The following is a 57,671-nucleotide window of genomic DNA, read 5'->3' on the forward strand; positions in this document are numbered from 1 at the left end:
ACTGGGCAATCTGCACTTCGCTCATCTGCCGCAGGTCGAGGGTTTCACCAAACCAGGCCTGACCTTCAGTGGGGCGGGTCTTGCCGGTGATAACGTCCATCATCGTGGTCTTGCCTGCGCCGTTAGGCCCGATGATGCAGCGCAACTCGCCGACCCCGATGTACAGGTTGAGGTTGTTCAGTGCCTTGAAGCCATCAAAGCTGACGCTGATGCCCTCAAGGGTCAGGATCGTGCCGTGGCGGGTGTCGAGCCCCTTGCCAGCGGTCTGTCCCAGACCAATGGCATCGCGGCTGCTGCCTTGATCCTTGTTGGGGTCGAGCATGGGTTCGAGCAAGACATTCCTCATTGATCACCCCTTTTCTTCAATAGCCCGATGACACCCTTGGGCAGGTACAGCGTGACGACGATAAACAGCGCACCGAGGAAGAACAGCCAGTATTCGGGGAAGGCCACGGTGAACCAGCTCTTCATGCCGTTGACCACGCCTGCGCCCAGTAACGGGCCAATCAGCGTGCCGCGCCCGCCCAATGCCACCCACACAGCGGCTTCGATGGAGTTGGTGGGCGACATCTCGCCGGGGTTGATGATCCCCACTTGCGGCACATACAGCGCACCCGCCAGACCACACAGCACCGCGCTCAAGACCCACACGAACAGCTTGAAACCACGCGGGTCGTAGCCGCAGAACATCAGGCGATTTTCGGCGTCTCGCACGGCGGTCAGCACGCGTCCGAATTTGCTGCGCGCCAGGCGCCAGCCCAGCAACAGGCTGCTGACCAACAGCAGCACTGTGGCGAAAAACAGCGTCGCGCGGGTGCCGGGTTCGGTGATGCCGAAGCCCAAAATGGAGCGGAAGTGGGTGAAGCCGTTGTTGCCGCCAAAACCGGTTTCGTTGCGGAAAAACAGCAGCATCGCGGCGAACGTCAGGGCTTGGGTCATGATCGAAAAGTACACGCCCTTGATGCGCGAGCGGAACGCGAAGAACCCGAACACCAGCGCTACTAAACCCGGCGCCAGTACCACCAGGCACATTGCCCAGGCGAAGTGCTCGGTGCCCACCCAATACCACGGCAATTCGGTCCACGACAGGAAAGTCATGAAGGCAGGCAGTTCATCGCCCGCCGCCTGACGCATCAAGTACATGCCCATTGCGTAGCCGCCGAGGGCGAAAAACAGTCCGTGGCCCAATGACAGCAGGCCGGCGTACCCCCACACCAGATCCAGTGCCAGGGCGACGATGGCGTAACAGAGGATTTTCCCCACCAGCGTCAAGGTATACGCCGATACCTGAAACGGGCTGTCGGCAGGCAGCAGCGACAGCACCGGCATGGCCAGCAGGATGACTAGAACAACAGCGCCGATCACTGCCGTTGCGGTCGGGCCGGCTTTTTGTGTCGCGGTCATTAGCAATGGCTGATTCATCAGTCGATCACCCGTCCTTTCAGCGCGAAAAGGCCTTGCGGGCGTTTCTGAATGAACAGAATGATCAGCCCCAGGATAAGGATTTTGCCGAGTACGGCGCCGATCTGCGGCTCGAGAATCTTGTTCGCGATGCCCAGTCCCAGCGCCGCGTACACCGTGCCCGCCAATTGGCCGACACCGCCCAGCACCACCACCAGAAAGGAATCAATGATGTAGCCCTGGCCCAGGTCGGGGCCTACGTTGCCGACTTGGCTCAAGGCCACGCCGCCCAGTCCGGCAATCCCCGAACCAAGGCCGAAGGCGAGCATGTCCACGCGCCCGGTGGGCACGCCGCAGCAAGCGGCCATGTTGCGGTTTTGGGTGACGGCACGCACGTTGAGCCCCAGACGGGTTTTGTTCAGCAACAACCAGGTGAGGAACACTACGGCCAGTGCGAAGCAGATGATCACCAGCCGGTTGAACGGCAACACCAGATTGGGCAGCACTTGAACCCCGCCCGAAAGCCATGCGGGGTTGGCCACTTCGACGTTCTGCGCACCGAATAGCAGGCGCACCAGTTGAATCAGGATCAGGCTGATGCCCCAAGTCGCGAGCAGGGTTTCCAGCGGGCGCCCGTAGAGGTGACGAATGATCGTGCGTTCCAGCACCATGCCCACCCCGGCGGTGACGAAGAACGCCACCGGCAGTGCCAGCAGCGGGTAGAACTCAATGGCGCCGGGTGCGAAACGCTGGAACAGCAACTGCACGCCATACGTGGAATAAGCGCCGAGCATCAGCATTTCGCCGTGGGCCATGTTGATGACCCCCAGCAGGCCAAATGTGATCGCCAGCCCGAGGGCCGCCAGTAGCAGAATCGAGCCCAGTGACAAGCCGCTGAACGCCTGGCCCAGCAGGTCGCCAATCAGCAGCTTGCGTGTGACTTGCGCCAGGCTGGTTTCGGCCGCAGTGCGCACGCCGTGATCGGTTTCAACGTCCGGTTGCAGCAGGGTTTCAAGTCGCGTGCGGGCCAGCGGCTCGCCGGTTTCACCCAGCAGACGCACCGCTGCCAGACGCACGGCGGGGTCGGCGTCCACCAGTTGCAGATTGGCCAATGCGAGGCTCAAGGCCGCGCGCACATCGTCATCGGTTTCGAGGGTCAGGCGACGATTGAGCAGTGCAAGCTGGGCGGGTTTCGCGGTTTTCTGCACCTGTCGCGCGGCATTCAGGCGCTGTTGGGGATCAGCCGCCAGCAGTTGATGGCTGGCCACTGCGTTGTCGATCAAGGCGCGCAGACGGTTGTTCAAACGCACGGTCTTGGGCTGGCCATCGACGGTGACCTGCCCACTTTGCAGTTCGCTGAGCAGTGCGATGCGGGCCGGGTCGGGTTGGGCCGCCCAACCTTCAAGCAACTTGACCTGCATGGGCAGATTGGCGCCAGCAAACTCACTGGCGTCATCGGCATACGCGCCTGCGGGCAATAGCAGCAGGCAGGCGACGATAAAACGGTAAAAGACGGTGGGCATAGTGAGTGTCCCTGTAAGCGCGGCTCCCTCTCCCAGCGGGAGTGGATCGGGGAGAGGGGCTTTATTGTGGTTAGTTACCTTTCACCGCGTGATCCGGCTTTTTATCGTTGCCCGGGATGTAAGGGCTCCAGGGTTGGGCACGGATCGGGCCGTCGGTCTGCCAGACCACGCTGAACTGACCGTCGGGCTGGATTTCGCCAATCATCACGGGCTTGTGCAGGTGGTGGTTGGTCTTGTCCATGGTCAGTGTGTAACCCGACGGTGCCGCAAAGGTTTGTCCGGCCAGCGCCTCGCGCACCTTGTCCACGTCGGTCGATTTGGCCTGTTCCGCGGCTTGCGCCCACATGTGGATGCCGACGTAGGTGGCTTCCATCGGGTCGTTGGTCACGGCTTTGTCGGCGCCCGGCAGGTTGTGTTGCTTGGCATAGGCCTTCCAGTCAGCGACGAATTTCTGGTTGACCGGGTTCTCCACCGACTGGAAGTAGTTCCACGCGGCCAGGTTGCCCACCAGCGGCTTAGTGTCGATGCCACGCAGCTCTTCTTCGCCCACCGAGAAGGCAATCACCGGCACGTCGGTGGCCTTGATGCCCTGGTTGGCCAGCTCTTTATAGAACGGCACATTGGAGTCGCCGTTGACGGTGGAGATCACTGCGGTCTTGCCGCCGGCCGAGAATTTTTTGATGTTGGAGACGATGGTCTGGTAATCGCTGTGGCCGAACGGGGTGTAAACCTCTTCGATGTCTTTGTCGGCCACGCCTTTTGAGTGCAGGAACGCGCGCAGGATTTTGTTGGTGGTGCGCGGGTACACATAGTCAGTGCCCAGCAACACGAACCGTTGGGCGCTGCCGCCGTCTTCGCTCATCAGGTATTCAACGGCCGGGATGGCCTGCTGGTTGGGCGCGGCGCCGGTGTAGAACACGTTGGGTGACATTTCTTCACCTTCGTATTGCACCGGGTAGAACAGCAAACCGTTGAGTTCTTCAAACACCGGCAACACCGACTTGCGCGACACTGACGTCCAGCAGCCGAACACCACGGCGACCTTGTCCTGGGTCAGCAGTTGGCGACCTTTTTCAGCAAACAGGGGCCAGTTGGAGGCGGGGTCGACCACTACCGCTTCGAGCATTTTGCCGTTCACCCCGCCTTTGGCGTTGATCTCGTCGATGGTCATCAGCGCCATGTCTTTGAGCGAGGTCTCGGAGATCGCCATGGTGCCGGACAGCGAATGAAGAATGCCGACCTTGATGGTCTCGGCTGCGTGGACCGTCCAGCTCATGCCCATGGCTGCGATTGAGGCGGTAAGGGTGAAAGCTTTGATCAAGCTGCGACGCTTCATGGTGCGATCTCCAGAGTTCTGATGGTTGGCGAGCCAATACCTGCACTGCCAAGGGCTGTAGCAAGGGCTGTGCCGGATTGCTAAAGCCCTCTGAATAAGGGGGTTGCACACAAAGTGAGCCTTTTTTCGCACCACGACAGCGCCTGCAACCAACCCGCGTGCACGCCGATGCGCCGCCATGGTGCTTTGCCCGATGAAGGCGCGCAGGCAGTGAACCGCTGCCTGAAACAGAGCGTTTTGCAGGGACGCGCCATTTAAGTAATTAAATATGACCTGCGCTCAGGGCCGCTCTTGATGATGGGAAGGCGCAACGGCGTTGCGCTCAACCATCTGATTCAAGGAGTGTGAAAGTGAGCCAGTTTTTTCACGAGCGCGTGGAGCGCGGTACAGCGGCCAAGACTGTGCCGCTGCCTGCGTTAAGCCCGCCGTTTGCTTACCCTGATGACGCGGCCCGATATGCCCACGAAATGATTGGTGACCGGCGTGAGGTGGAGTACGGCGGAGTCATCTTGCAGCGTCAGGACGGGTTGTTTCTGGCGACCTTGCCGGTTCAGGGCGAAAGCCGGATGTTCCAGCATGACCGGGTGCTCTCGACGGATGCGGACAATAATTTTCTGCACCCGCCGGGCTACACCTGCTACGCGTTTTATCATTCCCATCCCAATAACTACGAAGAGGTTAAAAGGTACTTTCCGAGTTGGTCGAAAGAGTCTGTTGAGACCTCGATGAATTTCTTTTCGCCGCCCGATGTGATCTTCACCGTCGGCATGCGAGGGTTTGCGCGGGCGGGCTATTTATCCGGGCTTAATGGTTCGCTGATCAAATACGTGCCCAGTGGGTCTGACGCGGAGCACGCCCTGGTGCAGGCCTATCAAAAAGGAATCATCAGGGCCAAGCGCCTGATCGAATATGTGCACGAACTGTCAGCGGCGGGCGAACTGAGCGTTATCCAAACCAACGACATCTGGGGATGGAAAGTCGGAAAGGTGGGGGCCGATTTCAGCATTTACGTCCCGGCTGCCGGCATTGATGCGCCGAGCAAACGCGTGCAGCAACCTGCTTACAGCCCGGTTTTCACGACGCTACTGGAGGCCGTGAAATTCACCCGGTTGCGTCAGTATCAACAGCCTGAGCAACAATATGGCTACATCCTTAAATACCAGGATAAGGAGCAGTACCTGGCCACCGAGCCGGTAGTCGGTGCGCCAACTCCGTTCTCCCCTGAGGGTGTGTTTACCTTTAACGCAGCGGGTGCCGTGGTCATACCCAGAAATCTGGATGTGATTGCCCAGTATTACTGCGACAGCCTGTACCACGACCCGGCTCAGGTTCCGGCTCAACAGGCTCAGGTGTACAAGCGCTTTATCGAGCCCGGCGCGCTGGCGCACAGCCTGCGCCTGGCGCTAGCCCTGCGTTTTGATCGGCCAATACCGCCGTTGCCCTTGTACATCACAGTACGTGATGGTGCATTGCTGACGTATCAACCCTCTTCGACGTTTGCCGAAGAACCCTACGTGCGCCTGCTCAGCGTGGCCGAAGGCGGCGGTCTGGCAATTAAGCGCGACCTGTTGAGCGGTCATGTCACGCCCACTGCCTATATCCGCGGGCTGGCGCAAATGGGCACCTTGCAGGTGGTGTACCACAGCGATGTCTGGGGGCAGCCGGGTCAGGTCAAGCCGGATTGGACGCCGTATGCGCGCCTGCGTCGCAGAGCCTTGAGCCCTTCATTTGCAACGGCTGAAGACGCCGCCCGTTATGTCCATCAGAAAATAAGGCGCTCAGCCCGGACAGACCGCATCTTTGGTGGCCTGATCTTCCAACGGCTCGACAGGCGATTTGTGGCGACCGAGCCTCTGGCAGGGCGCAATGAAACCTTCGATCCCTCGGGCATCATCCCCGGCGAACGCCTTGACCTGACACCGGCAGGCGCAAGCGTTGTGGCGTTCTATCATGCTCATCACGCGCAGCACTCGATGTTGTCGACGCCGGACGTTGAGCAACAGCTGTACGCCAATATGTTTGAACCGCATGAGCTGTGCGCCGCTATCCAGGACCGTGACTGGGCGGCGGCTCGCTTTTTGTCCACCCCGGACGGCGCGCTACTCAAGTACGTGCCCAGTGGCTCTGATCGCGAAAAGAAGTTCCTTGCCCGGCTAGCACCGCCGGCGGCCAACCCGCAAAACGTGCGCCACAACACGCTGCAGCTCAAATTGCGCACCCATACGCTTAAGCCGACCGAGTACGTGGGGCAAGTGGTGCGAACCGGTGATCTGTACGTGATCGAGGGGAGTCCTTTATGGGGGCAACCTGCCAGGATCACCCCGCAATGGAAGCCCTCGCCTGCACCCGTTGACGTTCAGCAGGCCACTGTCCAGCCAGCGTTAAGCCCTGTATTTACACAGTCCCGTGACGCGGCCCGGTATGCACATACCCACATGGGGGCACGCCACAAGCGCCAATTTGGATTTATTTTGAAAAGCGTCCACAGCGACGAGTTTGTCGCGACGTTGCCGATGGAGGGCGGTGGGTTATTACTGGACCGCGTTTTCCCGCGTGAACACGCTGAGCGAAATAACACCCTGCCTTCGGGGTTCAAGCTTCATGCGGTCTATCTGGGTGCCCCGGCAACCTATTTCGCGACCCCCTGGGAAGTGAGAGAGGTGCGCAACCTCAATACGCTGTTGGGGTTTGTGACGCCTGACGACTTCGCAGACGGGTTGGGGCTGGTGAGTATGGTCAAGCAGCAGCGTGGCGCGTTTACGGGCGAGGTGCCGCTGTACCTGTCCACCAATGAAGGCGCGCTACTCAGGTATGTCCCGGTTAACCTGTGGCTGCAATTGACCTCCGGTCTGTTTCGCGACTGGGGCCGCCCGTTGCTGACCGACATACTGACCGGCGCATTGCATGTCACCAATTATGTCTATCAAGTGGCAGCCAGCGGTCAGCTTGATGTGTTGATTAAAAGCCCGCTCTGGAGCACCCCGGGGACCGTCACGGCCAGTTGGCTGCCTTACCGTAAACCGGTGACCATGCCGGTCGCGCAGACCCGGCGCTTTGCGTTGAGCCCTGTTTTCGCCCATGCCGACGATGCCGCCCGCTATGTGAACTCGAGCATTGCGCACCCCAACGCGTTAAATCTGGTCGCAGCCATATTGGGCACGTCTGACTACAACACCTTTGTCGCCATAGAACCCCTCACGGGCGGGGAGGTGGCCAATGCTCCGGAAACCCTGTTGTTCACCCACAAACACGTGGACGGCCAGTTGCACCCCCTACCGGTTTTTGCAGCGGGCTATACGCGCAAACACCTGGTGTTTTCTCGTGCGCCATCACTCCAGGCGTCCTACAGCAGGCTTGAGAACAACTTGCTCAACAACATGTTTTGGCCAGTGGATATTTGCTACGCCACCGACCTTTTAAAAACCTATGACAGCGACAACAGCTTTGCGACGATCTACCACTCGACCGATGATGGCGCGCTGTTGAAATACACGCGTGGCACGTCGGCGGCGACACAGCAGCTCTGCCAGCCGATCAGTGGATCGAACCTTACCTATGAGGGGTATTTCGCGGAGAACTATCAACCGGACCGCACCACTCGACGTTACGAGGAATACGTTCCACCGACGCTCAAACCCAGCGAGTTACTGACGCGCGTCCTTAATAGCGGAACGTTGAGTGTGGTGGTGATCAGCCCGACCTGGCCGCATAAGGGCGATGTCGCCCAGAGCCTCACCATCACCGGCCAAACCCAGCAAACACCGTTTGACTGGGACGATGCCAGCAAGCTGCAACAGGGCGCAGCGAGCACCCTGGAAATCCCGTCAGCGCCGTGGCACGACGAGCTTTAGCGTTTGCGCATCAACGCGATAAAGAACAGCCCGCCTATGGCTGCGGTGGCCACTCCGATGGGCAAGTCTTCCGGGGCGATCAAGGTGCGAGCGGCCACATCGACCCACACCAGAAACACGCTGCCCAGCAAGGCTGACACCGGCAGCAGGCGTCGGTGTTCTGCGCCGATCAAACGGCGTGCGATGTGCGGGATCATCAAGCCAACAAAGCCGATCGAACCGCTGATGGCCACCAGTACACCGGTCATCAGCGAAGCAATCAGAAAGACCCGCAGTCGCACATTGCGGGCATTGAGGCCGAGGGTGACGGCGGTTTGTTCACCGGCCATCAAAGCATTCAGCGGACGGGCCATTCCCAGCAGCAAAACCAGCCCCAGCAAGACGCTGGCGCTGGGAATGGCCAGCAGTTCCCAGCGCGCCAGCCCCAAGCCGCCGAGCATCCAGAACAGTACGGCGGAACTGGCGCGATGATCGCCCAAAAACAGCAGTGTATTGGCCACGGCCATCATCACAAACGATACCGCCACGCCGCATAACAGCAGGCGATCGCTGTCCAGTCGCCCGTGGCGGCTAGCGATGGCCAGTACCAGCAGCATGCTGAGCAAGGCGCCAATAAAGGCTGCGATGGGCAGGGTCAGCAAACCGACGATCTCGCCCACGTGCAACACCACGATCACGGCGCCTAGCGTAGCGCCGCTGGTGACGCCCAGCAGGTGCGGGTCAGCCAGCGGATTACGCGTCACGGCTTGCAACACAGTGCCGATCAAGGCCAGCCCGGCACCGACCAGCGCTCCCAGCAACATGCGCGGGACGCGAATCAACCACACGATGTGCGCTTGCCCCGCCGTCCAGCTCACGTCACCGATACCGAACAGTTTGTTCAGCAGGATGTGCCACACCACCTCCACCGGAACCCGCGCCGGGCCAAAGCCCAGCGACACGACACACGACACCAGCAACAGGGCACCGAGGCTGGTCAGCAGCAGTGCGTAACGACCCGTCATCATTGCGGATGAAAGCCTTTGGCAAGCGTCTCGATCGCCAGCACGTTGTCGATACCCGGCGTGGCTTGCACGTACGGAATGACGATGAAGCGTTTGTGACGAATCGCGTCCACTGATTGCAGCGCAGGGTGGGTTTGCAGGAAGTGCTGTTTCTGCTCCGCAGTGACTTCGCTGTAATCCACAATCACGATCACTTCTGGATTGCGTTCGACCACGGTTTCCCAATTGATGCGGGTCCAGCTGGCGTCGATGTCGCTGAGGATGTCGTTACCGCCCGCCGCTTCAATCAACGCATGGGGGATGCCCAGACGGCCGCTGGTCATGGCGCGGTCTTCGCCGCTGTCGTACAGAAATACCCGCGGCTTTGAGGCCGGCAAGGCCTTCTGAACGTCAGCAATTGTTTGCTGCATGTGTGCAATCAACTCGTTGGCGCGGTCTTGCACGTCGAAAATTTTGCCGAGGTTGCGCAGGTCGTTGTAAGTGTCCTCCATGCTGGCTGCCGGGCGTTTCATTACAAACGCGCAGGACTCAGTCAGTTCGTAGACATTGATGCCCAGCGGCGTGAGGGTGTGCGGTGTCAGGTCTCCGCCGACGCGCATGCCGTAGTCCCAGCCGGCGAAAAAGAAATCCACATTGGCATTGAGCAGTGTTTCCACGGAGGGGTACTTGCTCGCCAGTTCCGGCAGGCCCTCAAGGATCACCTTCATCTGGGGAGTGACAGCCTTCCAGCCACTGATGCCGCTGTAGCCGGCCATGTGCGGTTTGAGGCCCAGCGCGAGCATCATTTGGGTCATGTTGATGTCATGGCTGACCGCGTGTTTGGGGGCTTCATTGAAGGTCACGTCGCGGTTGCAGCTTTTGACCGTTAACGGGTAATGCGTGGCTTCGGCCTGGGCCAGCTGGGCGGCACACATAACGCTCAAGCAGAGCATGAGGCGGATCAGGTTCATGGTTGGGTTATCCAGGTAATGCGCGGGTAGCCGGACAGGGGATGGTCATCGATCAGGGCTTCGACGCCAAACACAGCGCGTAACATATCAACCGTCAGCACTTCGCGAGGTGTGCCGCTGGCCACGATCCGGCCATGGTTAATCACATACAGGCGGTCACAAAACGCGGCAGCCAGGTTCAGGTCGTGAATGCTGGCGAGGGTGCCGATGTTCAGGCGTTTGACCAATTGCAGCAGCTCGAGCTGGTAACGCGGGTCGAGGTGATTGGTCGGTTCGTCGAGGATCAACAGGTCCGGTTGCTGGGTCAAGGCGCGGGCCAGAATCACGCGCTGTTTTTCACCGCCCGACAGGGTGGCAAACGCGTGGTCTTCAAAACCGTGCAAGCCCACGGACGCGAGGGCATTTTGCGCCAACTGGCGATCGGCTTCCGTGTCGCCGTCAAACAGTCCTTTATGCGGGGTGCGGCCCATGGCGACCACTTCATCGACCGTCAGGCCGAAGGCATCCGGGAACTCTTGCAACACCACGGCGATGCGTTGCGCGCACCAACGGGGGGATTGTTGCCAAAGGTTGTGCTGCTCCAGATGAACCGTGCCCGCCTCGGGTTTGCTGAACCGGTAGGCGCAGCGCAGCAGGCTGGTCTTGCCGCTGCCGTTGGGCCCGATCAGGCCCACGAACTCGCCTGCAGCCACGTGCAGGTTGGCGTCACGCAGATGAAACTGGTGATGGCAGTGGCCGTGACCCAGAGGTGACCAGGCAAGTTGCGTGAGGGTGAGGCGAGGCATAAGGGTCCAGGTTAAACGTTAAAAGGCGTAATCGGCCGTTACAAAGAACGAGCGCGGCTCGCCCATGAGCCATTGCTGGCCGCCATTGTATTGGGTTACGGCGTACTGGCGATTAAACAAATTGTTCAGGCGCAACCCCAGGATGGTATTGGGCAGGGCATTCCAGCTCACAGTGGCGTCTACCACGGTGTAGCTCGGCAGTTCGACAGTGTTGGCCGTGTCGGCATAACGCGCATCTACATAACGCACACCGGCGCCTGCGTTCACATCGTCGGTGATGAACGTGCTCAACCACAGGTTGGCGGTGCGACGCGGTACGTCGGTGGGGCGATTGCCTTTGCGCGAGACGCCGTCGTCGTTGAAGTTGTCGTATTCAGCCCGCACGATCGAGGCGTTGGCTTGCAGGGCCCAGCGGTTCGGCAGCTGCAGATCGAGGCTAGCCTCCAGGCCGTTTGACGATTGTTCACCCACTTGCAGGGTGCGAGTGAAATCACTGGGGTCGGTGGTCAGTAAATCCTTTTTGACGATGTGATAAGCCGCCAGCGTCCACTCGCCGCGCTGCTCCCAGAACATCTGTTTGAAGCCGACTTCAGTCTGGCGCGCATGGGCCAGGCCGAAATTTTGCTGACGTTGGCTCAAGCTGATCAACCCCCCCACGCCATCGACACTGGTGGCCTGTTGAGCATAGATCGACATGTCCGGCGTCAATTCGTACACCAGCCCGACTTTCCAGCTGTTGGCCGACAGGCCACGGTCGCTGCGGGTGGTGACGCCGCTTTCGGCGAAGTCATCGCGATCCAGGCGCACGATGTCGCGGCGTACGCCAGTGACCAGCGACAGTTGATCGGTCAACGTAGTGCGATTTTCTGCGAACAGCGCAACCTGCCGGGTCGTGGTGGTGAATTGATCGCGGTACGGGGATGCGCTCTCGAACTGGTCACGGTCCGGGTGGTACACGTCGACAGGTTGACCGCCCGGTGCGACATCGTTGTAGGGCGCATTGCTGTGCAGGTTGAAGTGGATGCGGTTGTACTCCATGCCCACCAGGGTTTTGCTTTTCAGGCCGAACAGGTCGTGGTTCAGGGTGAAGGTCTGACGGTCGCCAAACTGCTCCTGATGGTGCTTGATGCTGAAAAAGCCACTGCGCAACAGGCTTTGGCTGCCCTCATCCCAGGCATGGTTTTCGGCGTTCTGCCAGCGCCGCTGGGCTTTCAGGTAATACAGTTCGTTGCTGGCGCTCAGGGTGTCGCTGATCTGCCATTCGGTGTTCAGGCGCGTCCACTGGTCGTTGTAGTGCAGTTTGGCGTCGCGCACGTTGTAATTTTTGTCGCGCAGACTCTTGTGGTATCGGCCGTTGATCAACGGCACGCCAAAGTCGTTCTGCGGTTGCTGGTCGCCGTAGTCGTGGCTCAGGGTGAAGGTCAGGTCGTCAGTGGCCTGCCAGCGTAGGGCGGCGCTGATGAAGGTGTTTTCTGAATCGCCATGGTCGATCCAGCCGTTGCTTTGGGTGTGGTTGAGGTTCAGCCGGTAGCTCAGGGTGTCGGTCAGTGAGCCGCCGCTGTCCAGCGCTTGTTGTCGGGTGTCATACGAGCCGTAGCCGAGGCGCACGTGGTTTTCGATGTCACCCATGAACGGCTTTTTCGGGATCACGTTGATCACCGCGCCTGTCGCGCCCTCGCCGTACAGTACTGAGGCCGGGCCGCGCAGCACGTCGATACGCTCCACCGACCAATCGTCCACCGGAAAGGTCACAGTGCCTGCGCCGCTGTAGAGGCGCACGCCGTCATACAGCTGCATGACCGAGCCTTCACCCACGAAGCCACGGGCCGAGTACGCAGAGCCGCCGTTACCCGGTGTGCCGGTGTTGCTGATGCCGGTGGTGCGGGTCACGGCGTTCTGAACGCTGCGATCGCCACGCGCGCGGATCTGCGCGCCGGTCAGGTTTTCGACACTGGCCGGGGTTTCGAGGCTGCTGAGGTTCAGGCGCGAGCCTGCGCGGGTGGCAGTCTTAAGGTCGATGTGAGTGTTATCGACTTCAGGGGCCGTGATGGTCGCGGCGGGCAGCATCAAGGACGGTGCGGTGTCGTCCGCCTGCGCAGGGTTGACGGTCAGCAGGCAAAGGCTGGAGAACAGGTACTTATTCATCGGGGCAATGAGTCGCTTTTTTAAAGGGATGCCCGCTGCCTCCTGGCGGCGGGTGATGAAGCGTCAATGAAGCAGTTACACATAACAGGCTTATCGGACTTTTTTGTCAGCGCGCCATTATCCCTGAGTCTCTAGCCGGCACCTCTCGAACCATTCACGTTGGTCATGAGTGCTGTTCACGTTGTTGTTTGGCGCGGATCCGCAACAGCACCCGATCGAGTACCCAGACGGCAAGCAATGAAACGCCGACCAGCGGAAACAGCACCGCCAGCCCAAGCATGATCAGCACACCGGTTTTCCATGTTGGCAGTGCATGGCGCAGCGGCGGTACGCCCAGGCTGCCTTGCGGGCGGCGTTTCCACCAGATCACCAGGCCACTGATCGAACTGAGCAAAATCATCAGGCACACCAGCAGGATTGCGATCTGATTCAGCGAGCCAAAGAGTTTGCCTTCGTGCAGCATCACGCCCATTTCGGTGGCACGGGCGACGTTGCTGTAATGCTGCCAGCGCACGTCGGCCAGCACTTCGCCGGTGTATTGATCGACATGCAAGGTGGCATCGTCACGCGGGTCGTCGGCGAAGACTGCGACGGTGAAGACACCTTCTGCGGTGGTCGGCAACGTGATGCTGTAACCGGGTTCGACGTTGCGGCGGGTCGCGGTGTCGACCACGTGCTGCAAGGTGATGGTCGGCGCCGCAGGGCCGCTGGAATGAGCACCGTGGCCCATGTGCTCGGCGTGGGCGCCCGAGACGGGCATTGGGGTGTTTTCCATCGCCCAGGGCACGGTTTGGCGGGTTGCCGTGTTGAGGCTGCGCGCTTCTGTGTCGGACGTGGGCACGTTGTTCCACATGGCGGCCGGGAATTGATTCCACAGGTCGGCGTACTGCTTGCCCCAGAAACCGGTCCAGGTCATGCCGCTGATCAACATAAACAACAACAATGCTGCGCCCCAGAATCCGGTGACGGCGTGCAGGTCGCGCCACAGCACGCGCCCGCGACGGGTCAAACGTGGCCATAGCACGCCTGCGGCCGATTGCCCGCGCGGCCACCACAGGTACAGCCCGGAAATCACCAGCACCACGCCCCAGCCTGCGGCCAGCTCTATCAAGCGGTCGCCCAGGGTGCCGATCATCAGTTCGCCATGCAGCGCCCGCGCCACGGCTTGCAGGTTGAGCTTGGCATCCTGCTCGCCCAGCACCTCGCCGTTGTAGGGGTTGATAAACACATTCAGCTCGCGCCCGCCGCTATGGATGACGAACTGGCCGCTGCGCTGCGGGTTGATCGGGGGCAGGTACTGGCTGATATGCCCCTGTGGATAAGTGGCCTGAACGCGGGTGAGTTGTTCGTCGGCGCTGAGGCTGTGATGGCCCGGGGTGAGGTTGATCAAGTGGTCGTAGAGCAAAGGGTCGAGCTGGGGCTTGAACAGGTAAATGATCCCGGTCAGGGCTAACAGAATCATGAACGGGGCGACAAACAGCCCGGCGTAGAAATGCCACCGCCAGGCCAGGTTGTAAAAAGAAGGAGTGGGTTGGCTCATGTGAGCGGCTCCGCAAGGTAAATAGTATTAATGACGCCTGCCCCCCATCCTTCTTCCGGTTGGAGAGGGACGGGGGGCAGGCAACGCGGCTGTTTAGAAACTCACATCAATCTTTGTCCACAACGTGCGGCCAGGTTCGTTGATCGGCGTCGGGTCGGTCGCCGGGTAGCCGTATCCTGCGTTACCGGCCATGTTCAGGTGCTCGCTGTAGTTTTTGTCCAGCAGGTTGTCGACCCCGGCGCTGACTTTCAGGTTTTTGTTGATGCGGTAGGCGCCGTTGAGCGAGAACACGCCAAAGCCTGCGCTTTTGTCGTAATCCTTGCCCACCACGTTACCGGCGTTGCGATCGATCCGGTCCTGCCGGGCCACCACGCGCCACAAGGCACCGGCGCTCCAGTCGTCTTCGCTGTAGGTCAGGCCGAGGCGGGTGTCGAGCGGTGGCATTTGTGGCAGTGCCTTGCCGTCCGTGGTGTTTTTGCCCCAGGCATACGCCAGGGTGGCGTCGGCTTTCCAGTTGGAGGTCAACTGATACGCAGCCCCCAGTTCACCGCCCATGACCCGTGCGTTGACATTCTGTGCCTGGGAAGAACCCTTGGCGTAATCGAACAGGATGTAATCGCGAATCTCCCCGGCGTAGACCGAGGCCCAGGCTTCGAGGCGCTCGGTTTTGTATTGCAGTCCCATGTCGAGCTGGGTGGTCTTTTCGGGTTTGATGGCGTCGAACGCATTCACCGAGCCCGCGGGGCCTGAGGTGGGTGAAAACAGTTCCCAGTAATCCGGGAAACGCTGTGCGTGGCCCAAACCGGCGTAGACGGTGGCCGGGCTGTCAGCGAGGTCATGTTCATAGCGCACAAAGCCGCTGGGCAGGGTATCGGCGCGGGTTTTATCGAGTGTCGGGTTGGGCTTGCTCATCATTCCCGAACCGATACGGGCGCGGAAATCCTTGGCGGACGCGCGGTCAAGGCGGGCGCCGGTAATGACGCGGTCGCGGTCAGCGGCGTACCAGGTCAATTCGCCAAAGGCCCCGTAGTTGTGGAAATCGGCATCCTTGCTCCAGTTCTGGTCCTTGTAGGTGTCGATGCCCATTCCCATGCGTTTACGGTGTTCGTTGGTCTGTGCATCGATGCCGCTGATCAACTGCAAATCTGCCCAGTGCCAGGTGGCCTTGATGCGTGCACCCAGGGTTCGGCGGTCGACGTTGGAGGCCATGGGCCCGGCCATCATGCCGGTGCCGGATGGGGTGCGCAGGGTGTAGTTGTCCATCACGTGGTCGGCGTAGTTGTAGTAAACCTGCGCTTCGACCTTGTCGAGCACTTCCCCGATGTTGGACTTCTCAAAGCGCAGGCCCAGGCTTTCGCGTTTGTACTGGCTACCGTCCATCCCGCGGCCGGCCGAACGGGCTTCGCCGTCGCCCTTGCCGGCGGTGAGCTCCAGCAGCGTGTCGGCGTCAGGGGTCCAGCCGAGGGCAACATCGCCGTTCCATTTGTCATAACGCGACGGCACCGTGTCGCCGTTGCCGTCCTTGTAATCGTCGGCGTGCGCGGTATTGCCGATCACGCGCACATAGCCCAACGGGCCACCGGCAGCGGCATCGATGGTTTTGTCGAAGCGGCCGTTTGAACCCGCTAGCAGACTGGCATTTACCCGCGTACCCAGTTCACCGAAATGTTCGGGTTGGCGATCAAACAGGATGGTGCCCGCCGAGGCGCCCGGCCCCCAGAGCACGGTTTGCGGGCCTTTGATGACCGTGAGTTGATCGTAGGTTTCCGGCGAAATGTAGGACGTCGGGGCGTCCATGCGGCCCGGACAGGCGCCGAGCATCACGCCGCCGTTGGTGAGGATGTTCAGGCGTGAGCCGAACATGCCCCGCAGCACCGGATCACCGTTGGTGCCGCCGTTGCGGATCAGGGCGAACCCGGGGATGGTTTTGAGGTAATCACCGCCATCGCTGGCGGGCACCGGCTGGCGCGGGTCTTTAGGGTTGGTGACGATGGTCAGCGGGGAGCTGGGTGCTACGGCCGTGACCACGGTCGGGCTGAGTTCACGCACGTGTCCGGCGTGCTCATCCACCGGGTCGGCCGCCTGCGCCAACGGCGCGAACAATGCGCAGCACAGCGCGCTCAGGGCAAAGGGGAAAACCGTCTGTGCCTGGGACAAACGGGAGACAGCAGTAAAACGGGACATAAACATTCCAATATTCAAGCGAGTACAACACGGCCACGCGCCTGCGGCTGTCTTGAGCAGCGCATACAGACGGGCCTGGGTGAGGTTGTTGTGTCGGTGACTAAAGGAAGGCGGGTGGGGCGCGTGAGCGGGCCCCGGGGAAGACCGGTTGCCGGGCATGGCCCAGCCGGGGGTTGGACGCCAGGTAGCGTTTGGGCGCAGGCGCATCGAACAGGTTCAGGCCGATACTGCCCGGCAGCGCAGGGCAACTGAACAGCAGCGTGCAATAGCCGCACTTTTCCCACATGGCGTGATGGTCAGCAGCCGGTTGTTGATGCTCCGCGTGCTCGCTGTGCGCCGCCATCCGCATGTCCATTGGCATCGGCATGGAGGCGTGATGGTCCATCGGCATCGCCTGGGAAATCAGCGGGCCGATGAAAATCATCAACATGGCAAACAGGCTCAGCCAACTGCCGCGTGTCTGCGACGTGGATGGCCTGGCGCGAAGGGCGCGCACGGGGCTCAAAGACCTTTGCGGTTAGTGTGCGTGCGGGGTGCCTTTGCTGGCGCCGGGAGCCTGCTTTTGCACGTTCACGTCGACCAGTACGTCGCCTGCCTTTTCAAAGTGCAGGGTCAGGGGGAAGCGCTTTCCGTCTCGCAGCAGGTTGCGGTCTTTGGGGTTGAACAGCATCACGTGGTACGCCATGGGGGCAAACGTGACAGTGCCCCCTGCCGGGATATCGACCGCGGGGACGTGCTGCATTTTCATCAGGTCGCCCTGCATGACGTGTTCGTGAATCTCTGCTTTTTCCGCAATCGGGGTGTTTGCGCTCAACAAGCGATCGGCGGTGTCGCCGGTGTTCTTGATGATGAAATACGCCGCCACGGTAGGCGCATTGGGAGGCAGCTCCTGAGACCACGGGTGAGCGATCTCCAGCGCGCCCACGGTGTATTGGTGGGCGTTGGCGAAACAGGCAGGCAACATCAGCGCCGCCGCAATCAGGGCGTGCTTGACCAGTGACAGGTTCAACATGGTTATTCTCCGAAGTGATTCAAAGCGCAAAAGGGTTGCGAGGATGAATCACGCCAGAGGCGAAGCGCGGGGGTTGAGGCTCGGCCATTGCTGGCGCGGGGTGGGGCGTTTCAGGTGATCCGGCACTTGGCTATGCCCGTGCTCGATGGCCGCGAAATAGAGCGTCGGGACATGGGACGGCAAGGCCACCAGCGGCGCCGAACCCGAGCAGCACCAGCAGTGCTGCATGGTCGAATGATCGTCGTTCTGGCTGTCGCCCGCATCAACCTTGCCCAGCGACACAGCCACCATTTTGGTGCCGGTTGAGGTGCAAAAGCTGCTCCACATGAACTGCTCGGAGGGCGCCTGACGGGCACCGCTCATCGCGCCTGCCGTCGACATGGCGAGCATGTTGAACAGCACTGCGAAGCAGGCGATCCAGGCAAATGCAAACCGTTGTCGGGACATGACGAATTCCGTGAGTGGAGCGATCAAGGGCGCTATTTAGCCTGAATGATCGGCGTAAGTAAAAAGGCCAGGTGCGGCGAAGTGTCGCCCGGCAGTGCTGGCGAACCTCAGGCCGCGCTTGCGTGGAGTTTAAGCCCAAGCGCTTTCATGACTTTCATGATTGTCGCGAACTCTGGGTTACCGCTGCTTCCAAGGGCTTTGTAGAGGCTCTCGCGGCCTAATCCAGTGTCCCGAGAGATCTGACTCATGCCTTGGGCGCGGGCAATATCGTTAAGGGCAGCACGAATCAGACTGCCGTCACCCGGATCTTCATCGAAACAGGCATCAAGGAATGCAGCCATTTCTGAAGGGTTTTTCACGCAGTCGGCAGTATCGAGACGGATAAATTGTTCGGTCATTGTTCAGTCCTCACAACTCAATGTTTTGGCTATATGTTGTGCGCGTTTTATGTCTCGCACCTGGGTTGTTTTGTCGCCGCCAATGAGCAACAGGTAAATGACTTCTCCCTTGCGGGTGCAGTAAACCCGATAGCCTGCCCGCAATGAATGCGCATTTCGTACACACGATCTCCTACAGGTTCACAGTCAACGAACTGCCCTAATCCTGCGGCTCTAATGCGTGCCAGAATGCGTGCTTGCCCACTCTTGTCTTTTAATGAGCTTAGCCATTTTGCGAATTCATGGGGGTTGCTCGAGATTGATCATGGAGCGAATCGTATCCCTCGGGATACAGCATCGCCACTGAATACACATTCACAAATATTCTTCTTGCTTCAAGACCTGAAGCACATCTCCCACCGCCCCAAACACCCGGTCAGCCTGCGCCAGCTCGGGCCGTTTGAGTATCAACACGGGCACGCCGCGTTCGCGGGCGACTTCCAGCTTGGGCTCGGTCGCGCTGCTGCCGCTGTTTTTGCTGATTAATACATCGATATGGTGTTGTTCAAACAGCTGCCGTTCGTCGTCGAGGCGGAACGGGCCACGGGCGCCGATGACGTTGCAGCGTGCGTTGCCGGGATACGGGTCCAGCGTCCGCAAGGTCCAGAATTGATCGGCGGGAATCTCATCCAAATGCCCGAGCGGTTCTTTACCCAGCGTGAACAACGGACGCTTGAAAGGTGTGAGCGCCCTGACCAGCTCGTCCCAGTCCGCCACCTCACGCCAATCGTCGCCCGGTTGCGGTTCCCAGGCCGGGCGTCGCAACGCCCAGCATTCAATGCCGCTGGCACGGGCGGCCAAGGCGGCATTGCGGCTGATTTGCGCGGCATACGGGTGGGTCGCATCCAGCAGCAAATCGATGTGCTGTTCGCGGATGTAGCGGGTCAAGCCCTCGGCGCCCCCGTAGCCGCCGACCCGGACTTCACAGGGAAGGTCGGTCGGCACACGGCCCACCCCGGCGAGGCTGTAGACGTGCTGGGGCCCAAGGGTGCGTGCAATGGCCAGCGCTTCGGTAACGCCGCCCAGCAACAATAGCCGTTTCATTCAAATGCTCCCGCATGGCCCACGATCCCGCCTTGGCGGTCGATGGCGAACACTTCAATCTGCACCTGCGCGGGCACCACGCTGCGGGCAAAATTCAGCGCGTGCTGACACACGGCATCGCCCAATGCGATACCGGCGGCACTGGCCATTGCCAACGCTTGTTGGCTGGTATTGGCTTGGCGAATGGCTGTTTGCAGTTCGGCGTCAGCTCCAATGGCGGCGGCCCAGTCAGCCAGTTGCGGCAGGTCGATGCTGGAGTGACGACTGTGCAAATCCATGTGCCCGGCGGCCAGTTTGCTGATCTTGCCGAAGCCGCCGCACAGGCTCAATTTATCCACAGGGACTTTGCGCAGATGCTTGAGCACTGCACCGACGAAGTCGCCCATTTCGATCAGCGCGATCTCCGGCAGGTTATACACGCGGCGCATGGTGTCTTCGCTGGCATTGCCGGTGCAGGCGGCAATGTGCAGGTAACCGTTGGTCTTGGCGACGTCGATGCCCTGATGGATCGAGGCAATGTACGCCGCGCAAGAGAACGGTCGCACGATGCCGCTGGTGCCCAGAATCGACAGTCCGCCAAGAATACCCAGCCGCGGATTCATGGTTTTCAGTGCCAGTTTTTCGCCATCGCGAACGTTGACAGTCACTTCAAACCCCCCGGCGTAATCGCATTCACGGGCCAGTTGCAGTAAATGATCAGTGATCATTTTGCGCGGCACCGGGTTGATCGCCGGTTCGCCCACCGCCAGCACCAGCCCGGGACGGGTAACGGTCCCCACGCCCTGGCCAGCCACGAAGACAATGCTCGCCTCGGGGATCAGGCGCACCTGCGAGTACAGCAGCGCGCCATGGGTCACGTCCGGGTCGTCGCCGGCGTCCTTCAGGGTGCCGGCTTCGGCGCCCGCGGCCAGCAGGCGACAAAACTCCAGGCGCATCGTCACCACCTTGCCCTTGGGCAACGTAATTTCAACGGCGTCATGGCTCACGCCGCTCAGCAACAGGCGGGCGGCAGCCAGGCTGGTGGCCGTCGCGCAACTGCCTGTGGTCAGGCCGCTGCGCAGCGGCGCGGGTTGTTCAGCGGTCTCGTCACGCATCAAGGGGTTTAGTCACGTCTAACAGGGTGATGGGCAGCGCTTGGCGCCAAGTATCGAACTCTCCCAGTGGCCGGGCGTGAGCAACGTGCAGGCGGGTCAGTTCCCCGCCATGCAGTGCGCGCCAGTTCATCAGGTGCAGTTCGCTTTGCAGGGTGACGGCATTGGCCACCAAACGGCCGCCGGGCTTGAGTTGCTGCCAGCACGTGTCGAGCACACCTTCACGGGTGACGCCACCGCCAATGAAAATCGCGTCCGGGCGTTCGAGCCCTGCCAACGCCTGCGGGGCCTTGCCCCGGATCACGTGCAGACCGGGCACGCCCAGTGCGTCACGGTTCTGTTCGATTAAGTGCTGACGGCCTTCATCCGCTTCGATCGCCAGCGCCCGGCAGCTCGGGTAGCTGCGCATCCATTCGATGCCAATCGAACCGCTGCCTGCGCCTACGTCCCACAACAGTTGGCCGGGCAGCGGAGCGAGACGCGCAAGGGTCATGGCGCGCACATCGCGTTTGGTCAACTGACCGTCATGCTTGAACGCGCTGTCGGGCAGCCCGCCGATGCGCGATAACGGGTGCGCGTCGTTAGAGGCAATGCAGTCGATAGCAATCAGATTCAACGCGGCACTGTCGCCAGCGCGCCAGTCATCGGCGTTCGCTTCGATGCACCGCTCAGTCGGGCCGCCGAGGTGTTCCAGGACATGCATTCGGCTCGGGCCAAAGCCGCGTTCGCGCAACAGCGCTGCGACCAGCGCAGGGCTGCTGCCGTCATTGCTCAGCACCATCAGGCGTACGCCACTGTGCACGTGGGCATTGAGCGCCGCGACGGGACGGGCCACAACCGACAGGGTTACGACGTCCTGCAGCGCCCAACCCAGTCGCGCCGCCGCCAGTGAGAAGGACGACGGTGACGGCAGCACGTGCATTTCGTCGCCCGGAATGACACGCGCCAGACTTGCGCCCACGCCAAACAGCATCGGGTCGCCGCTGGCCAGCACGCATACGGGTTCACCACGTAACGCCAGTACCGGCGCCAGCGAAAAGGGGCTGGGCCACGCCAGGCGTTCAGCGCCGATACACGCGGGCAGTAAATCCAGCTGGCGCTGCCCGCCGAACACCCGGGCAGCGCTCAACAGCGCGCGCCGGGCCGTTTTGCCCAGACCGCTGAAGCCGTCTTCACCTATTCCCACAACTGTTAGCCAGGGCGACATGCCAATCCTCTTGTTGAACACCGATGTAAGCGTCTGCCCACAGGCAGAGACGGTGCGCATGATAGCGCGCCTTGCGCGTGCCAGTGAGGGTGCCTGCGCACGGGCCTGGTGCCTTAACTATGTAGCGCCAGGGGGTGTAACGGGCACGGTAGCGTTCGAACCCTTTGCGGGACGCGATATGCGGCCCGGCAACCGTCAGGAGTTCCCGTGACCGTTAATGTGCCCCCGTTTCATTCAGCGCAGGCCTTGCAGGCCCTGTACAGAAGCCGTCTTGACGCGGCGCAGGCATCCGGTGCCATCAGCTCGTTTGAGCATGACTGGCTGAGTAAAGCGTTGAGTTACCTGCCAGTCGGCCCGGTTGGCCCATTGCCTGTACGCGCCAACAGTGTGTTTTTGAGTCGAAACCAATCCCGGCCGGTTCAGTGGGCTGGGGCATTGCTGCTCGCGCAAGCCCTTACAGACCCCACGCCACTGTTTTTGCTGACCCCCTTGGGCGCGCTTCAAACGTTCACGGACCTCGACGCGCTGCGAGACGCGCTTGAGCGTCAACTGGACGATCCCGCGCACCGAGAGGCCGTGCTGAGATTCTGCCCCGTGGATGTGCGGCCGCTCTTGAGCCTGGCGGGAGACCTGACCCTCAGAACCCGGGAGGTGCCCGCGCCGTTCGTGGCGCACATCAGCGAGGCGCTACGTATTTTTTTGAGCAGCAGTCAGGCAGATACCCTTGAGCGGTTATTGGCTACGCCCACCCTGCGGGCGTTGGTGGATGCCCAGTTACAGATTCATCTAGAGCGCGCATTTGCGGGGCAACCGGTGAATGCTCACAACGTCCACCGGTTCGTCACACCTAATGGCGAGCAACAGCCCGAACTCAGCACCACCTTGAGCAGTGCTGCGCTGGAGCTTTTTATCAGTGGCCCGCAGACCACGGGGCATGCCTACACCTACACCGGGCCTTTTACGCGCCTGCCGCATGAGAGTGACGCAGACCTTGATAAGCGATTCGCTCGCGTGCTCACCTCAGCCACGGAGCACTTAATCCCTCACATGAGCGAGGCGCTTTCAGTTTTTTGGGATCAACCGGCAGGGGCGCAGCCGAGCCCGCATACCTATTGTGCGGCGCGGTTGGGCGACCATTTCTTTCAGCAGTTATTACAGGCCCGCCATCGTCCTGAGATGTCATCGGACGCTTTTCACGCGTTGCAGCAACTGCTTGCAGCCCGGCATGACGTGACAACGATCAGTGCGGCGCGCTTGCTGGTGTATGAGGCCAAAGGCCCGGAGGTCGAGCTCGCAGGTTTGATGTGCTTCTATTTTCCGGGGCAGAGCAACGGGGTGTGGTTGTTTGGAGCCTCGACCGGGCTGGTAAAGATCTCGTCCCGGGCCCGGCTTTCCAGTTATGTGCTGAGCAAACTGAGAAGCCCCACAGCCTTCGACGCCATTGCGCGCTATGCCCCTCAGGATCAGCATCCGCTGCTAGCCGGGATGGTCGCCCCCATGCTACGGGTCGAGAACGTCGTGGGCAGCGTGTTTGATGATTGCATCCATGCGGTGCGCGCCAGGCAGATCCGCGATTTTGTCTATCTGACGGGGCAGTACCAGGCCCGCCGTCTGACACTGGCGGCAGTGGACCATGCACTCGACGTGCGTGAGCTGATTGACCCACAGTTACTGAAACTCAACAGCCATGGGCGTTGGGACAGCCGATTTTTGCCAGGCAGCAATGGGCTGCCGTTAGCCCTGAACGAAAATGGGTTGTCCGACGTGTTGAGCCTCAAACTGCCCAAAACCCAAGCCCAGAGAGACGCATTACTCAAGCACTGGCCGACTCCGCGCATGCTTGCCCGGCATTTATTGGCAGAGGTATTGAATGAAGGCGGTCAACGCTTCGTCAATGTGGCTGAGGTGTGGGTGCACGTCTTCGACGTGGATGCGGCTGTGTTGACGCGTGTGCCGATACGTATGCTGACCCTGGTCGACGCCCTGCTTGAACGGGTCACCGGTCGCAACCCGTTACCGCACAATCCGGCATTCATTGAAGGCGGTCTCAGGTCTTCACGTGATGAGGCGATCAAGCCGCTTCGGCGCCTGAGCGGGACCAAACTGCTGACCTTGCTCGACGCGCTTGCCAAAGGCTTCGAGCAGGCATACACGCAACATCTGTCGGCGTTCTTTTACACAGCTTCTACCTCGCAACCTTCAGATACGCTTGCCCAGCATCTGGCGACCTTGCGGCACGTCATGTTGCGCGCCGATATGCGATTGATGTTGAGGGGCAACCACCTTGAGGCCGATGACAAGCGCGTCATCACGACGGTATTAACCTACCCGGTCAGTACTCACCGGCCGGCCCTCAACCAGTTTGTACCGGACGTATTCGCCGTTTTTCTGGACATGGGCGGGGGGCTGGACGCTATCAGCGTCTGCAACTGTGTGTTGATAACCGAGCGTGGCGGGCAGGAATCAAGTACCGCCGGGCGAGCGATACTCTGGACACCGGTGTCGGGCTTTGAACGTTTTGCGACAGTGGATCAATGCAAGGCTCACCTTGAGGCGCTGCTACTCGACAAAAGCCTGCGCCAAGACGTGTTGGCCAATGTTCGGTGCGATGTCCAATCACTGATCTGCGCCCACCTGGACAGGCGCAGCGATTGGGCGGTGGAGGGGCAGAATCAATGGGTCTACTTTGAGCGTATCGAAGACGATTTTGTCTATGAGTGTCAGGTTGCGGCGATCAACAAAGTAGTGGTGGACGCTCATTACGTGTGCCGACAAGCCCGTGAAGTCCCGTTAACGGCGCAAAGTTTCGAAAACCTCAGTCGCAGCCTTTTGCTTGAAGAACATGCGGGTCTTCATTTTGAGCGCCACCGTGAAGTGGCCGCGACGCAGCAATTTGAAAGCGCGTTGCCATCCTGGTTAAAAAACGCTTCCCGAGCCGATCAACTGGCGTACGCCAACGTGCTGCAACGCTATCAATTCGCAGTACAAGACAAGGGGTCTTATCTCCACGGCATCCCTGACATCGAGGCCTATGCGCGCGAGGCGGTGAGGGCGCAATTGGCGTTGGATTTTCCCGATCAGGTCCTGGAGCCGGACGCCATTGAAGTGGTGCTCGACACGTATGTGCCCGCGCCGGTTGCTGTGGGCACCACCCCGTCCTTTCTGGCTGCAGCGACGACGCGCGAAATCCAGTCACTCACCCGCTTTGCACTGAACGGCTTCAACCGGCTTGAAGGCGGCGCCATGCTTTTGCGTGCGCTCGATGAAAGTACCTTACCCCTGGGGCTGGACCCGCGTTATGCCAAACGGCTGGTGCGCAAACTGGACATTGGCCGTCACTACCAGGCGCTGCTTAACAGCAGCCTGGCGCCAGAAAAACAGGGCTCGGCCCGACGACAACAGCAGTTTGCCGAACAATTGTTGCTGCAAGTGCTGGAGCAAGGGTTGAGAGAAAAACTGGACGGCGCGCTTTCGGCCAACGCATATGCCTGCCTCAAGCATGTGATTGAACGTCCTGACGGCCTGGCCCGTAATCCGCTTAACGGCGTTTCGCTGATCATCAGGCCCCTGGAGCTGGTGGCTGAAAGTGGTCGCGAACCGGATTTGGCGACAGGTATGTATGTGCTGGGGCCACAGTCAGGCGATACGGGCCCGCACCTGTTGTGGACGATGTACAGCGAGCATTTTTCCCTGAAGGAATACGCCAGTGAAGGTCAGCTGCTGGCAGATCTGTACACCCGCGAATCCCTGCAAACCCTGGTGTTGCAACGCTTGCCGGCCTTCGAACGCAAAACCTACGCACATGGCGGTTTTGTCGAGCCGCACTTGCCGCACTTTCAAGATTCAATATTGCTCAACGGCTGGCAAACCCCGGCCCCGGTAGCGCTGGCCAACCGGCCCATCCTGGGCAATCTGTTCGCGACCCTGTACCGCGATAACTACCGGCTGTTGCTGGACATGGCGGCCCAGCAATCCAAAACCACAGCCCAGGTCGATTGGGAGTCCTTCAAGTACGCGTTGACGCTGGTGGTTAACACGGCCGCGATGTTTGCCCCCGGAAAACTGAGCCTGCCCATTGTGGTCTGGCAGGGGCTGGGCCTGCTGCGCGAAGGCGTCAGTGCAGCCAGGCAGGGCAGGTGGGCGGAGTCTGTCAGCGAGTTCGCCATGTCGCTGGTTCTGCTGGCGACGACCCGCCGAGCCTGGCACTCAGTGATTCGCTCGGTTGACGCCGTTTCGGCGCACGACCTGGAACCTTTCCCTGCTGCAATACCGCGCTCCGATGTGCAGTTTCAAGGTTCGGCCTCTGGATTGGCCTCACTGCGTGCCAACCAGGTGGCGCTGGTGGACTTGACGTTTGACGCGCAGACCCGGATTTACAGCGATCCGCCATCCGGTCTCCATTACATACAGCTGAGTGGGCAGGTGTACCGCGTACTGGCATGGCGCAATCGCTGGCGACTCTATTTGGACGATGTGCGAGAGGGCCCGCTGATCAAGCTCAATACAGATCAACAGTGGGAGATCGATGTGAATGAGCCGCTGTTGGGGGGCGGCCCCGTCGCTTCGACGATGAGCGGGTACGGAACATTAGCGGCTAACGCCCTGACCTATGAGATTCAGGCAATCGGCATGGACAGCATCCAGCGGCGCTTCCCGGATAAGGCATTGAGCATCCGTAAAGCGCATGAGTTGGCTACCACGTATTTGCAGCGTACTACTCAAGCGCTGCATGACTTGCATGCCCCCGGCAGTGCGAACAGAAGGAATCGGGAGTTTTTGCAACATTTCTTCGACCTGGACGCATTGGGGCCTGCTCACCTTGAGCGCGTTCAGTCTGGTGTGGATGCGCTGCTGGCGCGCCTCCTTCACCCCGACCTGTCGCCCGCGACTTCGCCAAAATATGTGGTGTGCCGCTCGCGATTCAACTCAACGGCTTCGGCGTTTGTGAACCGTGCTGACAGTTCAAGGCGGATCTACCTGACCGATGAGTTCTTTTCCACCCTGTTCGAGCAGCCCTATGCGCTGACTCATCCGTATTTAAAAGCCGCGTCGCCACCCTTTCCGGTGAGTCAGCAAATGCGCGCCTCATTTTTGCTGCACGAGCTTACCCATGAGGTTCTGGAAACAGAGGACATTCATTATTTGAACCCCGGGTTTCCGTATCTGGACTTGATAGACACCGATCTGCCGTTTGGCCGCTACCTTCAGGATCTGATAGTCGAGATTCAGAAAATCCATTCTCCGCACGTCCCAACCGAGAACCTTTTTCAGGAACTCAACCCCGAAACCATGGGGTGGAAAGACATCCCCAATGGCACCGCCAAAAGTCGTCTCCTGGAGATTGCGGGTGTGAGCACGCTGGACCAGGCACGTTTGGTCTTTAGAAATGACTCGATCAAACGTGTAGAACTGATGCTGGCCAATGCCGATTCGCTGGTGCTGTTGATTGTTCATTTGGGGCGCCTTTACCCGGTCTTGTCATAGGCCGTGGGTGCCGGGCAAGTGAACGGCACGGGCATTCCGTCCGGCAAGCTTTTCATGCGCCGGTCCAAAGCAGGCATAATGCGCGACCCGCAATAGCGCATTGCCTGCTCTGGATTGATCCTTGACCTTGCCACCTGAGTTCCCTGTCACGACGCCTGTGCGCCCTTCGGGTTGCCCGGGGCTATTGCGCATTGTCCAGGCGATGGATGGCGGAATTTGTCGCGTCAAACTCGCAGGCGGATTAATCACCGCATCACAAGCGCTAGCCGTGGCTGACGTGGCGCAGCGGTATGCCAGCGGGGTTATCGAAGCGACCAATCGCAGCAACCTGCAAATTCGGGGTGTGGGGCCGGCGCATGCAGCGCTGATTAAACCACTGCTGGACGCGGGCTTAGGGCCGGCGAACGCCGCCAGTGACGACGTGCGCAACCTGATGCTCAGCCCCGCAGCGGGGATTGATCCGCAACAGGTGGTCGACACGTGGCCCTTGGCGCGTCAGGTTCTCGCCAGCCTAGAAAGCACACCGCGCTATGCCGAATTGTCGGCCAAATTTGCCGTGCAACTGGACGGCGGCGAAGCGCTGGCGATGCTGGAACATCATCACGACCTGTGGTTATCGGCTTATGAATGCGAGGGCCAGCGCCTGTTGGCCTTCGGCCTTGCGGGCAGCCCGGCGCAGGATGCAGCGTTGGGCTGCGTGCCTGTCGAACAGGGGCATGAGCTGGTGATGGCCGTCCTGTCGTTGTTTCTCGATGTAGCGCGTCCCGAGCAAACACGCATGCGCCACCTGTTCAAGGAGCGGGCGGTTATAGACTTTGTCGAGCAACTGGCGCAGCGAATCAGCGTGGCAATCGTCCCTGCACACACGTGGCATCGTGAGGCCAGGGGCGGGCAATCGCCCATCGGCTGTTATCCACAGCGTGAGCCGAACCGGGTTTACGTAGGGGCCGCCCCGGCGTTGGGTCGACTCGATGCCGCCATGCTCAGCGGGCTAGCGAGGATTGCCACTCGCTATGGCGACGGCACGTTGCGATTTACCCCGTGGCAAAGCGTAATCGTCCCAAATGTGCGCACCGATCAAGGGGCGCTGGTCACTCAAGCGCTGCAAACACTGGGTTTGCTGTGCGATGCGCACACCCCGCTGACGCAACTGATTGCCTGCACCGGCTCCAGTGCTTGCGCCAAAGGGCTGGCCGATACCAAGCAGGATGCGCGTCGTCTCGCACGCTTGATGGCTGTGCCACAGAGCATTCACCTGACGGGCTGCCAACGCTCTTGCGCGGCGGCCCATGTGGTCCCGGTCACGTTGCTGGCCGTGGCGCCCGGTCATTACGACCTCTATTTACGTGACCCGCAGCACGCCGGATTCGGTGTGCTGCGTGAGCGCAACCTTACTATTGAAGCGGCGGGCGCCTGGCTTGAAGCCCGCCAACGGAGCAACACCCATGATTGATTACATCCGCGACGGTCAAGAGATCTATCGCAACTCGTTCGCCATCATTCGTGCCGAGGCCAACCTCGACAACATCCCGGCGGACCTTGAAAAACTGGCCGTGCGGGTGATTCATGCGTGCGGCATGGTCGATGCCGTCGACGACCTGCGCTTCTCACCGGGTGCGGGCAAGGCCGGGCGCGACGCGCTGGCCGCCGGTGCACCGATTTTGTGTGATGCGCGCATGGTGCTTGAAGGCGTGACCCGCACGCGTTTGCCGGCCCACAACAAAGTGATTTGCACGCTCAAGGAAGAGGGTGTTGCCGAGATGGCGCTGGAGAAGGGCAACACCCGCTCAGCTGTCGCCCTTGAGCTATGGCGTCCCTACCTCGAAGGCAGCGTTGTAGTGATCGGCAACGCGCCGACCGCCCTGTTTTATCTGCTTGAGATGATCGACGCAGGTGCGCCCAAACCGGCGCTGATCCTGGGCTTCCCGGTGGGCTTTGTCGGCGCCGCCGAATCCAAGGCCATGCTCGCCGCGGACAGCCGTGGCGTACCGTTTGTAATCATGCAAGGCCGTCGTGGTGGCAGTGCAATGGCAGCGGCAGCAGTTAATGCCTTAGCGACGGAGATCGAGTGATGGTGCAACCAGGACGTTTGATCGGACTGGGCGTAGGGCCCGGTGATCCTGAGCTGATTACGGTCAAGGCGTTGCGCCTGCTGCGCGAGTCGCCCGTGGTGGCGTATTTCGTTGCCAAAGGTAAAAAAGGCAACGCGTTTGGCATTATCGAAGCGCACTTGCAAGGTGCGCAAACGCTGATGCCATTGGTGTACCCGGTGACCACTGAAGCCTTACCGGCGCCGTTGTCGTACGAACAAGTGATTAGCGATTTTTACGATCACGCTGCGGTTGAGGTGGCGCAGCATCTGCAAGCAGGGCGTGATGTGGCGGTGATCTGCGAAGGCGACCCGTTCTTTTACGGCTCATATATGTATCTGCATGACCGACTGGCGCAACAATTTGAGGCTGAAGTCGTGCCCGGTGTTTGCTCGATGCTGGGCGGCGCGTCGGTGCTGGGCGTGCCGCTGGTGTACCGCAATCAGAGCCTGTCAGTGCTCTCGGGGGTACTGCCTCATGAAGAACTCAAGCGTCGTCTGGCGGATGCTGATGCTGCGGTCATCATGAAGCTGGGGCGAAATTTCCATAAGGTGCGTGAAGTATTGAGCGAGCTTGGCCTGGCCGAGCGCGCGTTGTATGTGGAACGCGCCACCATGAGCAATCAGAAAATCGTCCCGTTCAATGACGTGGACCCGATGTCATCGCCGTATTTCTCGCTGATTATCGTGCCCGGCGAACGGTGGCAAGGATGAACCGCCCAGCTGCGGCCATTGTGATCCTTGGCAATGGCAGCCTCGCGACTGCCCGGCGTATCCAGCAACTGTACCCGAGTTCGCTGATTCATGGTTTGGCCGAGCGGGTTGATGGCGCGGACCGGGTATACAGCGACTTTGGCGCCAACCTGCGTCAGTTGTACCAACAGGACACGCCCATCATTGCCCTGTGTGCGGCGGGCATTGTGATTCGCACGCTCGCGCCGTTGTTGTTGGAGAAAGGCGCAGAGCCGCCGGTGCTGGCGGTGGCAGAAGATGCCAGCGCCGTGGTCCCCTTGTTGGGTGGCCTGAGCGGTGTGAACGATCTGGCTCGGGAAATCGCTGCCGGGCTGGGCATTGCACCGGCGATTACGACCAGCGGAGAACTGCGGTTTGGCACCTGCCTGCTAAACCCGCCGAGCGGCTATGCCTTGGGTGATCTGGAGCTGGGCAAGCGCTTTGTGTCAGACCTGCTGGCCGGGGAATCCGTGCGCATCGAAGGGGACGCGCCCTGGTTGGACAGTGCGCAACTGCCCCAACACCGAGACGCGCGTCTGGCGATTCATGTGGGCAGCGAAGCGCGCGAGCCTGTGGCGGACGAGTTGCGGATTTACCCGCGCAATGTGCTGGTGAAAGTCAACGCCGTGGTGTCAGCGCAAACCGTTGGCGACGTGCTGCGCGAAGCGAAGGTCGCTTGGCAATCCCTGGCGTGCGTCGTGGCCGACGAATCCCTGATGGCTGACACCCAACTGCGTGAAGTGGCCACTGAACTGGGTGTGCCGCTACGTTTTGCAACTGACGATGATGAGTTTGCCGAGCAGTCAGTTGCCTGGGGTGAGCCTGTGAATGCTGTGACCGTGGGGGTGGCGCCCGCGCCACTGGTCATTGAGCGACTGGGACGTGCGCGTGGACGCCTGGCCGTCATCGGGTTGGGGCCAGGCGCTGCCGAGCTGATGGTGCCCGCCGTCAAGGCCGAGCTGGAACGGGCCAACGACGTGTTGGGCTATGAAACTTATGTGCGCATGGCCGGGCCGTTCCGTGACGATCAAGTGATGCACTGCACCGACAACCGCGAAGAAATGCAGCGAGCCCGGCATGCCTTTGAGCTGGCGGCCCAAGGGCGCTCAGTGGTGGTGGTGTCGTCTGGTGATCCTGGTGTGTTTGCCATGGCAGCAGCCGTACTGGAAGCGCTGCACGAGTCCAACAATCCGCTCTGGCACAGCGTTGACCTGGAAATCCTGCCGGGCGTGTCGGCCTCGCTGGCGACGGCGGCGCAGGCTGGAGCGCCATTGGGGCATGACTTCTGCGTGATGTCGCTCTCGGACAACCTCAAGCCATGGGCCATCATCGAAAAACGTCTGGACCTGGCGGCCGAGGCGGATCTGGCGCTGGCGTTCTATAACCCGATTTCCCGCTCACGCCCCTGGCAGCTAGGTGTGGCACTGGACATCGTCGCCCGTCATCGTCTGCCTGCGACGCCGGTCGTCTTGGGTCGCGATATCGGCCGTCCGGGCCAGACGCTACGTGTCACGACCCTTGGCGCGTTGACCCCTGATCAGGTGGACATGCGCACCATGGTCATCATTGGTTCGTCGACGACATGCGCATTCCGTCGTGCTGACGGACTGGAATGGGTCTACACGCCGCGTTGGTATGGGCAAAAGCCCTGACGTACTGAATAAATGGCCTCTTTAATGAGGCCATTTTTTTATAAACGGTAATGTTTGGCCATCCTGATGCCTTAACACTGTCGGAATATTCGTCAGTGTGCGTCAAATAAGTCTATGAGGCTTACTGGTTTTTATTAGTTTGGCAGTGTGAATAACTCTTATGCTGGCTATATAAAGTTTGATTCAGGTGGAGTGCGTGGCAAAAGCACGTGTGCGAAGGGGGAGAAGTCGATTAAGTTAGCTGTAATGAACGCGATTTAAGCGTCATTGCTTCTAATGCGAAGGAATCGGTTGACGGGCAGGCCATTGGAACGTGTTCAGGGCGTTGGTTCGGCTCTGTACGAAAAGTAATGTCACAAACACGGCATCGCACAAACCGTTGAGCATCAATCGACCATCGGCTCTCGTGCGCCCGCCACGGCGAGGTTGTTCGACTATATCCGCAACCAAATCCCAGGGTACATCAAGGTAGTCGGGGCGACTCTCCAGTCCAGTCTGATAAGTGCTGTCTTATTGTTCTGTTCAGGGATGAACGTCGGATGGAGTTGATCGGGGTGGGAAGCAGAGTTTTAGTAATGCGTGTTTCTGTAATATTAAGTATGGAACCCTTTTTTGTATTGTAGAAAAAGCAGGCTATGTTTTATTTAACGGGTCGGGAAGGCTCGCTAAATAAAATTAAATGGAGTGATTGTATGATTATTAGTGAAGGCGTTGCTGTCACAGACCAAGAAGCCGAACAGTTTTTTAATGCATTGCCAGTCAAGCAAAAAATGCAGTTTTTAACGACGCCTGAATCGCCAAACGTGGCAGGCGAAGCAAAAGAAGAAACTGCACTGGTCGGGAAGGAAACGCCAATCGTTATTGCATTTGCTGATGGTGTGGCGCTTGAGAAGCGTGAGGCGGTTATGAATATTGCCCAGCTCGCTGAATCTCATGCCGATACAAAAGCAAACCGTAAAACCAATGCCCTGGCATGGTACGAGGCTTACCATGAAGCAATGAAGCATTGTGGTTGGACCTTCACGAATTATATATACACCACCCATGATACGAAGAATGTCAATGTCACCATGGACAGTCTCGTTTTGGAAATAGTTGCTATGGCTGCAGGGGCGAATGCCGCAGCGATCGTTCCTTTACTGGGTAAAGTCTTCGATAGAATCAAAAAAGATAATGCCATCATCACATTGTTTGATAACAACAGTAAGGGCAGTAGCGTAGGCAGTTGTCAGATCATGCCGTGCATGGAGTCTGAGGGCGGTATTGCAGTGACTGTCCTGGCCGGTCTGGAATGTACTTTTAACTCCTCCGAAGGCGGTGCCTGGTTCTGGAAGTGGAAGGCTTCGAGTCTGAGTGTTCAAAAAGCGGCGACTCAGATGAACCTGAACTTTGAATCGTATAAGCGCCGTGAGCACCATATACTCGGTCAGCTGGATAAGTCTTCTGATGAGTTTTTTGCAAAAATAAATATGAAATAATTCGTCAGCGGGGCGGCATTTTATAGTGTCGCCTCGTTCATTAGCGCTTTGTCCGAATAGGGGGCTACATGGAGTACAAGCTCAAAGTCGTATCAGGGCAGTTAATTTTTTTACCGGATAACTTACCTGTACCGTTTGAAAGTGATCTTGCCTGTTCGCAATTGTTTATGCAGTTTTACGCGGACGGTAGAGCTGACAGATTTTCTTCGCTCGGCAGCTGGGATCAACGTATTGGTGAGGCGCGCGTACAGACGAAGTGGATAACAACGCTTTCGCAGAATGTTGATGTAAAGCCAAGTGAGGATGCTTTTTTTGACGTGCTCTCTGTGGTATCAGAGCTAATTAATCACGCGCACGCTATTAACTCCGGGGTTTCACTGGAGCTGCTGCGCGATGGGCTAAAGGCTTTAATGTGTGACGCGCGGGCGCAGAAAGTGTTTTTTGATTCAGTATTCAAGCGTTCTGTCTCTGATCTGACACCGAATGATCAAGGTTCTTTAAATGTTTCTTTCCTGCTCAGTGTGCTCAATCCTCATAATCAGTTGTTAACGGTTCAGGTTCGTATGAGCGTTCATGGGGATCCGGGCGCAAGTATTTTTATTCGGCCCTTAGAGGGAAAAGAACTGATTGGCACGCCCTCGCTGACGGTATCAAGTGCTGAGTTGAATGCGCGTATGTACGAAAAGGTCAGAGGTAATATAAATGCTTTTGTGAAAGATGTAGCAGCCGATCAGATTGTCGACGTGGCGATTAATTAAAGTATCGGGCTGTTTAATCAAGTAGATACCCCCTCTACCCCGCGCAACGAATAGGGATGGAACAGAAATGTGATTTGCCGAGCCCGGCGGGTTTGCGCGGCAACTTATTTAAAGCACACGTGCTGCAAAGGAACATACTGAATGAGTAATCGCGTCGTTATGGTCGGTGGTAGTCTTCTTTCATTTGTTGACGGATTTTCGCCCCAAGAACAACAGGATATTATGGACAGCCTTGCACTTGCTCAATACAGTGCAGACAAGAACGTAAAGCCGAACAGTCCTCTTACGGACTGGTTCGACTTGTTCTGTGATAGCTTGCTGGATGTTGGGTGGGAGGTCGATGAAGAGGTACTATCCCTCGGTCCGAAGAAGGAGGGCGTATTTTTTAGTCTTGAAGAGGCTGTTTTAGCAGGTCTTACACATGTTGAGCAAGCATCACTTCACGCTGCACTTAAACATTCTATTGAGGCGTTGAAGCTGGATGAGGCTTCTCAAGAAATGTTTGAAAGCCGTAATCGCAAGCACTTAATGTCTCATTACCAGTTTGTTCCTTGCGAGCCTCGAAACGAATTCGGGAGTTATATGTTCGTAAGTGGGATGAGGGTTACAACGCACTTCGAACTCGATAATATTTTTTTCAACAATAAAAAAATTAAGACGGATGCTGCTTTGGATGTACAAACAGCCTCGGGAGGATTTTATTTGAAGACTGAAGACTATGACCCATACCGGGAAACTGTTCTGCAAAAGTTGAGTGAAATTGGCGATGACTTTTTTAGAAACCTGAAGCATTAAGGCGTCAGCTACGTTGTGCAGAGCAATGAGTAAGCGCTCAAGGCACCAGATACCCTTTAACCCCGGTAAAGATGATCTGTGCTGCGAGCGCGCATACGAATAGACCCATCAAACGGCTGACAATCTGCAGCCCCTGTTCCCCCAGAATGCGTTCAATCCGGTTAGACAGATACAGCACGATTCCGACTGTGAGGCTGGCCAGCGCGATGCTGGTAATTGCCATGAGTTTGTCGTCCCAGTGCGGCTGGGTAATCCCCATCACCAATAATGCACCGATCGTCCCCGGGCCGACCGTCAATGGAATGGTGAGTGGAACGATGGTGACGTCCTGCTGCACGTTGTCTGTCTGCACTGCCGACTTGCCTTGAGCCATGCCCAGTGCCGAGATGAACAGCACACTGCCGGCGCCGATGCGGAACGCATCAACCGTGATCCCGAAGACGTTGAATATCGTGCGCCCGAACAGGTACAGCAACACGCTGGAGATCAGGGTTGCCAGAGCGACTTTCCAGGCCAGACGGCGACGTTCCTTGTTCGAGTAACCCCGCGTCAGGCTGATAAAGCACGACAGCACGAAGAACGGGCTGTAGAGCACCAGCATCTTCAAATACACACTGAACAGTATATGGAGCATGGTATGGGCTCACATCGAGGGAAGGCGCCGAAAGTCTATCAGGCGGTTGGAAATCTGTCGGCAAACTCACCCTTAATGTAGCGAGGGCGATTGTTCCTGAGATTGACGCAGCTCACGTTGTGCAACCCAATATTCGACCAGTTCGCGCAGTTGCGAAAGTTCCACCGGTTTGGCCATGTGACCGTCCATGCCAGCCTGACGGGCGCGATCTTTATGTTCGGTCAGGATGTGAGCGGTCAATGCCACAACGGGCGTGCGTACCCGTTGGTTGCTGACTTCCCACGCCCGCAATTGTTCAGTGGCCGAGAAGCCATCCAGCACCGGCATTTCGCAATCCATGAGCACCAGATCATAGCGTTCGGCCTTCATGGCTTTCAGTGCCTCGGCGCCATTGCAGGCAGTGTCGGGTTGCAAATTGAGTTTGCCGAGCATGCCGCGAATCACTTTGGTGGAAATGTTGTTGTCCTCAGCCACCAGGATCCGGAAGTCACTTGGAACGGTGGTGGGCGACGTGGGCTTGCCCGGCACGGGTTTACTGAGGGCCTGACCTTTATTGCGTTGGCTGAGCTCATCGGCCAACGTTGTTTTCAGGGTGTAACCGGCCACTGGTTTTGCCAGGATGCGTTTGATCCCGCAGTTTCGCGCAATGATTTTGCTCGGCGCATTACTGATGCCTGTGAGCATGACCAGCAGAATGTCGTGATTGAGGCTCGGGTCTTCCTTGATCTTGGCCGCCAACTGCATTCCCGTCATGCCCGGCATGTTCTGGTCGAGCAAGACGATATCGAAATAGTCACGCAAGTGAGCCTTGGTCCGCAGCAGTGCCAGGGCTTCTTTGCCAGACGCTGCGGCATTGACGTTCAAACCCCAAGCGGTGCATTGCTGCACCAATACTTTGCGGCAGGTGTCGTTGTCGTCGACCACCAGCACGCGTGCGCCCTTGAGCGGGCTGTCGAGGTCCGAGGTCTGGTGTTCCAGGTGCTGAGGGTCCAGCGGCAAGGTCATCCACAGGCTGCTGCCTTTGCTCTGGCCGGGTTTGATGCCGAACTCGCCGCCCATCAGCATGATCAATTGCCGTGCAATCACCAGCCCCAGATGCCCGCCAAGACGTGTGGCGGCGAGGAAGTTCTTGCTGTGTAACTCCGCGTGCAGCAGGGCGTCGCGTTCCTGCTCATCCATGGGCTGGCCAGAATCTTGAACGGTGATGCGCAGGCGTGGCGGGTCGCTTCGTTCTTCGAGTGCCAAAACGATGAGGATTTCGCCTTCGTCGGTCTTCTTTAGCGCGCTTTCGAGCAGGCTCAGTAACGTCTGGCGCAAGCGGGTAGGGTCGCCGCTGATGACACGCGGCACTTGCGGCTGAATAAAACTGATGAGTTCAACGTTCTGCTGCTCAGCTTTGGTGCGGAAAATGCTCAGGCAGTCATCAATCAGGGCATTGAGGTCAAACTGCACGTCATCCAGCTCGATTTGCCCGGACTCCAGCTTGGAGATGTCGAGGATCTCGTTAATCAGCGTCAGCAGCTCGTTGCCAGCGCTGTGAATGGTTTGCACGTAGTCCCGCTGTTTGACGGACAGCGGCGTACCCAGCAGCAGCTCGGTCATGCCCAGCACGCCGTTCATCGGGGTGCGGATCTCATGGCTGATCTTGGCCAGAAACTCGGCCTTGGCATTGACTTCGGCGTTACTGGCCGCCAGTTCGCGACTGATGCTGAATGCGTCTTCAGTGATGCTTCGATTGCGCTCACTCAACGCCAGGCTCATCAGGAAGCCGCTGACGCAGACGATAAACATCAACGCCATGACCAACTCTTGCGGTGCGATCAGGGTCAGGCCCAGCAGGGCGGGCAGAATCACCAATGTGCCGAGATTGAAAATGGCAATGGCCACCACGAACAGGCGTGCCGGGCGATAGCCTTTTTGCAGGTGATAGACCGACACCAACAAGATGCTCAGGCTCGCCAGGGCGACCAGGACGTAGGTCATTACGTTCAGGGGCAAGCCGTCGATGAACAGTAACAGCAGGCCGCCGAGGGCGATGATGAGGATGTCGGCCAGCAGTAGCCTGTTGATCGGATGCGGGCCGCGGGACGAGAAAAAACTGTAGGCGAACATCAGCCCGCAAGGCGCTGTCAGCAGAAGCGCCAGATAAGCGCCGGGGGTTTGCGCGCCATGCCACTCGGGCAGCCAGGGTCCTAGCAGGTTCAGGAACAGCGCAGAACTGGTGAGCAGCAGCCCTTCACAGATTGCCAGCCACAGGCTGCTGATCGAGCGGGTGAACGCAAAGCGTGTGAGGTTGTGCAGTATCAGCATCAGCAGGCAACCGAGCATCAAGCCGTACATCAAGGGCTTACCTTGATTGGCCGCCAGCATGACAGCCGTGTCGAGGGTGATGTACGGGCGCAACTGATGGTCGGAAACCAGCCGTAAGTAGACGTCGAGCGTACGGCTGCTCTGGGGCAGCGGCAGCATGTAGTCGCTGCTTGGCAAGGGTTTGTCGGCTTGGGTCAGGCTGTTGCCGGCGGTGACTTCTTCGATCAGTTTCTGATCGTCGAGCACATACAGGTCCAGCCGGGACACATCGGGCGCAAATACCCTCAGGATTTGTTCGTGTTTGTCCGGCACCAGCCGGAACCGCAGCCACAGTGCTTCGCCCGGCTCAGCGGCTTTAAGCTGATCGAGTTCAATGGGGCTGAATTGAGTGGCAAATCGTGGCGAATGTACATCGCTGATTTGCAGGGTGCCCTGGGGATCTGACAGCACTGACCAATTGCTGCCCTGAGCAGCATGTGCCGGCAGTAAAACAAGTAAAACGGTCAATAAACTGACAAAAAAACCAGTGGCGATCCTGAGCCAGCGCACGGCGAAATCCCTTCGTAGAGTAAAGCCTAAAGATAACTATGCGCGGCGCAGGAACAGTTAGGCAAGGGTGAGATGCCCTTGCCTATCCATATGGATTGCTTATTCCGTACGGTCGCCACGTTCGCGTGCAATTGCACGATAACCAATGTCATTACGGTAGAAACAGCCATCCCATTCGATGGCTTTGGCCAGCGCGTAAGCGTGCTGCTGGGCCGCTTCCACGGTGTCGCCCATGGCCGTTGCACACAGTACACGACCACCGGCTGTGACCACTTCGTGCGCAGCATTCAACACCGTACCGGCATGGAATACCTTGCCTTCAAGCTTCGCCGCAGCGTCCAGACCGTGAATCACCGCCCCTTTAGCGTAGTCGCCCGGGTAACCGCCAGCTGCCAGGACAATGCCCAGACTTGGACGCGGGTCCCATTGCGCTTCAACCTTGTCCAGTGCCTGAGCCAGGGCTGCTTCGATCAGCAACACCAGGCTCGACTGCAGACGCAGCATCACCGGTTGGGTTTCTGGGTCGCCAAAACGGCAATTGAATTCGATGACCTTAGGGTTGCCAGCTTTGTCGATCATCAGGCCTGCATACAGGAAGCCAGTGTAGACATTGCCTTCTTCGGCCATGCCGCGAACGGTCGGCCAGATCACCTGATCCATCACGCGCTGGTGAACCTCGGCGGTCACCACCGGAGCAGGCGAGTACGCGCCCATGCCACCGGTGTTCGGGCCAGTGTCCGCATCGCCAACGCGCTTGTGGTCCTGGCTGGTTGCCATAGGCAATACGTTCTTGCCGTCGACCATCACGATGAAACTGGCTTCCTCGCCGTCGAGGAACTCTTCGATTACCACACGCGAACCCGCTTCGCCAAAGGCGTTGCCGGCCAACATGTCGCGCACGGCGTCTTCGGCTTCGGCCAGGGTCATGGCCACGATCACGCCTTTGCCTGCAGCCAGGCCGTCGGCCTTGATCACGATCGGCGCGCCGACTTTTTGCAGATAGGCCAGCGCCGGTTCGATTTCGGTGAAGTTCTGGTAATCGGCGGTCGGGATCTTGTGACGCGCCAGGAAATCCTTGGTGAACGCCTTGGAGCCTTCCAGCTGTGCCGCGCCTGCGGTAGGGCCAAAGCAGTCCAGGCCACGGGAGCGGAACAGATCGACCACGCCTGCCACCAGCGGCACTTCCGGGCCCACGATGGTCAGGGAAACGTTCTTCTCGGCAAAGTCGGCCAGTTGCTCAAGGGCCAGCACGTCGATGGCGACGTTTTCGCACTTGGCTTCAATGGCTGTACCGGCATTGCCCGGGGCTACGAACACTTTTGCAACGCGTGGGTCCTGAGCGACTTTCCAGGCCAGTGCGTGTTCGCGGCCACCGCTGCCAATGATCAAAACATTCATTTCAAAAACCTCGGATGACGCTGAATTCTAATGAGAGCCCAAAACGCTTGACGCTTCAGGAGCCCGTACTGAGACCGGTCGATGCAGGCGGAGTCGACCTTGGTGAGCGCAGTCGCCTGTTGGCAATACACATCATCGAGGTCGGCCCCTGCGCAGCAGAGGCCGGGTTCAGAACGGTCGTCGCCTTATTAATGACGGAAATGGCGCATGCCGGTGAACACCATGGCAATACCGGCTTCATCAGCCGCGGCGATGACTTCGTTGTCGCGCATCGAACCGCCTGGCTGGATCACCGCAGTAATGCCGGCTTTGGCTGCATTGTCGATGCCGTCACGGAACGGGAAGAACGCGTCCGAGGCCATGACCGCGCCCTGAACCTGCAAACCTGCGTGCTCGGCCTTGATGGCTGCAATGCGTGCCGAGTTGACGCGGCTCATCTGGCCAGCGCCCACGCCGATGGTCTGACGGCCCTTAGCGTAAACAATGGCATTTGACTTCACGTATTTGGCCACTTTCCAGGCAAAGATCAGGTCGTGGATCTCTTGTTCGGTCGGTGCGCGTTGGGTCACGACTTTCAGGTCTTCGCTGCCGATCATCTCGATGTCGCGACTTTGAACCAGCAGACCACCATTCACACGCTTGAAGTCCCACGCCGGGGCGCGGTTCTCGCTCCACTGGCCGCAAGCCAGCAGGCGCACGTTGGCTTTGGCGGCCACGATGGCGCGGGCTTCTTCGCTGACGGACGGGGCGATGATGACTTCAACGAACTGACGCTCAACGATGGCTTTGGCCGTTTCGGCGTCCAGCTCGCGGTTGAAGGCGATAATGCCGCCGAACGCAGACTCGGTATCTGTGGCGTAGGCCAGTTCGTAAGCCTGACGGATGCCGCCTTCGGCGTCCGGGCTTACGGCAACGCCACACGGGTTGGCGTGCTTGACGATCACGCAGGCTGGTTTGACGAAGCTCTTCACGCATTCCAGCGCAGCGTCGGTATCGGCCACGTTGTTGAACGACAGCTCTTTGCCTTGCAGCTGGGTAGCCGTGGCGATGCTGACTTCGGCCGGTTTGGCCTCCACGTAGAACGCCGCTTTCTGGTGCGGGTTCTCGCCGTAGCGCATTTCCTGCGCTTTGATGAACTGGCTGTTGAAGGTGCGCGGGAACTGGCCGCGGTCTTCGGTGCTCAGGGTGTCAGCCGTCTGGTTTATGGTGCCCAAATAGTTGGCGATCATGCCGTCGTAGGCCGCCGTGTGTTCGAACGCCTTGAGCATCAGGTCGAAGCGCTGGGCGTACGTCAGGCCGCCGGCCTTGAGGTTTTCCAGCACATTGGCGTAATCGCTGGCATTGACCACGATGGCGACGTCTTTGTGGTTCTTGGCCGCAGAACGCACCATGGTCGGGCCGCCAATGTCGATGTTCTCGATGGCGGTCGGCAGGTCGCAACCGGGCTTGTTGATCGTTGCTTCGAAGGGGTAGAGGTTGACCGCAACCAGATCGATCGGCTTGATGCCGTGCTCGTTCATGATGTCATCGTCAATACCGCGACGGCCCAGGATGCCGCCGTGGATTTTCGGGTGCAGGGTTTTCACCCGGCCGTCCATCATTTCCGCGAAGCCGGTGTAATCGGCGACTTCAACTGCGGCCACACCGTTGTCTTGCAACAACTTGAATGTACCGCCAGTGGACAGGATCTCGACGCCGAGGGCTTCCAGTTCACGGGCGAAATCAAGGATTCCGGTTTTGTCGGAAACGCTGATTAGAGCGCGGCGGATCGGCAGGCGGGTAGTCTGATCGGTCATCTCGATTTCCATCAAAAGCAAAGGAGTCAGCAAAAAAGGCGGCCCGTTTTACGAGGACGCCTTTCAGGTTTGATTGAATGCTTACAGCAGATCGTACTGTTTGAGTTTCTTGCGCAGGGTGCCGCGATTGAGCCCCAGCATCTCGGAAGCCTTGGTCTGGTTGCCCTTGACGTAGTTCATGACGCATTCGAGCAAGGGGGCCTCGACTTCGGAAAGAACCAGGTTGTACACGTCCGTGACTTCAGCGCCCTCCAGGTGGGCGAAATAGTTGTGCAGCGCCTTTTCGACACTCCCGCGAAGGGTCTGGCCTTCTTCGCTCGGTGTATTGAGGTGCTGTTTCAAATTGACGTTGTCGCTCACGGGCGTTGTTCCACTCACTAATGTCTCGGTCATCATCGTCATGCGGCCACCCATCCTTCGTCCCCTGTCCCCAGGCTCTTGTGTCGTTCGGCGAAAAACGCCTGAACGTTGGCGCATTGTGCTTCCGTATCTTCTAAACGATTGAAGTGGGCGCGAAACTCCTTGGCGCCCGGCAAGGTTGCGAGATACCAGCCGACATGCTTGCGGGCAATGCGAACGCCCAACACCTCCCCATAGAAGGCATGCAATGCGGCCAGATGCTCTAGCAGAATACGTTCCACTTCGCTCATCTCCGGTGCCGGCAATAGCTGCCCGGTACGCAGAAAATGATCCACTTCGCGGAAAATCCAGGGCCGCCCTTGAGCCGCCCTGCCTATCAACAGTCCATCTGCGCCGGTCGCGTCGAGGACGTGACGGGCCTTGTGGGGTGAATCGATGTCGCCGTTGGCAAAGACCGGAATCGACACCGCCTGCTTGATCGCGGCGATGGTGTCGTACTCCGCTTCACCGGTGTAGAGGTCAGCACGGGTTCTGCCGTGAACCGCCAGTGCTGTGATGCCGGCCTGTTCGGCGATTTTTGCCACGGTCAGGCCGTTTTTGTTGTCCCGGTCCCAGCCGGTACGGATCTTCAGGGTGACCGGCACATCAACCGCAGCCACGACAGCCTGCAGGATCTCGTTCACCAATGCTTCGTCTTTCAGTAGCGCGGAGCCGGCAGCCTTGTTGCAGACCTTTTTTGCCGGGCAACCCATGTTGATATCAATGATCTGTGCGCCCAGTTCCACATTGGCCCTGGCGGCGTCTGCCAGCATGTGCGCATCACCGCCGGCGATCTGTACCGAACGGGGCTCGGGATCACCGTCGTGAATCATGCGCAGGCGCGATTTACGGCTGTTCCAGAGACTCATGTCACTGGTGACCATTTCCGAAACAACCAGGCCTGCACCCATTCGTCGACAAAGCTGACGAAAGGGCTGATCGGTGACACCCGCCATCGGGGCGAGGATCAAACCGTTGTGCAATGTATATGGGCCGATGCGTACCGCCGACATAGGACTTCCCTGTTGTGGGGCCGGATCTTGGGAGTTCGAAAAAGGGTTGGCATGATACCCGCTCTCGATGACCGGATAAAGACGCAATTGGATAAAAATTGAACAGCGGGCCAATGCAAGAGTCGCCTATGGAGGCGCTAAAAGCAGGTCGCTGTTCAGGGGGGGCTCAAGCGTTCGGCCAAAAAAGCGGGCTTTTCATTCCGGAGAATGGAAACTCAAGCTGTAATTCACCGCTTTTGGCCCCGGATCCAGAATATCCAGTGCCACGTGGATCGGGGTTTGAGGTGGCATTTCAGCCTTGCCCGCCATGTCCCCGCTCAGGTACTCGCCGGGTTTGAAACGACGACTGGCAATCATTTTTCCGTTGAGGTCCGCAAAACGCAGCTCCAGCAAGGGGAAAGGTTGCGAAAAGGGCGCGCGGTTATAGAGGATCGCATCGACCACCAGCGCTCCGGCAAACTCAGGGTGACTGCGCACGACCAGATTGCTGCTTTTGATGCGGTCGATGTCAACCTTGGACGGTACGGTGCAACCGAGAGTCGGGCACAGTTGCTGGAAAATCGGGCGGTATTGGTCCTGGCGGGCCAGTTCTTCAAAGTGGTAGGCAATGTATTGGCCGCCCAGCGCAGCGGCGGCCACCAATACCAGCAATAACCACAACAGGCGCTTGCCCCAGGGTGTGCGGCGTTTTTGCCAGTCGAGGTGCAGTGGATCGTCGACCAGGTTTTGCAGAACCTCTTCTCGTACCCCCGGTTCGTGCCGCTTGCGTTTGTCCTTGAGGACAGATGGCGGCGCCAATGGCTCGTCGTCATCGTCATCATCCACGGCCGACAGGTGCATCAGCGGCGGCTCCGAATCCTTATCCAGCGATAGCTGAAAGGGCGGAGTGTCATCCGGATCGTCGAGGTCCATGGACAACGACGGTTCGGTACGGCCAGCCTCGGCAGGCTCAACATGCGCAGGTTCTGCCTCGATGGCTTCGGCGCGCTCGGCGGCCGATTCGCTGAACAGGCTGTCCGACCACTGGCTTTCTTCGTTGGCATCGCTGTCGCGACGTGCGCTCAGCGTATCTTGCTTGCTGGCAGAGGCCTGGCCGAAGCTTTTGCTGGGCTGAATCTCCAGCTCTTCAAGCCGGGCCAGTTCTTTGTCCAGATCCAGATGGTCGAGGTCCAGCTCAGAAGCCTGCCATTGTTTCTGGCTGATGGGCTCAGGCTGGGCAGGCGGCTCGACGGGCTGAGGCGCGGCGACAGAAACAGCGGTTTGCTGTTGCTTTTCAGCGCTCTTGTTGAGCAGTTGCTGCGCAGCATTGAACACCTGCAGGCAAGCGCCACAGCGCACCACGCCGCGGGCCATGCTCAATTGAGAATGGTTGACGCGGAAGCTGGTTTGGCAATGTGGGCACTGTGTTACGAAGCTATCGCTCATGCGGCCACCCGGATTAGACAGGCGTGCATTCTAGCGCCGACGACCACTGATGCGCACCCAGCCATCGCGATTGGCGATCGGGTCCAGATCAAAGTCTTGCGCGTAGGCTGCTACCACTTCGTCGCCTTGCTCGGCAAGGATGCCGGATAGCGCCAGACGGCCACCTGGCTTGACCAGGCTCGACAGTTGCGGCGCCAGGGCGACCAGCGGACCGGCCAGAATGTTGGCCACCAGTACGTCTGCCTGAACGGGGGGCAGGTCTTCTGGCAAATACAGCGGGAACAACGCCTCAGCGATGTTGTTACGGCCTGCGTTGTCGCGCGAGGCTTCGAGTGCTTGTACGTCGATGTCAGTGCCGACGGCCTGTTTGGCGCCCAGCAGCAACGCGGCGATGGCCAAAATGCCCGAGCCGCAGCCGAAGTCCAGTACGTTGCAGTCTTTGAGGTCCTGGCCGTCGAGCCACTCAAGGCACAGCGCCGTGGTCGGGTGGGTACCGGTGCCGAACGCCAGGCCCGGGTCGAGCAGCAGGTTCACAGCCTCGGGTTCAGGCGCGGCGTGCCAGCTCGGCACAATCCACAGGCGCTGGCCAAAACGCATGGGCTGGAAGTTGTCCATCCAGCTGCGTTCCCAGTCCTGATCTTCGATGACTTCAGCGTGATGTTCCGGCAATGGCGCACCGGTCAGCAGTGCCAGATGGGACAGGACGAGTTCGGCTTCAGTGCCGCCTTCGAACAGTGCCAGCAAGTGGGTGTGCGACCACAGCGGGGTGGTGTTGAGCTCGGGCTCGAAGATCGGCTGGTCTTCGGCATCCATAAATGTGACCGAAACAGCACCGACTTCGAGGAACGCGTCTTCGTAGGTTTCGGCTTGTTCCGGGCTGATGGCGAGGCGTACTTGCAGCCAAGGCATGGCGGGCACCTTTGAAAAATAGGAATGTGCAGCCAGCGGGCTGCGAGAAGCGCGCAAGTTTACGCCAACGCAGGCCACCCTGCTATGGCAGGCCATCTGTAGGGGTGTGCCAGGGCCATTCGAGCAGGAATTCGAATTGGGCTGATGGTGCTTATGGACACGTCCTACATACCGTGATCGCCAATCTGGGCACTCTCTTCCTGATTACTGTGTATGAGGTTCATTCATTCAATGACTGGGCTTCATGGTTCTCAGCCGTGCTCCCTTTAGGGGCTACGTAAAAGAAGAGGCTTATGGCTCGGGGCTATGTTGTGAGCGGTTTGATCATCATCGCCTCCGATCTCCCCGATTGCACAGGCGATAACCCCGCGAATAAAAGTGCAAACAATGAGCGCCATGCCTTCACCCATCGCTTCTACGCGGCCTGAATCAGTTCGGTAGTCGGGTACTCAAAAACCTGGAACCCCGGACACAACAAAGCCGCTCGAAAGCGGCTTTGTTGAGCAGAAAACAAACTTACTGGTTAGCCAGTTTGTGTTCCAGGTAGTGAATGTTGACGCCGCCTTCGCAGAAGCCTTCGTCATTCACCAGATCGCGGTGCAGCGGGATGTTGGTTTTGATCCCGTCTACCACGATTTCGTCCAGGGCATTGCGCATGCGCGCCATGGCTTCGTCACGGGTCGAGCCCCAGGTGATCAGCTTGCCGATCAGGGAGTCGTAGTTGGACGGAACCTTGTAGCCGCTGTACAGGTGCGAATCGACGCGAACGCCGTTGCCGCCCGGTGCGTGGAAGTGCTTGACCATGCCAGGGCTTGGCATGAACGTGGCCGGGTCTTCCGCGTTGATCCGGCACTCCAGGGAGTGACCGTGAATCTTCACGTCGTCCTGGGTGAAGGACAGCGTGTTGCCTGCCGCAATGCTCAACATCTCTTTCAGGATGTCGATGCCGGTGACCATTTCGGATACCGGGTGCTCTACCTGCACGCGCGTGTTCATCTCGATGAAGTAGAAACGACCGTTTTCGTACAGGAACTCGAAGGTGCCCGCGCCACGGTAGTTGATATCGATACAGGCCTGAACGCAGCGAGCCAACACTTCCTGGCGGGCTGTTTCGTCGATACCCGGCGCCGGCGCTTCTTCCAGGACTTTCTGGTGACGGCGCTGCAGCGAGCAGTCGCGGTCGCCCAAGTGGATCGCGTTACCCTGGCCATCGGAAAGCACCTGAACTTCCACGTGACGCGGATTGGTCAGGTATTTTTCGAGGTAGACCATCGGGTTGCTAAACCAGGCGCCCGCTTCTTCGCGGGTCTGCTTGGCGGCTTCGATCAGGTCTTCTTCGCGGTTCACCACGCGCATGCCGCGACCACCGCCGCCGCCAGCGGCTTTGATGATCACCGGGTAGCCGACTTCGCGGCCAATGCGCAGGGCGGTTTCAGGGTCTTCGGGCAGTGGGCCGTCGGAACCTGGAACCGTTGGAACGCCCGCAGCGATCATGGCGTGCTTGGCCGATACCTTGTCGCCCATCAGGCGAATGGTGTCAGCTTTCGGGCCGATGAACGCAAAACCGGATTTCTCCACCTGCTCGGCAAAATCGGCGTTTTCCGCCAGGAAGCCGTAGCCCGGGTGGATCGCCGTGGCGCCGGTCACTTCGGCTGCCGCGATGATGGCCGGGATGTGCAGGTAAGACAGGTTGGCTGGTGCCGGACCGATGCAAACGGTTTCGTCTGCCAGGCCCAGGTGCATCAGTTCCTTGTCAGCAGTGGAGTACACCGCGACGGTCTTGATGCCCAGTTCCTTGCACGCCCGCAGGATGCGCAAGGCGATCTCGCCGCGGTTGGCGATGAGAACTTTTTCCAGCTTCTGAGGCTTCAACATCGTTGGCTCCCCGTGGTTCAAACGATGGTGAACAGCGGTTGGTCGAACTCAACCGGCTGACCGTTCTCGACCAGGATGGATTCAATAACACCGGCTTTTTCAGCCTGGATGTGGTTCATCATTTTCATCGCTTCAACGATGCAGATGGTGTCGCCGACCTTAACGGTCTGGCCCACTTCCACGAACGCTGGCGAGGTTGGCGACGGCGTGCGGTAGAACGTACCCACCATTGGCGACTTGACTACAAAACCGTTCAGTTTTGGTGCAGCCGGTGCGTCAACTACGGTTGCTACCGGGGTCGCGGCAACAGGAGCAGCGGCCGCCGGAGCTTGCATTGGAGCCGGTGCGTAGAACTGCTGAGCAGGAGTCTTGCTGTGACGGCTGATGCGTACGGACTCTTCGCCTTCTTTAATTTCCAGCTCGTCGATGCCGGACTCTTCCAGCAGTTCGATCAGTTTCTTAACTTTACGGATATCCATGAATCGTCAACTCCCAATGGGTCGGTCAGGGGCGTTTAGCTTGTAGTTCAAGCTGTTCCAGGGCGGCCTCCAGGGCCAGTCGATAACCGCTGGCGCCAAGGCCGCAGATCACACCTACCGCAACGTCGGAGAAGTAGGAGTGATGGCGGAAAGGTTCGCGTTTGTGCACGTTGGACAAATGCACTTCGATGAATGGGATGCTCACCGCCAGCAGCGCGTCACGTAATGCCACGCTGGTGTGGGTAAAAGCAGCCGGGTTGATCAAAATAAAATCCACGCCTTCATCGCGTGCGGCATGGATGCGATCGATCAATTCATACTCGGCATTGCTTTGCAGGTAGAGCAAATGGTGGCCGGCCTCGCGGGCCCGTTGTTCGAGATCCTGATTGATCTGCGCCAGGGTAGTGGCGCCGTAGACGCCCGGCTCGCGGGTGCCCAGCAGGTTCAGGTTGGGGCCATGCAGCACCAGAAAGGTCGCCATCTGCTTTTCCTTGTTATGTCAGTGCGGGGCGACTATGCCCAAAAGCGTAAACGCTGTCCAGTTAACTGCAATAGCCAGCACGATGCCCGATGTTCACGCAAAGTTTGTGACTCAGGCTTTAAATCTGGTCATTTGGTTTAGCGACACGTTCGGCGAAGTCCGCGGCATTGATCTCACCGATGACCCGTTGGTCACTGATTTCGCTGCCGTTTTTGGCAAAGAACATCAGTGCCGGCGGGCCGAATAATTGGTAGCGGTCGAGCAGGGCGCGTTGCTCGGGATTACTGGCCGTGATGTCAAAACGCACCAGTCGATAACCCTTGAGCAAATCCAGCACGTGCGGGTTATTCAACACCTCGTGCTCGATGACTTTGCAACTGATGCACCAGTCGGCGTACCAATCCAGCAACAAGGGCTGACCCGCGGCCTTTGCTTCGGCCAGTGCGGCATCCAGCTGTTGCGGGGTGCTGACGGTTTGCCATTGAGTTGTTACGGGTTCGGCACTGCTATCGACGGCCGTGGACGTCTGGACTGTCAAAGGCTTGAGTGGATCGCCTTGCCCGCTCAAGGCGCCGTACCAACAGAAGAGGGCATATACCAGCAAGAAAAGGCCCAGCAGTTGGGCCAGACGTTGGCGTGGTGATTTAAACGCAAACTCCAGCGTGCCCAGAAACAGGCTGACACCTGCCGCCAGAAAACCGATCAACAGCAGGGTAGCCGGGCCCGGCAGCACCCGGCTGAGCAACCCCACCGCCAGCCCCAGCAACAACACGCCGATGGTGTTTTTCACGGTCACCAGCCACGGGCCGCTTTTGGGCAGCCAGGCCGCGCCGCCGGTCGCCACCAGCACCAACGGGGTGCCCATGCCGAGCCCCAGCACCAGCAGCTTCAAGCCACCGCCCAGCGCATCGCCGCTGGCGCTGATATACAGCAACGCACCGGCCAGAGGCGCCGATACGCACGGCGAAACCAGCAAGCTGGAAACCACGCCCAGCACAGCGGCGCCCCACAGCGAGCCACCCTGAGTGTTATTGGCCACACGGTCCAGGCGATTACTGATGGCACGTGGCAGTTTGAGTTCGAACACCCCAAACATCGCCAGCGCAAACACGGCAAAAAACAGCGCGAAGGGCACCAGTACCCACGCCGACTGCAGGCGCGCCTGCAGGTTGAGCTGCGCACCGAACATTCCCATCAGGGCGCCGAGCAGGGCAAAACAGGCCGCCATGGGCAGCACGTAGGCCAGCGACAGGCTGAAACCGCGCCACCCGCCCACTTGGCCCCGCAGCACCACGCCCGACAGAATCGGCAGCATCGGCAGAACGCATGGGGTAAAGGTCAGGCCCAGGCCCGCAAGGAAAAAGATCGCCAGTTCTCGCCAACTCCAGGAGGTGGCGGGCGCTTTTGAAGTGTCATCCAACGCGGCGGGCGTGCTTTCGATGTTCAAACGCACGGTTTCGGGCGGGTAGCACAAGCCCTTGTCGGCGCAGCCCTGATAGGTCACGACAAGCGTGAAGGCGCCTTGAGCGTTCGCCGGGCGCGGCACGTCCACGTCGACAATGCCGTGATACACCTGCACATCGCCAAAATACTCATCATGCTTGGGCTCGCCTGGCGGCAGCTGGACCGGGCCGATGGCGATATCGGCGGGGTCGGTCTTGAACGCGAAACGGTGCTGGTAAAGGTAATAACCGTCGGTCGGCACAAAACGCAGCTTGATGTTATCGGGCGTGCTTTCGATCAGGTTGAGCTTGAACGCCTCGCTGACCGGCAGAAAATCGCGGCTGTTGTTGACCGCGCCCAATGTGGCGCTTGGACGATTATCGAGCAGCCCCGCGCCCATGGCGGGCACGGCGACGAGCAAACACAGAAGCAAAAACAGGCGGCGCATAGTGATCTCGCTTATCAAACGTGCGCGCATGATAGCGGAGTGAGAAACGCTGTGCCGAGCGAGGCCGGCCGCTGAGGGGAAGCGCCTGCATGGCAACCACCCGCTTGCCCGGCATTACACCCGAAACGCCTGCACGGCAGCATTCAACTCGCTACCCAACACCAATAATCGCTCACCTTGCTGGCGCCCCTGGCCTATACGTTGCAAGTTATCGTCACCCAACTGATGGATGCGCTCACTGTGGTCGCGGATTTCACTGACTGCGCCACTTTGCTGGGCGGTGACGTCTGCGATGCGAATGGCCGTATTGGAAATGGTGACGATCGCGTCGACGATTTCATCCAGCGCGCCATCGGCTGCCTGCGCCTGTCGGGCCGTGGCCTGAGCATGCACGACCTGAGCGCGCATGCCCTCCACTGACTGGCGGGCAGCTGTTTGCAACCCTCCGATCAGGGTCTGAATTTCGCCAGTCGCGCCTGCTGTGCGTTGGGCCAGGGTGCGCACTTCTTCGGCGACCACCGCAAACCCGCGTCCCATTTCGCCGGCACGGGCAGCTTCAATGGCGGCGTTGAGCGCCAGCAAGTTGGTCTGTTCAGCGATGGAACGGATTACCGTCAGCACGCCGCCGATGGTGGCCGACTCTTCGGCCAGTTGCTCGATCATTTGCGCGTTGCTTTGCACTTCGCCCACCAGCGCATGCAGCCCGGTCAAGCTTTGACCAATTACCCGCTGGCCCTGTGCAACCGCAATCCCGGCGCTGCGGCTGGCATCGGCCGCCTGACTGGCGTCGCCCGCCACTTGTGAAATGGTCGCTTCCAGTTCACCCAAGGCGTCGCGGATTTGGGCCGTATCGCCTGCCTGACGCTCGGCGCCACTGTGCAAGCCGTTACTCACCTCGGCCAGCGCCTGACTGCTGTCTGCCACTTGCTCGGCATTGACGCGCAAGGTGCCTACCAGATTGACCAGATAGTTGCGCAGGTGATTGAGCGAGGCCTGGATATCGCGCAGTTCACGATTGGTCTTGCCCAGTTGAATGTCGCGGCTGAAATCCCCTTGCGCCCAGGTCGACAGCATCGGCGCCAGTCGGGTCAGCACATTGGCCAGTCTGCGCTGCAAGGTGTCGATCAGCAGGGCGATCAGCAAAATCAGGCCAATCATCGCCCCCTGAATCAGCCGCACTTCGTCTTGAATCTGCCCGTGTTCGGCGCGTACGGCTGGCTCCAGCCCGGCGATGGCCTGTTGCACTGCGCTCAGCTTCTCGTGGGTGGCGTCAGCCAGTTGAGCGCGTTGTTCGATCTGGCTGCGGGTGCGCTGCAACTCGGCGGGATAGCGGCTCAGCAGGTTGTTGAGTTCGCGCTTGAGGCTGATGCCTGCGTCCTCCGTCGCACCCGTTTGTTGCGACTCAAGGCCCATCAAGGCCGCAAAATCGTCACGCCCCGAGTCGCTTTTGGTGCTGACCCCCAGCAAGGGCAGCGCCTCGATGGTGCGCGCTTGCGCACGCAGGGCGTCCAGTTCGCGGGCCACGTCCGCGGCCAGTTCACTGCGCCCGCTACTGACCAGTTTGTCGCGGCTTAAAGAGAGCTTTGCCAAGTGTTGGGAAGCATTGAGCAGCGGCATCAGGTAAGCGTGAGCATCGGCGCCGGTGGCTTGATTGGCGTACTGGCTGAGTTGCTCCAGATTGGCGCCCAGCTCCCGCTCGGCCTGCAGCAGTAACGCTTGCGGGTCACCGGCCAGTTTGCCCGCTGCCAACAGCTCGTTGGCGCTGTAGGTACTCAGGCTTTCGAGGCTGGGGCGCAGGGCGTTGGACAGCGCAGCAGGGAGCGGGGTCAGTTCGGTTTCCAGTGTCTTGAGCGCGCGCGTGGCACCGCTCAAGCGCAGGGCGTCGCCGCTGGTCAGGTAATCCTCAATATTGCGCGCTACCTGGTTCTGGAACTGTTGGGACAGGCTCAAGTAGCGTTCCATCAGTTGAAACGGTCGTTCAAGCGCGTGTTGCGACCACCCGAGGGTGGCGCCGAGGGCAAGGCACACGGCGACCAGCAACAGGGTGTTGAGGTTGGTAAGCAGCTTCAGGCGCATGTGGAATTTTGCCTACGACGCAATGAGAAGCGGCTGAAGTTATTGCACCTGCGTTACAGCGATGTGACGGCGTCCGGCAAGGTCGCAGAAATAGTGGCAATTGGCCTTTTTGCATGGAATCGCTCGATCCGGTTGCGCCCGTTGTGCTTGGCACGGTACAGCGCTTCGTCAGCCTGGGAAGCCATGACCAGGCCGTCTGTGTCGTCTTTAAGTTCCACCACGCCCGCGCTGAAGGTGCAGCATAAGTCCTTGGGTTGGGCTGGATAATGAATCTCCGAGAAGCGCTCGCGGATGGTGTTCAACACCGCATGGGCCGCTTCTTGATCGGTGTCTGGCATCACAATCGCAAACTCTTCGCCGCCATATCGCCCAATAAAATCGGTCTTGCGCAGACGCTGTTTGAGGAACAACGCCAGGCTTTTAATTACCCGGTCGCCCATCGGATGGCCGTAGGAGTCGTTGACGCGCTTGAAATGATCAATGTCGATCATGGCAAAGCTCAGCGGCCGGTCTTCGCGGCGGGCGCGGAAGGTGCAATCTTCGAGCAGTTGCAGGATATGCGTGTGGTTGTACAGGCCGGTCAGGCTGTCGCGCACCATGCGCGCTTTTAAATGCCGCGCGCGGGCAGCGCGATTGCGCACGGTGGTGATCAAGTGTCGCGGCTTGATCGGTTTGGTCAGAAAGTCGTCGCCGCCCTCGCTCATGGCGTCCAGTTGTTTGTCCAGATCGTCTTCAGCCGACAGATAAATGATCGGTACGCTCACGTAGCGATCATTGTGGCGAATCACCTTGGCCAGCTCGGTGCCGGTGCAGGCGGGCATGTACATGTCGAGGATGATGAGGTCGGGCTGGAAGTCGGCCAGTTCGGCCATGGCCTGAATCGGCTCAATCAGGGTGCGGGTCACGATCCCGGCACTGTTGAGCAGGCGTTCGGTGTGCAACGCCTGAGCCCGGGAATCATCGATGATCAGCACTTTGTACGGTTCGTACTGCGCGACGCAGGTCAGTACCTCGATTTTTTCCATCAGGCTGGAGGCTTCGAGGGTGCCGGTCAGAAACTCTTGCCCGCCAGCGCGCACGGCGGCCAGGCGGGTAGGGGTGTCGGTTTCGTGCAGGCTGAAAAACAGCAGCGGCAATTTTTGCTCAAGCCCTGACTGCGCTTCAGCCGCGAGCAGCAGCCCATTGCCGGAACCGCTGAAATCCACGTCCATCACAATCGCGGAGGGCAGGCGCTCACCCATGGCGCTGCGAAAGGCATTCACGCTGGGCAGTGATTGCGCGCCCAGGCCGAAAAATTCCAGTTGTTTGGCCAGTCGTTCGGCCCGGTCATGGTCCTGAAGCAGGATGTACACGGGCTTGCGCAGCGGCGGCAGGAAGGTGTGGTCCAATTGATCGCCGTGGCGCAAACCGGTCCGCGACAAACGCTGCATCAAACGATTGAGTTCTGTGATCAGCGTGCTGCTCAGGCGCCCGCGGTTGGCCTCGACCTGCTGCAATGCCTGGCTGATGGCGCGGGCCAGTTGCGAGTGCTCGGGTTGCTCAAAGCGTTCGGCAAATCGCAGCAAGCGCAGGTTTGCATCGCTGAGTTCAGCAAGGTCGCAAGGAGCCCACTCATTGCCCTGCAAGCGCTGCCAGATCTCAAGAATTTGACGTGCCTGATGGATGACCCGCTGGGCAAAGTGGTTCTTGAGGCGCTCGCGGCTCGGGTCTTCTTGCTCGGTCATATCCTGGCTGCTTCGTGAGGGGGCATGCTGAGGTTCGACTAGTGGCTCTATGCTAGCAGCTCTTTGGAAATGCACGAGCCCTGACGCGAAATTTACGCAGGCCCGGTTACATTTATGCGTCGCGATGTGTGTGGCGGTGCTGTGAGCATCATTTATAGTGGCCCCCGCCTGTCGCAAGCGCCTTGTTGCAGATCAACCGGCCTTCGATTAAAAACAGGCAGATGAGGCACGATGGGTTAGGGTTGTGGTCGAACCGTTGAATTCAGTAATCGAAAGGATATAGCCATGCTGGACTGGAAAAAACGTGAGGGCAGTGCCCACGAGTCGGTCAAGGAGACCAGGACAGAGCCGCGTGGCTATTTCAAAAGCATCTTGCTGAGCCGCTCCATTGCAACCCTGTTGGTTGTCTATGTGCTGGTATGCCTAGGGCTCGGCTGGTATTGGAGCCAGGAGCCGGATCTGTTCCCGGTGCAGCAAAACGCCCAGCAGGCTGCCGAGCGTGAAGGCAAGCAAATGGTGCCGGGCTTCACCACCGTCGAAACCCTGAAAACCGTGGCCGGCACGTTGCTCAACAAACCGGGCGGTTACCTGTCCAATGACCGTTTTCCACCAGGCCTTGTGCTCGACAATATTCCGAGCTGGGAATACGGCGTGCTGGTGCAAGTCCGCGACCTGACCCGTGCCCTGCGTAAAGACTTCGCCCGCTCCCAGTCGCAATCGGCTGAAGACGCGGATCTGGCCAAGGCCGAACCGCGTTTCAACTTTGACAACAAGAGCTGGATGCTGCCGTCGAGCGAGTCCGAGTATCAGGAAGGCATCAATTCGCTGAGTCGCTATCAGGCCCGCTTGTCTGACCCGAACCAAAAAAACGCGCTGTTCTATGCCCGTGCCGACAATTTGAACAACTGGCTGGGTGACGTGGGCACGCGCCTGGGTTCGCTGTCGCAGCGTCTGTCTGCCAGTGTGGGCCGGGTCAAACTTAACAGCACGCTGAAGACCGAATCGTTGCAGCCGGGTCAAGTGCCGGTGGTTGACGAAGAAGTCGTCGAAACCCCCTGGATGCAAATTGATAACGTGTTCTATGAAGCGCGTGGTCAGGCCTGGGCCTTGTCGCACCTGTTGCGTGCCATCGAAGTCGACTTTGCCGACGTGCTGGCTAAAAAGAATGCAACCGTCAGTGTCCGTCAGATCATCCGTGAACTGGAGGCTGCTCAAGAGCCGGTCTGGAGCCCGATGATCCTCAATGGCAGCGGCTACGGCATGCTCGCCAACCACTCACTGGTCATGGCCAACTACATTTCCCGCGCCAACGCGGCGGTCATGGACCTTCGTCAATTGCTTTCACAGGGTTAGGTGATGGCTATTTCACCCGAGGAGGCCGCCCACCGTGCGGCCTCTGATGCCGAGCAGGTGGCTTGGGTCGATCGCGAAGACACGCTGCTGGGCGGATTGCCCCGTGCCGAGCTTCGTGATCGGGGGTTAATCGGGCGCGGCACGTTCATTTTGTTGTTCAACTCGTCCGGCGAGCTGTGCGTGCACCAACGCACGATGAGCAAGGCGCTGTATCCGGGTTATTGGGACGTGGCGGCTGGCGGCATGGTCGGGGTGGACGAAACCTATGCCGAGTCAGCGGCCAGGGAGCTTCACGAAGAGCTTGGCGTCAGTGGCGTACCGTTGACGGCGCACGAACGCTTTTACTTCGACTGCCCGGACAACCACCTGTGGTGCGCCGTGTTCTCGGCCGTGTGGGACGGGCCGTTGCACGTGCAGCCCGAAGAGGTCCAGCAAGCCTGCTTCATGCCCGTGGAGCAAGCCTTGCGTTTGAGTCAAACCCAGCCGTATTGCCCGGATTCACTGGCGGCGCTCAAGCGTTATCTCGAGAGCGCCTGATTGCAGCCTTGTCCCGCGCAAGCGACCCAACGCGATACAAAAAAATTGCGCCGATTGGCTCTTGGGCACCGGCGAATTTGTCGTTACACTGCGCGACCTTTTTCAGGCTCAAGCGGCGTCCCCGCCTGAGTTGCGCTGCCCCTGCCAGAGTGGGGCTTCGCGGTCGGTATCCCATGGCGCTCCCGCGTCCTGCACCGGCCAATTTTTTGTCCTCCATCTAGAGGATTGCCGGTGGCCAAAAAAGCCGCATCCTTCGCCGCCCTTGGTGGCCTGGTATTTTCCACCGACGCAGGTCGTCACTGTCCGGACTGTCGCCAGCCGGTGGACGCCTGTACCTGCAAACAGACCCGCATCCCCGACGGTGACGGCATCGCTCGCGTGCGCCGCGAAAGCAAAGGCCGTGGCGGCAAGACCGTGACCACCATCACCGGTGTGCCGCTGGCTGAAGACGCGCTCAAGGAGCTGGCCACCACGTTGAAAAAACGTTGTGGCACCGGTGGTGCGTTGAAAGACGGCATCATCGAGATCCAGGGCGATCACGTCGACCTACTGCTGGCCGAACTGGTCAAGCATGGGTTCAAGGCCAAAAAGTCCGGCGGTTAGCAGCCTCTGTGAAAGCCACCGTTGAGCGCGCCTGTTGCCCTGCCGGGCTGACAGGTGTTGCGCGGCCATGGTTTTCACAGAGCCTGTTATGACGGGTTTCTAAACTCCGCGCTGTTGCCAGGGTCTACCTTGCACAGACGAATCGTCACTTTCACGCCTTAGACTGCGCCAGCCTGGTTTCAGGTTGGGCTATTTGACTTATATATAGGGGACTTCGATGTCCGTACGACGCACACGCAAAGACGATGGCAGCCAATGGACAGTTGCGGACAGCCGCAGCGTTTATGGGATTCGCCATTGGGGGGCCGGATATTTCGCGATCAATGAAGCCGGTCGCGTAGAAGTACGTCCGAACGGCCCGAACAGCTCGCCCATCGACCTGTACGAGCAAGTTGACGAGTTGCGCAAAAGCAGCGGTCTGTCCTTGCCGTTGCTGGTGCGCTTTCCCGATATCCTGCAAGACCGTGTACGCCAGCTGACCGGCGCTTTCGATGCCAACATCGCGCGTCTGGAATACCAGAGCCAGTACACCGCGCTGTACCCGATCAAGGTCAACCAGCAAGAGGCCGTGATTGAAAACATCATCGCCACCCAGGACGTGTCGATCGGCCTTGAAGCCGGTTCCAAGCCTGAGCTGCTGGCCGTGCTGGCGCTGGCCCCGAAAGGCGGCACCATCGTCTGCAACGGTTACAAGGACCGCGAGTTCATCCGTCTGGCGCTGATGGGCCAGAAGCTGGGCCATAACGTGTTCATCGTGATCGAAAAAGAATCCGAAGTGGACCTGGTCATCGAAGAAGCAGCATCGCTCAAGGTCAAGCCGCAGGTCGGCCTGCGCGTGCGCCTGTCGTCCCTGGCATCGAGCAAGTGGGCAGACACCGGCGGCGAGAAATCCAAGTTTGGTCTGTCGGCGGCACAGTTGCTGTCGGTGGTCGAGCGTTTCCGCACGGCGGGTCTGGACCAAGGCATCCGCCTGCTGCACTTCCACATGGGTTCGCAGATCGCCAACCTGGCTGATTACCAGCACGGCTTCAAAGAGGCGATTCGCTATTACGGCGAACTGCGCAACCTCGGTCTGCCGGTTGACCACATTGATGTGGGCGGCGGTCTGGGCGTTGACTACGACGGCACGCACTCGCGCAACGCCAGCTCGATCAACTACGACATGGACGATTACGCCGGTGTGGTGGTGGGCATGCTCAAAGAGTTCTGCGATGCGCAGAGCTTGCCGCACCCGCACATTTTCTCCGAGAGCGGCCGCTCGTTGACCGCGCACC

At 59.3% G+C, this 57,671-nt stretch carries 44 protein-coding genes and 1 pseudogene (2 of these 45 running past the window's edge); 13 read left to right on the top strand and 32 right to left on the bottom strand.

Annotated features, from left to right (window positions below):
• The 4 genes from urtD to urtA all read right to left on the bottom strand — a co-directional run.
• On the bottom strand, window positions 1–346 hold the 5' end (the start) of the coding sequence (urtD, locus tag HBN68_RS09345; protein ID WP_094992006.1) for an urea ABC transporter ATP-binding protein UrtD. It extends 500 nt beyond the left edge of the window; only the first 346 of its 846 coding nucleotides appear in the window; its start codon is at window positions 344–346; its stop codon lies off the left edge, out of view.
• Complete coding sequence (gene urtC / locus HBN68_RS09350) at window positions 343–1,422, bottom strand: urea ABC transporter permease subunit UrtC (RefSeq protein ID WP_169963760.1); 1,080 nt, start codon at window positions 1,420–1,422, stop codon at window positions 343–345. Before urtC ends, urtD begins: the two co-directional genes overlap by 4 nt.
• Window positions 1,422–2,924, bottom strand: a complete 1,503-nt coding sequence (urtB, locus tag HBN68_RS09355) for an urea ABC transporter permease subunit UrtB (protein ID WP_094992008.1) — start codon at window positions 2,922–2,924, stop codon at window positions 1,422–1,424. The genes urtC and urtB overlap by 1 nt, the downstream gene beginning before the upstream one ends.
• A 70-nt stretch (window positions 2,925–2,994) precedes the next feature.
• A complete protein-coding gene (gene urtA / locus HBN68_RS09360; RefSeq protein WP_094992009.1) occupies window positions 2,995–4,260 on the bottom strand; it encodes an urea ABC transporter substrate-binding protein in 1,266 nt (421 codons plus the stop codon).
• Between the two features lie 350 nt (window positions 4,261–4,610).
• Between urtA and HBN68_RS09365 the strand changes: the two genes are divergently transcribed.
• Window positions 4,611–8,111, top strand: a complete 3,501-nt coding sequence (locus HBN68_RS09365; protein ID WP_169963762.1) for a DUF4329 domain-containing protein — start codon at window positions 4,611–4,613, stop codon at window positions 8,109–8,111.
• On the opposite strand, the gene HBN68_RS09370 is transcribed toward HBN68_RS09365, so the two are convergent.
• The 14 genes and pseudogenes from HBN68_RS09370 to cbiE form a co-directional block, all read right to left on the bottom strand.
• Complete coding sequence (locus HBN68_RS09370; RefSeq protein ID WP_169963764.1) at window positions 8,108–9,118, bottom strand: iron ABC transporter permease; 1,011 nt, start codon at window positions 9,116–9,118, stop codon at window positions 8,108–8,110. The genes HBN68_RS09365 and HBN68_RS09370 overlap by 4 nt on opposite strands.
• A complete protein-coding gene (locus tag HBN68_RS09375) occupies window positions 9,115–10,065 on the bottom strand; it encodes an ABC transporter substrate-binding protein (RefSeq protein ID WP_094992012.1) in 951 nt (316 codons plus the stop codon). Before HBN68_RS09375 ends, HBN68_RS09370 begins: the two co-directional genes overlap by 4 nt.
• A complete protein-coding gene (locus tag HBN68_RS09380; RefSeq protein ID WP_094992013.1) occupies window positions 10,062–10,850 on the bottom strand; it encodes an ABC transporter ATP-binding protein in 789 nt (262 codons plus the stop codon). Before HBN68_RS09380 ends, HBN68_RS09375 begins: the two co-directional genes overlap by 4 nt.
• An 18-nt stretch (window positions 10,851–10,868) precedes the next feature.
• Window positions 10,869–12,995, bottom strand: coding sequence for a TonB-dependent receptor (locus HBN68_RS09385; RefSeq protein ID WP_169963767.1), 2,127 nt, complete (start codon window positions 12,993–12,995; stop codon window positions 10,869–10,871).
• 163 nt (window positions 12,996–13,158) lie between these two features.
• Window positions 13,159–14,535: a PepSY domain-containing protein gene (locus HBN68_RS09390; protein WP_169963769.1), complete on the bottom strand. Its 1,377-nt coding sequence runs from the start codon at window positions 14,533–14,535 to the stop codon at window positions 13,159–13,161.
• A 93-nt stretch (window positions 14,536–14,628) separates the two neighbouring features.
• Window positions 14,629–16,719 carry a TonB-dependent copper receptor gene (locus HBN68_RS09395; protein WP_169963771.1) on the bottom strand — a complete coding sequence of 697 codons (2,091 nt, stop codon included), beginning with the start codon at window positions 16,717–16,719 and terminating at the stop codon, window positions 14,629–14,631.
• A gap of 100 nt (window positions 16,720–16,819) precedes the next feature.
• On the bottom strand, window positions 16,820–17,215 hold the full coding sequence (locus tag HBN68_RS09400; protein WP_346010206.1) for a DUF2946 domain-containing protein: 396 nt from the start codon (window positions 17,213–17,215) through the stop codon (window positions 16,820–16,822).
• 21 nt (window positions 17,216–17,236) lie between these two features.
• On the bottom strand, window positions 17,237–17,716 hold the full coding sequence (locus HBN68_RS09405; protein WP_169963892.1) for a copper chaperone PCu(A)C: 480 nt from the start codon (window positions 17,714–17,716) through the stop codon (window positions 17,237–17,239).
• A gap of 63 nt (window positions 17,717–17,779) precedes the next feature.
• Complete coding sequence (locus HBN68_RS09410; RefSeq protein ID WP_169963773.1) at window positions 17,780–18,178, bottom strand: DUF2946 domain-containing protein; 399 nt, start codon at window positions 18,176–18,178, stop codon at window positions 17,780–17,782.
• A gap of 107 nt (window positions 18,179–18,285) precedes the next feature.
• Window positions 18,286–18,576 (bottom strand): addiction module antidote protein, encoded by a 291-nt coding sequence (locus HBN68_RS09415; protein ID WP_169963775.1) that lies wholly within the window; start codon window positions 18,574–18,576, stop codon window positions 18,286–18,288.
• Between the two features lie 3 nt (window positions 18,577–18,579).
• Window positions 18,580–18,875 (bottom strand): annotated as a pseudogene (locus HBN68_RS22175) (type II toxin-antitoxin system RelE/ParE family toxin).
• Between the two features lie 55 nt (window positions 18,876–18,930).
• A complete protein-coding gene (locus HBN68_RS09420; RefSeq protein WP_094992019.1) occupies window positions 18,931–19,659 on the bottom strand; it encodes a cobalt-precorrin-6A reductase in 729 nt (242 codons plus the stop codon).
• A complete protein-coding gene (locus tag HBN68_RS09425) occupies window positions 19,656–20,753 on the bottom strand; it encodes a cobalt-precorrin-5B (C(1))-methyltransferase (protein WP_169963777.1) in 1,098 nt (365 codons plus the stop codon). The genes HBN68_RS09420 and HBN68_RS09425 overlap by 4 nt, the downstream gene beginning before the upstream one ends.
• Window positions 20,746–21,957 carry a precorrin-6y C5,15-methyltransferase (decarboxylating) subunit CbiE gene (gene cbiE, locus HBN68_RS09430; RefSeq protein ID WP_094992021.1) on the bottom strand — a complete coding sequence of 404 codons (1,212 nt, stop codon included), beginning with the start codon at window positions 21,955–21,957 and terminating at the stop codon, window positions 20,746–20,748. Before cbiE ends, HBN68_RS09425 begins: the two co-directional genes overlap by 8 nt.
• A gap of 207 nt (window positions 21,958–22,164) precedes the next feature.
• Between cbiE and HBN68_RS09435 the strand changes: the two genes are divergently transcribed.
• The 8 genes from HBN68_RS09435 to HBN68_RS09470 all read left to right on the top strand — a co-directional run bounded on the left by HBN68_RS09435 (window position 22,165) and on the right by HBN68_RS09470 (window position 34,945).
• Window positions 22,165–27,441 (top strand): DUF6543 domain-containing protein, encoded by a 5,277-nt coding sequence (locus HBN68_RS09435; RefSeq protein ID WP_169963779.1) that lies wholly within the window; start codon window positions 22,165–22,167, stop codon window positions 27,439–27,441.
• A 121-nt stretch (window positions 27,442–27,562) separates the two neighbouring features.
• Window positions 27,563–28,894 carry a precorrin-3B synthase gene (gene cobG, locus HBN68_RS09440; RefSeq protein WP_262373495.1) on the top strand — a complete coding sequence of 444 codons (1,332 nt, stop codon included), beginning with the start codon at window positions 27,563–27,565 and terminating at the stop codon, window positions 28,892–28,894.
• A complete protein-coding gene (locus tag HBN68_RS09445) occupies window positions 28,887–29,513 on the top strand; it encodes a precorrin-8X methylmutase (RefSeq protein ID WP_094992024.1) in 627 nt (208 codons plus the stop codon). The genes cobG and HBN68_RS09445 overlap by 8 nt, the downstream gene beginning before the upstream one ends.
• Window positions 29,513–30,244, top strand: a complete 732-nt coding sequence (locus tag HBN68_RS09450; protein ID WP_094992025.1) for a precorrin-2 C(20)-methyltransferase — start codon at window positions 29,513–29,515, stop codon at window positions 30,242–30,244. The genes HBN68_RS09445 and HBN68_RS09450 overlap by 1 nt, the downstream gene beginning before the upstream one ends.
• Window positions 30,241–31,914 carry a precorrin-3B C(17)-methyltransferase gene (gene cobJ, locus HBN68_RS09455; protein WP_169963781.1) on the top strand — a complete coding sequence of 558 codons (1,674 nt, stop codon included), beginning with the start codon at window positions 30,241–30,243 and terminating at the stop codon, window positions 31,912–31,914. The genes HBN68_RS09450 and cobJ overlap by 4 nt, the downstream gene beginning before the upstream one ends.
• Before the next feature lie 692 nt (window positions 31,915–32,606).
• Window positions 32,607–33,392 (top strand): hypothetical protein, encoded by a 786-nt coding sequence (locus HBN68_RS09460; protein ID WP_094992027.1) that lies wholly within the window; start codon window positions 32,607–32,609, stop codon window positions 33,390–33,392.
• 68 nt (window positions 33,393–33,460) lie between these two features.
• Complete coding sequence (locus HBN68_RS09465) at window positions 33,461–34,150, top strand: hypothetical protein (RefSeq protein WP_169963783.1); 690 nt, start codon at window positions 33,461–33,463, stop codon at window positions 34,148–34,150.
• 141 nt (window positions 34,151–34,291) lie between these two features.
• Window positions 34,292–34,945 (top strand): hypothetical protein, encoded by a 654-nt coding sequence (locus HBN68_RS09470; RefSeq protein WP_169963785.1) that lies wholly within the window; start codon window positions 34,292–34,294, stop codon window positions 34,943–34,945.
• A 37-nt stretch (window positions 34,946–34,982) separates the two neighbouring features.
• On the opposite strand, the gene HBN68_RS09475 is transcribed toward HBN68_RS09470, so the two are convergent.
• The 14 genes from HBN68_RS09475 to HBN68_RS09540 all read right to left on the bottom strand — a co-directional run bounded on the left by HBN68_RS09475 (window position 34,983) and on the right by HBN68_RS09540 (window position 53,904).
• Window positions 34,983–35,579, bottom strand: coding sequence for a MarC family protein (locus tag HBN68_RS09475; RefSeq protein ID WP_094992030.1), 597 nt, complete (start codon window positions 35,577–35,579; stop codon window positions 34,983–34,985).
• A 72-nt stretch (window positions 35,580–35,651) separates the two neighbouring features.
• Window positions 35,652–38,438: a hybrid sensor histidine kinase/response regulator gene (locus HBN68_RS09480; RefSeq protein WP_169963787.1), complete on the bottom strand. Its 2,787-nt coding sequence runs from the start codon at window positions 38,436–38,438 to the stop codon at window positions 35,652–35,654.
• A gap of 99 nt (window positions 38,439–38,537) precedes the next feature.
• On the bottom strand, window positions 38,538–39,836 hold the full coding sequence (gene purD, locus HBN68_RS09485) for a phosphoribosylamine--glycine ligase (RefSeq protein WP_169963789.1): 1,299 nt from the start codon (window positions 39,834–39,836) through the stop codon (window positions 38,538–38,540).
• Between the two features lie 188 nt (window positions 39,837–40,024).
• Complete coding sequence (gene purH / locus HBN68_RS09490) at window positions 40,025–41,632, bottom strand: bifunctional phosphoribosylaminoimidazolecarboxamide formyltransferase/IMP cyclohydrolase (RefSeq protein ID WP_094992033.1); 1,608 nt, start codon at window positions 41,630–41,632, stop codon at window positions 40,025–40,027.
• 81 nt (window positions 41,633–41,713) lie between these two features.
• A complete protein-coding gene (fis, locus tag HBN68_RS09495; RefSeq protein ID WP_019408796.1) occupies window positions 41,714–42,034 on the bottom strand; it encodes a DNA-binding transcriptional regulator Fis in 321 nt (106 codons plus the stop codon).
• Window positions 42,031–43,044 carry a tRNA dihydrouridine synthase DusB gene (gene dusB, locus HBN68_RS09500; RefSeq protein ID WP_094992034.1) on the bottom strand — a complete coding sequence of 338 codons (1,014 nt, stop codon included), beginning with the start codon at window positions 43,042–43,044 and terminating at the stop codon, window positions 42,031–42,033. Before dusB ends, fis begins: the two co-directional genes overlap by 4 nt.
• Before the next feature lie 195 nt (window positions 43,045–43,239).
• Window positions 43,240–44,469 (bottom strand): DUF3426 domain-containing protein, encoded by a 1,230-nt coding sequence (locus tag HBN68_RS09505; RefSeq protein ID WP_169963791.1) that lies wholly within the window; start codon window positions 44,467–44,469, stop codon window positions 43,240–43,242.
• 30 nt (window positions 44,470–44,499) lie between these two features.
• Complete coding sequence (gene prmA, locus HBN68_RS09510; RefSeq protein ID WP_169963793.1) at window positions 44,500–45,378, bottom strand: 50S ribosomal protein L11 methyltransferase; 879 nt, start codon at window positions 45,376–45,378, stop codon at window positions 44,500–44,502.
• A gap of 516 nt (window positions 45,379–45,894) precedes the next feature.
• Window positions 45,895–47,253 carry an acetyl-CoA carboxylase biotin carboxylase subunit gene (gene accC, locus HBN68_RS09515; RefSeq protein WP_094992037.1) on the bottom strand — a complete coding sequence of 453 codons (1,359 nt, stop codon included), beginning with the start codon at window positions 47,251–47,253 and terminating at the stop codon, window positions 45,895–45,897.
• A 17-nt stretch (window positions 47,254–47,270) separates the two neighbouring features.
• On the bottom strand, window positions 47,271–47,732 hold the full coding sequence (gene accB / locus HBN68_RS09520) for an acetyl-CoA carboxylase biotin carboxyl carrier protein (protein WP_094992038.1): 462 nt from the start codon (window positions 47,730–47,732) through the stop codon (window positions 47,271–47,273).
• Window positions 47,733–47,757: 25 nt separating this feature from the next.
• Window positions 47,758–48,213 (bottom strand): type II 3-dehydroquinate dehydratase, encoded by a 456-nt coding sequence (aroQ, locus tag HBN68_RS09525; RefSeq protein ID WP_019408789.1) that lies wholly within the window; start codon window positions 48,211–48,213, stop codon window positions 47,758–47,760.
• 118 nt (window positions 48,214–48,331) lie between these two features.
• Window positions 48,332–50,104 carry a protein-disulfide reductase DsbD gene (locus tag HBN68_RS09530; protein WP_169963795.1) on the bottom strand — a complete coding sequence of 591 codons (1,773 nt, stop codon included), beginning with the start codon at window positions 50,102–50,104 and terminating at the stop codon, window positions 48,332–48,334.
• Window positions 50,105–50,218: 114 nt separating this feature from the next.
• Window positions 50,219–52,180, bottom strand: a complete 1,962-nt coding sequence (locus HBN68_RS09535; protein WP_169963797.1) for a methyl-accepting chemotaxis protein — start codon at window positions 52,178–52,180, stop codon at window positions 50,219–50,221.
• 53 nt (window positions 52,181–52,233) lie between these two features.
• Complete coding sequence (locus tag HBN68_RS09540; protein ID WP_094992041.1) at window positions 52,234–53,904, bottom strand: PleD family two-component system response regulator; 1,671 nt, start codon at window positions 53,902–53,904, stop codon at window positions 52,234–52,236.
• 285 nt (window positions 53,905–54,189) lie between these two features.
• Here HBN68_RS09540 and HBN68_RS09545 point away from each other — a divergent pair, with 285 nt between their 5' ends.
• From HBN68_RS09545 to speA, 4 genes are all read left to right on the top strand, one after another.
• Window positions 54,190–55,257 (top strand): DUF2333 family protein, encoded by a 1,068-nt coding sequence (locus HBN68_RS09545; protein WP_094992042.1) that lies wholly within the window; start codon window positions 54,190–54,192, stop codon window positions 55,255–55,257.
• Between the two features lie 3 nt (window positions 55,258–55,260).
• Entirely contained in the window at window positions 55,261–55,794 is a 534-nt protein-coding gene (locus HBN68_RS09550) for an NUDIX hydrolase (RefSeq protein WP_094992043.1), read from the top strand.
• Between the two features lie 231 nt (window positions 55,795–56,025).
• Window positions 56,026–56,397 (top strand): translation initiation factor Sui1, encoded by a 372-nt coding sequence (locus HBN68_RS09555; protein WP_094992044.1) that lies wholly within the window; start codon window positions 56,026–56,028, stop codon window positions 56,395–56,397.
• Between the two features lie 217 nt (window positions 56,398–56,614).
• A protein-coding gene (gene speA / locus HBN68_RS09560; protein ID WP_094992045.1) for an arginine decarboxylase crosses the window boundary here: on the top strand, window positions 56,615–57,671 show its 5' portion. 860 nt of this gene lie beyond the right edge of the window; only the first 1,057 of its 1,917 coding nucleotides appear in the window; the start codon lies at window positions 56,615–56,617; its stop codon lies beyond the right edge, outside the window.

Source organism: Pseudomonas sp. WS 5078 (assembly GCF_012985745.1).
GTDB lineage: Bacteria > Pseudomonadota > Gammaproteobacteria > Pseudomonadales > Pseudomonadaceae > Aquipseudomonas > Aquipseudomonas lundensis_A.

Excerpts from the sequence above, each read along its gene's own strand:
- HBN68_RS09450 (WP_094992025.1), top strand. The coding sequence starts at position 29,513 with ATGGTGCAACCAGGACGTTTGATCGGACTGGGCGTAGGGCCCGGTGAT.
- purD (WP_169963789.1), bottom strand. The coding sequence starts at position 39,836 with ATGAATGTTTTGATCATTGGCAGCGGTGGCCGCGAACACGCACTGGCC.
- HBN68_RS09385 (WP_169963767.1), bottom strand. The coding sequence starts at position 12,995 with ATGAATAAGTACCTGTTCTCCAGCCTTTGCCTGCTGACCGTCAACCCT.
- dusB (WP_094992034.1), bottom strand. The coding sequence starts at position 43,044 with ATGTCGGCGGTACGCATCGGCCCATATACATTGCACAACGGTTTGATC.
- HBN68_RS09415 (WP_169963775.1), bottom strand. The coding sequence starts at position 18,576 with ATGACCGAACAATTTATCCGTCTCGATACTGCCGACTGCGTGAAAAAC.
- HBN68_RS09470 (WP_169963785.1), top strand. The coding sequence starts at position 34,292 with ATGAGTAATCGCGTCGTTATGGTCGGTGGTAGTCTTCTTTCATTTGTT.
- HBN68_RS09390 (WP_169963769.1), bottom strand. The coding sequence starts at position 14,535 with ATGAGCCAACCCACTCCTTCTTTTTACAACCTGGCCTGGCGGTGGCAT.
- HBN68_RS09545 (WP_094992042.1), top strand. The coding sequence starts at position 54,190 with ATGCTGGACTGGAAAAAACGTGAGGGCAGTGCCCACGAGTCGGTCAAG.
- accB (WP_094992038.1), bottom strand. The coding sequence starts at position 47,732 with ATGGATATCCGTAAAGTTAAGAAACTGATCGAACTGCTGGAAGAGTCC.
- fis (WP_019408796.1), bottom strand. The coding sequence starts at position 42,034 with ATGACGATGATGACCGAGACATTAGTGAGTGGAACAACGCCCGTGAGC.
- HBN68_RS09380 (WP_094992013.1), bottom strand. The coding sequence starts at position 10,850 with ATGCCTCGCCTCACCCTCACGCAACTTGCCTGGTCACCTCTGGGTCAC.
- HBN68_RS09535 (WP_169963797.1), bottom strand. The coding sequence starts at position 52,180 with ATGCGCCTGAAGCTGCTTACCAACCTCAACACCCTGTTGCTGGTCGCC.
- HBN68_RS09550 (WP_094992043.1), top strand. The coding sequence starts at position 55,261 with ATGGCTATTTCACCCGAGGAGGCCGCCCACCGTGCGGCCTCTGATGCC.
- HBN68_RS09475 (WP_094992030.1), bottom strand. The coding sequence starts at position 35,579 with ATGCTCCATATACTGTTCAGTGTGTATTTGAAGATGCTGGTGCTCTAC.
- urtC (WP_169963760.1), bottom strand. The coding sequence starts at position 1,422 with ATGAATCAGCCATTGCTAATGACCGCGACACAAAAAGCCGGCCCGACC.
- HBN68_RS09395 (WP_169963771.1), bottom strand. The coding sequence starts at position 16,719 with ATGTCCCGTTTTACTGCTGTCTCCCGTTTGTCCCAGGCACAGACGGTT.
- accC (WP_094992037.1), bottom strand. The coding sequence starts at position 47,253 with ATGTTGAAGCCTCAGAAGCTGGAAAAAGTTCTCATCGCCAACCGCGGC.
- prmA (WP_169963793.1), bottom strand. The coding sequence starts at position 45,378 with ATGCCTTGGCTGCAAGTACGCCTCGCCATCAGCCCGGAACAAGCCGAA.
- HBN68_RS09375 (WP_094992012.1), bottom strand. The coding sequence starts at position 10,065 with ATGAACCTGATCCGCCTCATGCTCTGCTTGAGCGTTATGTGTGCCGCC.
- HBN68_RS09425 (WP_169963777.1), bottom strand. The coding sequence starts at position 20,753 with ATGCGTGACGAGACCGCTGAACAACCCGCGCCGCTGCGCAGCGGCCTG.
- HBN68_RS09420 (WP_094992019.1), bottom strand. The coding sequence starts at position 19,659 with ATGAAACGGCTATTGTTGCTGGGCGGCGTTACCGAAGCGCTGGCCATT.
- cbiE (WP_094992021.1), bottom strand. The coding sequence starts at position 21,957 with ATGTCGCCCTGGCTAACAGTTGTGGGAATAGGTGAAGACGGCTTCAGC.
- purH (WP_094992033.1), bottom strand. The coding sequence starts at position 41,632 with ATGACCGATCAGACTACCCGCCTGCCGATCCGCCGCGCTCTAATCAGC.
- urtA (WP_094992009.1), bottom strand. The coding sequence starts at position 4,260 with ATGAAGCGTCGCAGCTTGATCAAAGCTTTCACCCTTACCGCCTCAATC.
- HBN68_RS09370 (WP_169963764.1), bottom strand. The coding sequence starts at position 9,118 with ATGATGACGGGTCGTTACGCACTGCTGCTGACCAGCCTCGGTGCCCTG.
- HBN68_RS09445 (WP_094992024.1), top strand. The coding sequence starts at position 28,887 with ATGATTGATTACATCCGCGACGGTCAAGAGATCTATCGCAACTCGTTC.
- HBN68_RS09540 (WP_094992041.1), bottom strand. The coding sequence starts at position 53,904 with ATGACCGAGCAAGAAGACCCGAGCCGCGAGCGCCTCAAGAACCACTTT.
- aroQ (WP_019408789.1), bottom strand. The coding sequence starts at position 48,213 with ATGGCGACCTTTCTGGTGCTGCATGGCCCCAACCTGAACCTGCTGGGC.
- HBN68_RS09530 (WP_169963795.1), bottom strand. The coding sequence starts at position 50,104 with ATGCGCCGCCTGTTTTTGCTTCTGTGTTTGCTCGTCGCCGTGCCCGCC.
- urtB (WP_094992008.1), bottom strand. The coding sequence starts at position 2,924 with ATGCCCACCGTCTTTTACCGTTTTATCGTCGCCTGCCTGCTGCTATTG.
- HBN68_RS09465 (WP_169963783.1), top strand. The coding sequence starts at position 33,461 with ATGGAGTACAAGCTCAAAGTCGTATCAGGGCAGTTAATTTTTTTACCG.
- HBN68_RS09460 (WP_094992027.1), top strand. The coding sequence starts at position 32,607 with ATGATTATTAGTGAAGGCGTTGCTGTCACAGACCAAGAAGCCGAACAG.
- HBN68_RS09410 (WP_169963773.1), bottom strand. The coding sequence starts at position 18,178 with ATGTCCCGACAACGGTTTGCATTTGCCTGGATCGCCTGCTTCGCAGTG.
- HBN68_RS09505 (WP_169963791.1), bottom strand. The coding sequence starts at position 44,469 with ATGAGCGATAGCTTCGTAACACAGTGCCCACATTGCCAAACCAGCTTC.
- cobJ (WP_169963781.1), top strand. The coding sequence starts at position 30,241 with ATGAACCGCCCAGCTGCGGCCATTGTGATCCTTGGCAATGGCAGCCTC.